At 51.1% G+C, this 57,671-nt stretch carries 43 protein-coding genes, 1 tRNA gene and 1 pseudogene; 34 read left to right on the top strand and 11 right to left on the bottom strand.

Annotated features, from left to right (window positions below):
• The first annotated feature begins 117 nt into the window (after positions 1-117).
• Complete coding sequence (gene murC, locus ACKI61_RS12775) at positions 118-1,533, top strand: UDP-N-acetylmuramate--L-alanine ligase (protein ID WP_407458062.1); 1,416 nt, start codon at positions 118-120, stop codon at positions 1,531-1,533.
• A 307-nt stretch (positions 1,534-1,840) separates the two neighbouring features.
• Here the strand turns inward: murC and ACKI61_RS12770 are convergent, their stop codons facing one another.
• From ACKI61_RS12770 to ACKI61_RS12760, 3 genes are all read right to left on the bottom strand, one after another.
• Positions 1,841-2,866 carry an agmatine deiminase family protein gene (locus ACKI61_RS12770; protein ID WP_407458061.1) on the bottom strand — a complete coding sequence of 342 codons (1,026 nt, stop codon included), beginning with the start codon at positions 2,864-2,866 and terminating at the stop codon, positions 1,841-1,843.
• Positions 2,867-2,907: 41 nt separating this feature from the next.
• The gene (locus ACKI61_RS12765) at positions 2,908-3,774 is read right to left on the bottom strand and encodes a carbon-nitrogen hydrolase (protein WP_407458060.1); all 867 of its coding nucleotides are present in this window, start codon (positions 3,772-3,774) and stop codon (positions 2,908-2,910) included.
• Positions 3,775-3,876: 102 nt separating this feature from the next.
• Positions 3,877-5,412, bottom strand: coding sequence for a DUF2914 domain-containing protein (locus ACKI61_RS12760; protein WP_407458059.1), 1,536 nt, complete (start codon positions 5,410-5,412; stop codon positions 3,877-3,879).
• Between the two features lie 112 nt (positions 5,413-5,524).
• On the opposite strand from ACKI61_RS12760, the gene ACKI61_RS12755 reads away from it, so the two are divergent.
• Both ACKI61_RS12755 and ACKI61_RS12750 read left to right on the top strand, forming a co-directional pair.
• A complete protein-coding gene (locus ACKI61_RS12755; RefSeq protein ID WP_407458058.1) occupies positions 5,525-7,159 on the top strand; it encodes a T9SS type A sorting domain-containing protein in 1,635 nt (544 codons plus the stop codon).
• A 100-nt stretch (positions 7,160-7,259) separates the two neighbouring features.
• The gene (locus ACKI61_RS12750; protein WP_407458057.1) at positions 7,260-10,820 is read left to right on the top strand and encodes an InlB B-repeat-containing protein; all 3,561 of its coding nucleotides are present in this window, start codon (positions 7,260-7,262) and stop codon (positions 10,818-10,820) included.
• 3 nt (positions 10,821-10,823) lie between these two features.
• Here ACKI61_RS12750 and ACKI61_RS12745 read toward each other — a convergent pair whose 3' ends face one another.
• On the bottom strand, positions 10,824-11,453 hold the full coding sequence (locus tag ACKI61_RS12745; RefSeq protein WP_088628353.1) for a hypothetical protein: 630 nt from the start codon (positions 11,451-11,453) through the stop codon (positions 10,824-10,826).
• A gap of 170 nt (positions 11,454-11,623) precedes the next feature.
• Between ACKI61_RS12745 and ACKI61_RS12740 the strand changes: the two genes are divergently transcribed.
• From ACKI61_RS12740 to ACKI61_RS12690, 11 genes are all read left to right on the top strand, one after another.
• Positions 11,624-12,877, top strand: a complete 1,254-nt coding sequence (locus ACKI61_RS12740) for a putative DNA modification/repair radical SAM protein (RefSeq protein ID WP_407458056.1) — start codon at positions 11,624-11,626, stop codon at positions 12,875-12,877.
• Positions 12,878-12,936: 59 nt separating this feature from the next.
• A complete protein-coding gene (locus ACKI61_RS12735) occupies positions 12,937-13,713 on the top strand; it encodes a TIGR03915 family putative DNA repair protein (protein WP_407458055.1) in 777 nt (258 codons plus the stop codon).
• A 104-nt stretch (positions 13,714-13,817) separates the two neighbouring features.
• Positions 13,818-15,440 carry a cellulase family glycosylhydrolase gene (locus ACKI61_RS12730; protein WP_407458054.1) on the top strand — a complete coding sequence of 541 codons (1,623 nt, stop codon included), beginning with the start codon at positions 13,818-13,820 and terminating at the stop codon, positions 15,438-15,440.
• A 74-nt stretch (positions 15,441-15,514) separates the two neighbouring features.
• Positions 15,515-16,072, top strand: a complete 558-nt coding sequence (locus ACKI61_RS12725) for a hypothetical protein (RefSeq protein ID WP_407458053.1) — start codon at positions 15,515-15,517, stop codon at positions 16,070-16,072.
• Between the two features lie 44 nt (positions 16,073-16,116).
• Positions 16,117-16,845, top strand: a complete 729-nt coding sequence (locus tag ACKI61_RS12720) for a metallophosphoesterase family protein (protein WP_407458052.1) — start codon at positions 16,117-16,119, stop codon at positions 16,843-16,845.
• Between the two features lie 178 nt (positions 16,846-17,023).
• Positions 17,024-17,485, top strand: coding sequence for a 23S rRNA (pseudouridine(1915)-N(3))-methyltransferase RlmH (locus ACKI61_RS12715; RefSeq protein ID WP_073054307.1), 462 nt, complete (start codon positions 17,024-17,026; stop codon positions 17,483-17,485).
• 259 nt (positions 17,486-17,744) lie between these two features.
• Positions 17,745-17,817: transfer RNA gene (locus tag ACKI61_RS12710), tRNA-Lys, on the top strand.
• Positions 17,818-17,930: 113 nt separating this feature from the next.
• On the top strand, positions 17,931-19,496 hold the full coding sequence (locus ACKI61_RS12705) for a peptide chain release factor 3 (protein ID WP_407458051.1): 1,566 nt from the start codon (positions 17,931-17,933) through the stop codon (positions 19,494-19,496).
• 21 nt (positions 19,497-19,517) lie between these two features.
• On the top strand, positions 19,518-20,294 hold the full coding sequence (locus ACKI61_RS12700; RefSeq protein ID WP_407458050.1) for a fibrobacter succinogenes major paralogous domain-containing protein: 777 nt from the start codon (positions 19,518-19,520) through the stop codon (positions 20,292-20,294).
• Positions 20,295-20,693: 399 nt separating this feature from the next.
• The gene (locus ACKI61_RS12695; RefSeq protein ID WP_407458049.1) at positions 20,694-21,428 is read left to right on the top strand and encodes a DsbA family protein; all 735 of its coding nucleotides are present in this window, start codon (positions 20,694-20,696) and stop codon (positions 21,426-21,428) included.
• A 114-nt stretch (positions 21,429-21,542) separates the two neighbouring features.
• Positions 21,543-24,731 (top strand): carbohydrate binding domain-containing protein, encoded by a 3,189-nt coding sequence (locus ACKI61_RS12690; protein WP_407458048.1) that lies wholly within the window; start codon positions 21,543-21,545, stop codon positions 24,729-24,731.
• A gap of 197 nt (positions 24,732-24,928) precedes the next feature.
• Here the strand turns inward: ACKI61_RS12690 and glgB are convergent, their stop codons facing one another.
• Together glgB and ACKI61_RS12680 are read right to left on the bottom strand one after the other, a co-directional pair.
• Entirely contained in the window at positions 24,929-27,145 is a 2,217-nt protein-coding gene (gene glgB / locus ACKI61_RS12685) for a 1,4-alpha-glucan branching protein GlgB (protein ID WP_407458047.1), read from the bottom strand.
• 98 nt (positions 27,146-27,243) lie between these two features.
• A complete protein-coding gene (locus ACKI61_RS12680; RefSeq protein ID WP_407458046.1) occupies positions 27,244-29,079 on the bottom strand; it encodes a glycoside hydrolase family 43 protein in 1,836 nt (611 codons plus the stop codon).
• Positions 29,080-29,347: 268 nt separating this feature from the next.
• Between ACKI61_RS12680 and ACKI61_RS12675 the strand changes: the two genes are divergently transcribed.
• The gene (locus ACKI61_RS12675) at positions 29,348-30,415 is read left to right on the top strand and encodes an HD domain-containing phosphohydrolase (RefSeq protein WP_407458045.1); all 1,068 of its coding nucleotides are present in this window, start codon (positions 29,348-29,350) and stop codon (positions 30,413-30,415) included.
• Between the two features lie 66 nt (positions 30,416-30,481).
• Positions 30,482-34,402: a response regulator gene (locus ACKI61_RS12670; protein WP_407458044.1), complete on the top strand. Its 3,921-nt coding sequence runs from the start codon at positions 30,482-30,484 to the stop codon at positions 34,400-34,402.
• On the opposite strand, the gene ACKI61_RS12665 is transcribed toward ACKI61_RS12670, so the two are convergent.
• Positions 34,399-34,779: a zinc-ribbon domain-containing protein gene (locus tag ACKI61_RS12665; RefSeq protein ID WP_407458043.1), complete on the bottom strand. Its 381-nt coding sequence runs from the start codon at positions 34,777-34,779 to the stop codon at positions 34,399-34,401. The genes ACKI61_RS12670 and ACKI61_RS12665 overlap by 4 nt on opposite strands.
• A gap of 249 nt (positions 34,780-35,028) precedes the next feature.
• Here ACKI61_RS12665 and ACKI61_RS12660 point away from each other — a divergent pair, with 249 nt between their 5' ends.
• From ACKI61_RS12660 to ACKI61_RS12650, 3 genes are all read left to right on the top strand, one after another.
• The gene (locus ACKI61_RS12660) at positions 35,029-36,486 is read left to right on the top strand and encodes a DnaA ATPase domain-containing protein (RefSeq protein ID WP_407458042.1); all 1,458 of its coding nucleotides are present in this window, start codon (positions 35,029-35,031) and stop codon (positions 36,484-36,486) included.
• Between the two features lie 2 nt (positions 36,487-36,488).
• Positions 36,489-37,367 carry an NAD-dependent epimerase/dehydratase family protein gene (locus ACKI61_RS12655; RefSeq protein WP_407458041.1) on the top strand — a complete coding sequence of 293 codons (879 nt, stop codon included), beginning with the start codon at positions 36,489-36,491 and terminating at the stop codon, positions 37,365-37,367.
• A gap of 108 nt (positions 37,368-37,475) precedes the next feature.
• Positions 37,476-38,642 carry a hypothetical protein gene (locus ACKI61_RS12650; RefSeq protein WP_407458040.1) on the top strand — a complete coding sequence of 389 codons (1,167 nt, stop codon included), beginning with the start codon at positions 37,476-37,478 and terminating at the stop codon, positions 38,640-38,642.
• 81 nt (positions 38,643-38,723) lie between these two features.
• On the opposite strand, the gene ACKI61_RS12645 is transcribed toward ACKI61_RS12650, so the two are convergent.
• On the bottom strand, positions 38,724-39,329 hold the full coding sequence (locus ACKI61_RS12645) for a peptidylprolyl isomerase (protein WP_407458039.1): 606 nt from the start codon (positions 39,327-39,329) through the stop codon (positions 38,724-38,726).
• 63 nt (positions 39,330-39,392) lie between these two features.
• Positions 39,393-41,513, bottom strand: coding sequence for a thrombospondin type 3 repeat-containing protein (locus ACKI61_RS12640; RefSeq protein ID WP_407458038.1), 2,121 nt, complete (start codon positions 41,511-41,513; stop codon positions 39,393-39,395).
• A gap of 48 nt (positions 41,514-41,561) precedes the next feature.
• Between ACKI61_RS12640 and ACKI61_RS12635 the strand changes: the two genes are divergently transcribed.
• Positions 41,562-41,720: a hypothetical protein gene (locus ACKI61_RS12635; RefSeq protein ID WP_407458037.1), complete on the top strand. Its 159-nt coding sequence runs from the start codon at positions 41,562-41,564 to the stop codon at positions 41,718-41,720.
• Positions 41,721-41,725: 5 nt separating this feature from the next.
• Positions 41,726-43,972: a LysM peptidoglycan-binding domain-containing protein gene (locus ACKI61_RS12630; protein WP_407458036.1), complete on the top strand. Its 2,247-nt coding sequence runs from the start codon at positions 41,726-41,728 to the stop codon at positions 43,970-43,972.
• Positions 43,973-43,978: 6 nt separating this feature from the next.
• Here ACKI61_RS12630 and ACKI61_RS12625 read toward each other — a convergent pair whose 3' ends face one another.
• The gene (locus ACKI61_RS12625) at positions 43,979-44,758 is read right to left on the bottom strand and encodes a hypothetical protein (RefSeq protein WP_407458035.1); all 780 of its coding nucleotides are present in this window, start codon (positions 44,756-44,758) and stop codon (positions 43,979-43,981) included.
• Between the two features lie 169 nt (positions 44,759-44,927).
• Here ACKI61_RS12625 and ACKI61_RS12620 point away from each other — a divergent pair, with 169 nt between their 5' ends.
• From ACKI61_RS12620 to ACKI61_RS12600, 5 genes are all read left to right on the top strand, one after another.
• Complete coding sequence (locus ACKI61_RS12620; protein ID WP_407458034.1) at positions 44,928-45,665, top strand: ankyrin repeat domain-containing protein; 738 nt, start codon at positions 44,928-44,930, stop codon at positions 45,663-45,665.
• 93 nt (positions 45,666-45,758) lie between these two features.
• Positions 45,759-46,553, top strand: coding sequence for a DUF3450 family protein (locus ACKI61_RS12615; RefSeq protein WP_407458033.1), 795 nt, complete (start codon positions 45,759-45,761; stop codon positions 46,551-46,553).
• Entirely contained in the window at positions 46,554-48,089 is a 1,536-nt protein-coding gene (locus ACKI61_RS12610) for a MotA/TolQ/ExbB proton channel family protein (RefSeq protein ID WP_407458032.1), read from the top strand.
• The gene (locus ACKI61_RS12605; RefSeq protein ID WP_407458031.1) at positions 48,090-48,731 is read left to right on the top strand and encodes a MotA/TolQ/ExbB proton channel family protein; all 642 of its coding nucleotides are present in this window, start codon (positions 48,090-48,092) and stop codon (positions 48,729-48,731) included.
• Positions 48,728-49,132 (top strand): ExbD/TolR family protein, encoded by a 405-nt coding sequence (locus ACKI61_RS12600; RefSeq protein WP_407458030.1) that lies wholly within the window; start codon positions 48,728-48,730, stop codon positions 49,130-49,132. Before ACKI61_RS12605 ends, ACKI61_RS12600 begins: the two co-directional genes overlap by 4 nt.
• 406 nt (positions 49,133-49,538) lie before the next feature.
• On the opposite strand, the gene ACKI61_RS12595 is transcribed toward ACKI61_RS12600, so the two are convergent.
• The gene (locus tag ACKI61_RS12595) at positions 49,539-49,748 is read right to left on the bottom strand and encodes a CbbQ/NirQ/NorQ C-terminal domain-containing protein (RefSeq protein ID WP_407458072.1); all 210 of its coding nucleotides are present in this window, start codon (positions 49,746-49,748) and stop codon (positions 49,539-49,541) included.
• On the opposite strand from ACKI61_RS12595, the gene ACKI61_RS12590 reads away from it, so the two are divergent.
• The 8 genes and pseudogenes from ACKI61_RS12590 to ACKI61_RS12555 form a co-directional block, all read left to right on the top strand.
• Complete coding sequence (locus ACKI61_RS12590; RefSeq protein WP_407458071.1) at positions 49,668-49,940, top strand: energy transducer TonB; 273 nt, start codon at positions 49,668-49,670, stop codon at positions 49,938-49,940. The two genes, ACKI61_RS12595 and ACKI61_RS12590, sit on opposite strands and share 81 nt — an antisense overlap.
• Positions 49,941-49,959: 19 nt before the next feature.
• Positions 49,960-50,904, top strand: a complete 945-nt coding sequence (locus ACKI61_RS12585) for a tetratricopeptide repeat protein (RefSeq protein WP_407458029.1) — start codon at positions 49,960-49,962, stop codon at positions 50,902-50,904.
• Between the two features lie 22 nt (positions 50,905-50,926).
• Positions 50,927-52,231: an MFS transporter gene (locus tag ACKI61_RS12580; RefSeq protein WP_407458028.1), complete on the top strand. Its 1,305-nt coding sequence runs from the start codon at positions 50,927-50,929 to the stop codon at positions 52,229-52,231.
• 17 nt (positions 52,232-52,248) lie between these two features.
• A complete protein-coding gene (locus tag ACKI61_RS12575; RefSeq protein WP_407458027.1) occupies positions 52,249-53,367 on the top strand; it encodes a hypothetical protein in 1,119 nt (372 codons plus the stop codon).
• A 6-nt stretch (positions 53,368-53,373) separates the two neighbouring features.
• Complete coding sequence (cobA, locus tag ACKI61_RS12570) at positions 53,374-54,999, top strand: uroporphyrinogen-III C-methyltransferase (RefSeq protein ID WP_407458026.1); 1,626 nt, start codon at positions 53,374-53,376, stop codon at positions 54,997-54,999.
• On the top strand, positions 54,999-55,919 hold the full coding sequence (locus ACKI61_RS12565) for an NAD(P)-dependent oxidoreductase (protein ID WP_407458025.1): 921 nt from the start codon (positions 54,999-55,001) through the stop codon (positions 55,917-55,919). The genes cobA and ACKI61_RS12565 overlap by 1 nt, the downstream gene beginning before the upstream one ends.
• A gap of 99 nt (positions 55,920-56,018) precedes the next feature.
• Positions 56,019-57,131: a hypothetical protein gene (locus ACKI61_RS12560; protein WP_407458024.1), complete on the top strand. Its 1,113-nt coding sequence runs from the start codon at positions 56,019-56,021 to the stop codon at positions 57,129-57,131.
• 118 nt (positions 57,132-57,249) lie between these two features.
• A pseudogene (locus ACKI61_RS12555) lies at positions 57,250-57,671 on the top strand (hypothetical protein); the annotation flags it as partial.

The following is a 57,671-nucleotide window of genomic DNA, read 5'->3' as shown; positions in this document are numbered from 1 at the left end:
CTACGGAAAAAATCGTGGCAGTTTCTGGACTTACTCCGGCAGAAGTCGAAGCGCTATAACCTGGGGATTCCCCTCCCTTGATAGCTAAAATAGGCGTCTTTTACTAGATTTGCGAATATGGAATCTTACTTTTTTATCGGTGTTGCGGGCGTGGGCATGAGTGCCATCGCGCAGTATTTGGTTGGCAAGGGTGTTTCTATTAGCGGTTCGGACCGCCAGTTCGGTGTGGCAGAAAAGCCGCTTGTGATGACTCAGCTTGAAGAATGTGGCGTCAAGTGTTTTCCGCAGGATGGCTCGGGCGTCGTAGAAGGCTTGAATGCGGTGGTCGTGAGTACCGCTATTGAAGATACGAATCCGGACCTCAAGCGCGCCAAGGAACTGGGAATCCCGGTGATGCACCGCAGCGAGATGCTCGCAAAGATTTCTAAAGAGGCGAAGACTATCGCCGTTTCGGGCACCAGTGGAAAGTCCACCGTGACCGCTATGATTTACCATATACTGCAATATGCGGGTCTCCAGCCGTCGGTGATGACGGGAGCCGGCCTCGTGAACCTGCAGAAAGAAGGCAAGATTGGTAACGCCGTTTCGGGTAAGGGCGAATGGCTCGTGGTCGAGGCAGACGAAAGCGACGGAACGCTGGTCCGCTACGAACCTGAAATCGGCCTGATTCTGAATGTCGACAAGGACCACAAGGAAATGGACGAACTCCAGGAAATCTTCCTCAAGTTCAGCCACAATATCCTCGATAACGGCAAGATTCTGATCGTGAACGATGCGCACCCGCTGGCCAAAAAGTTCAGCGCCGGTCGCGAATTCGATTTTGGCTTTGAAAACTATGTGGGCGTGCAGGGTACGGATTTCAAGTCTGTGGGAACTTCTATCCAGTTCCGCGTGCGCCACAATGCAGAACTCGTGAAGTTCGTGGTGCCGCTCCCGGGCAAGCACAATATGGAAAACGCCCTGGCCGCAACGGCTGCCGCCCTCCGCGCAGGCGTTGCGCTGCATACTTGCGCCGACGCCCTTGCGACATTCCCCGGCGTGTTCCGCCGCCACCAGATTTTAGGGACTTTCAACGGCGTAACTCTAGTGGACGACTTCGCCCATAATCCGGCAAAGATCGCCGCAAGCATCAGGAGCGCCCAAGACTTTACCGAAGGCCGCGTCATCGCCTGGTTTCAGCCTCACGGCTTTGGCCCCACGCGATTCCTGCGCAAAGACCTTGTGGAATTTATCGCGAAGACGCTTCGCCCCAAGGACTTTGACGACGACCGTGAAAACGACGTGATGTTCTTCAGCGAAATCTACTATGCCGGCGGCACCGTCACCCGCGACATCAGCGCCGGTGACCTTGCCGACGACCTGCTCCTCAAGGGCTGCGAAGCCATCTACATCGCTGACCGCAACGAATGCGCCGAAAAGATGGTGGAATACGCCCAACCCGGCGACACGATTCTCTTGATGGGCGCGCGTGACCCGAGCTTGCAGAATTACGCTCAATATGTGCAGAAGTTACTCGAAGAAGAGTTAATGTAAGCGCACCCATCGCTGTGAGCTGAAAACGACTCGTATTGACGAGTCGTGTCAGCGAGAGAATCGGCGTTGGGGAAGTCCCTTGTTGATTCTAGCCGATTCGGTCTTTATAGGGTGCGCGAGATCCGAGCTTGCAGGCCTTTGCGCAACATGTGCAACAATTATTAGAACAAGAAATCATGTAATTCTTGTAAATTATAACACTTCAAAAACTGTGATTTTCAAGTCACAGTTTTTTTGTTGTGAGGATAAATAGTTAAAAAGAACAAATGTTCTTCATCGACAAGGTCCTGGCTGCGTCGGCCACGCCTTATAAACACTCATGCTTACTCATGCAATGCAAGCTGCCGCCTTCTTCAATCACGGTGCGGCAGTCCAGCCCGATGACCTTGCGGTCGGGGTACACGCTTTCAAAGTAGCGTTTGGCGACAGCGTCGTTCGGCGACTTGTACTTCGGGAAAATGAGCGCCCCGTTTGCATAGATGAAGTTCATGTAGCTGGCCGGCAGAATCTGGCCATCGTCGAGTTTGCGCTGCGGCGGGAGTGGCAATGTATCGACTTTCGCCGACTTGCCGTAATGGCTCTTGAGCCAGGTTTCGATCAAGTACTTTGCTTCGGTCAGAATAATATTGTTCGGGGAACGCTTGTCGGTGGCTTCGCACATCACGATGCGGTCCTTCGCCACGAAACGCGCCACGTTGTCGATGTGTCCGTCGGTGTGGTCGCCGTGTAAACCGTGGGGGAGTACCAGTATGTCGCGGAGCCCGAATGCCTTGCAAAGAGCCTTGACGACATTCTTTATGTCCTTCGCATCGTTGCGGTTCTTGCCCGTCAGGCAATCCAGCGTGGTAATGCCGAGACCGTCGCCGTTGACTTCGATAGCGCCGCCCTCAAAAATGTACGGGACACTCACGCCTTTCTTGTATTCAAAAATGTCGGCAATGCGCGCGGGAATTTCGTTGTCGTTTTTCCAAGGCGGAAACTTTGCGCCCCAGGCATTAAAGACCGTCTCCGAAACAATCGTTTCTTTTCCCTTCTTCAAGAAGAACGGACCGTAATCGCGAATCCAGATGTCATCTGTCTTGATGGTAAAGAAACTGGCCGGATAGGGGCGGTCGGCAACGGCAATTTTTTCTTCCGTCGTCAAAAAATCCTTTTTAGGAACCAGCACGTTCACAGGTTGAAATTCGCTAATCGTGCGAATCAAATTGATATAGAACTTGCGGATCATTTCTCCGCGTTCACCGTACCAGTTCTTTTTGTTGTGGGGGAATGCGAGCCACGTGGCGGCCTGTTCTTCCCATTCGGCGGGGTATCTTACAGAAGTCTTTGCCATAAAAGCATCTCTCGTCTTTCGTCTGTAGGGCGAAGCCCGTTCTACTTATCGCACCAAATCTTGAGAATGTCGCCGTAAAGGTCTACGCGTCGGTCCCTGAAATGCGGCCACCAGCGACGATTTTCTTCGGTTTCCTTCAGGTCAATTTCTACAATGCTTGCACCCGAGAAATCGGTGTCGCACTTGTGAATCAAGTAGCCATCGGGAGCGGCCACGAAAGACGTTCCCCAGAAGGTGAGTTCGCCTTCGGTACCGATACGGTTTGCCGAAAGCACGAAGGTGCGGTTCGCAATGGCGTGCCCGCGCATCACCGTGACCCAGCTGTCCTGCTGGCGCGGGTAGATTTCCTTGGGTTCCGATTTCATCCAGCCGATGGCAGTGGGGTAGATCAGAATGTCTGCGCCCTTCAGGCTCATAATGCGGGCCGCTTCGGGGAACCACTGGTCCCAGCAAATCAGCACGCCGAGCGTACCGGCGCTCGTCTTGATGGGTTCAAAACCGGTGTCGCCCGGAATGAAGTAATACTTTTCATAGAAAGCCGGATCGTCGGGAATGTGGCTCTTGCGGTAAAGGCCTGCAATCGAACCGTCGCGTTCAAAAACGAAGGCGCTGTTATGGTATATGCCGGGAGCGCGCTTCTCGAAGAACGGGAAAACGATGACTGCATTGATTTCTTTTGCAATATCCTGCCACTGCTTGACAATATCGCTATCCTTTTCGATAGCCATGTCAAAAAAGTCGGCGTTTTCCTCGAACGGGAAATACGGCGTGTGGAACATTTCGGGGAGAACGACCAGGTCGATTCCCTTGCCCTTGAGCGCAAGCGCCTGGTCCACGTACCACTGGTTATTGGTTTGGCCGTTGCCCGTCCACTTGCCCTGCAGTGTTGCTGTCTTGATTTTGTTCATGGTCCAAATTTAGATTATTATTGTTCAATTTCAAGAACCAATAGTCTTCACTATTGATAGAACTTGCATTTAAAATCGGATCGTTTTCCGGATCAATCATAATTACCTCAATGTATCGCGGACAAAGCCATCTTCAGAAGTTTCGTCGAATACTTCGAATGTGCCCGAACCAATTACGGCTCCATTCTTGTAGGCAACCTCCACACGATATTTGCCGGCAGGAATATTCTTTTTGCGAGTGAATGTCCTAAAACCTGATTCGCGGCCTCCGTTTAGCGTCATGCGTCCCGAAGAAATGCGGTCGACCACCAGATATTTTCCGGTTTTCGGGTCCTGGTGATACCACAGGTATTCCAGTTCGGCCTTAAGCTTTGCCGGTGCATAGATCGAAGTCAAAAAATAGACTTCATTGTTGTCGCTGCGGTGCACGCTCGGAATTTTAAGCCCGACCTTTTGCAGAAAACTCGGAGCGTCGATGTCGCAGCTGTAGCTTTCTTTGTCGAAGTTTTGGCATGCAATCTTTTGCTTGAGCACGAGCGGCACCGGGGGAACCCAGTTCATGATATAGGCAACGATCAGGAAAATGCTGATGATGGCCGGTGCGATGAGAATTGTTTTCTTGCGGTGTGAGATTTTCCAGATCATAATGCACATGCCAAAAGAGAGCAGCGTGCTTAAGAAGAACCAAATAAATCCTATGTGGTGAACCAGGTGCGGAATCGCGAAGTTCATGAACATGGTGCCCAGCAGGCAGAAGAACGCGAGGCTTACGCCAAAGCTTTCGTATTTTTTTTGCAAGAATTCGTTACCCACAAGCAAAATAGCAAGCAAAATCACCAGCAAGAAAGAAGCTAACGAACCGCTGCTCTTGAAGTAGCAGACCACGAGGGCACTGAACAGGCCGCCGAAGCAGAACTGGACTGCCCAGGTGAATCGCTGCTTCCAAGCTTTGCTCCATTCGCGGTCCAAAAAGCGATGGTGCACGACAATTGCGTTTTCGGGAATGGCGGTCGATTCGTAACCGACGTTCTTGGCGAACTTGCTAGCGGCATCTTTTGCCTTGACGGCGGCATCCTTTGCTTCGTTGGCGGCTCGGTTTGCTGCTTCCTTTGCCTTTGCCGAGGCGAGCGCTGCTGCTTTGGCTGTGGCTTCTTTAGCTTCTTGGGCGGCACGATTTGCGGCTTCTTTTGCGCGGGCGGGCGTTTTTTCTGCGATGAATGCGGCGGCCCTTCTAAAACGAGATTCTTCCGTCTTTATTTCGGGATCGGCTATAGATTCCTCGACGGGGTTCAGAACAGGCTTTTCGGCCGTTGGTTCAACTTGCTTTGCCGATTTTTGGACGGGAGCCGTTTGCGGAGCGGCTGTTTTTGCTACAGCGGGCTTCGCTTGCGCCTTGGCGAGCGCCTGCAGACGTTCCTTGGTCCAGCCTTCAGGGTGTTCCAACTGCGCCGAAAGCAAGATTACCAGAATAAGAGCGCCGGTGTAGTAGGCCAGCAAAATCAGAATATCGGAGCCATAAACCATCTGGCCTAGCGTAATGGAATCCCAAGCAAAACCGCCCAAAAAGGCTATAGCCGGAAAAAACTTCTCTAATTTCTGAACAGCGGGTTTTTCCCGCAATTTTTCAACGAATTGCATACCCATAAAATAAAAAAAATACGGCCAATGGGCTAATATTAATCGGAGCACAGGTTACCATATCAAAAAGTTTGAATTTTTTAGTCAAAATGGAATTATGAAGGAGGAAATCATGAAAAAAATGATTTCATTGGCAATTGCCTTATTCTTTGCCACCACTGCTCTTGCGCAAGAAGTGTATGTACCTTCGCAAGACATTTCAGAAACAGTCAAGACGGGTGCTCTTAAACAGACTGTGATGGTGGGCGACAATATTAAAGAAACAAAGATTGAGTACACCAAGGCTAAAGGCCTGCACAAAGCAGATGGCTTCACCCAGTTGGGCTTGACGGCCTCTTGCACCGCAAACGAATCTGAAAAAACAGTTGACTGTACGGTTTCCGGACAAATCAAACGGAATCTTGTTGTTCCCACAACAATCAACCCTTATATCATTATAGAAGATGAATATGGGAAAGTTGTCATTACGGAATTCACATTCAATTTAACAGCAAGGCCTACAACTCTTAAAATTATCAAGGGTGAAGCTAATCAGTCCGTAAAGGCTGGTGAAGCCATTTCGACCATTCAAATTGAATATTACGTCATCAAAAAATTCATTTACAGCGGTAAGCCTACAGGAATCAACGTAGATAAGGATAATGAAAACCAAATCATTACTGTTAGCGGGAAATTCCCGGAAAGCACCATACCTAACGTGTATAAATTTCATATTTATGGCGTAAAGGCCGAAAACGAAAAAGACACGCTTGATCTCCTGCTTACATTCGATGTTTCCACAGACAAGCCGGTTACGGTGAGCACTACCGAAAATAAAACGCAAAAAGTATTTGCCGGCGACTCCATCAAACCCGTCGTGTTCTCGTTTACGGGCGCAAATGATTATAAAATCATAACTGTTCCGCCTGGAAAATTTTCTTCATCAGCAGACGCTGACGACTTAACCGTAAAGGTTTGGGGCCTTGTTGCAAAAAATACACCTGATGGAATGTACACTATCGAAATTGAAGTTACTGATGGCAAAACCACCGCTAAAGCTCAAGCATCTGTTGAAGTAGAGAGCGAATCTTCTAGCAGCCAGAGCTCCAGTTCCGAAGAAGATCCTGAAAGTTCCAGCTCTGTCAGCTCCAGCTCTGAACAGACGGATCCCGAAAGTTCTAGCTCTGCAAAATCGTCTAGCTCTGAAGAAACCGTTTCTTCCAGCAGTAAAGAAACCTCTTCTAGCAGCGAAACGACGAAGCCCGCAAGCTCCAGTTCCGAAACGACGAAACCTGAAAGTTCTAGTTCTGAAAAGACTGTTTCTTCCAGCTCCGATAAGGCAGTTTCTTCTAGCAGCAAGGAAACTTCGTCCAGCAGCGAAACAACGAAGCCTACAAGCTCCAGCTCTGAAAAATCCACCTCCAAGAGCTCTAGCTCCGAAAAGGCCAAGAGTTCTAGCTCGACAGACGAAAGCAGCTCCTCCAGCAAGAAGGGGAAATCTTCCAGCAGCGAAAAGTCTTCAATTGTCGCTACTGTCGTGCCGAGTTTCGAATTCGGTTTCGTCAACAACGAACTGACGGTTGTGCTGCCGAAGCCCGCAATGCTTCGCGTACAGGTGTTCGATATGATGGGCCACAGGGTTGAAACCTTCGCCGAATCGGTGATTTCTTCCAAGAGCTTCAATCTCGCTCACCTGAACATGGGGAACTACGTGGTGCGCATTGAAAGTGAGCGCTACGCCCGTACCGCTAAGATTCTGGTGAAATAGTCCAAATTCCAAGCCAAGATAAATAAAATGAGACCCTACGGGGTCTTTTTTTTGTTGTGCAAAAAAAAAGAATAAGATAATTCTAAATTCAGTGGTGAGTATGAGAAAATTGTTACTAACTAAAGTCATCTTTGTCCTTTTGCTGTTGAGCAGCACAGCTTGGTCTATCTCTTGTATATCTGGAAGCGAAGGAGGTCTTCTCAGATCTTATGAAAAAGATCATCATAGAATAGTATCCCTTGGTGGAGGATCGTTTGACCGTAATTGTAGAGATAATAGTATTACGGCAAAACCTTCGGCAGGATATCGTTTTGATAAGTGGACAATGCTCGATGGAAGTTCAAATTGCAATATTATTAATCCATATGATAAGTCAACAAGTTTTAGTTTAGCTGAAGGTGGTTTCTGCGATATCACTGTTAGCTTCGTAAGGACTCCAACACTGACCATTGGCACTGCCACTGGCGGCTCAATTTCACCCTCTTCCCCCAAAACAGTCGATGCGGGGACAAAGGTGAAAATCACGGCTACTCCCGACAATACCCATGTCTTTGTCACGTGGAGTAAGGCTACCAATTGCCCCATCGAGAATAGAAGTGCAGCAACCACCTATGTGACGGTTAACGATGATTGCACCATTAGGCCTTCCTATTACAAGTTCTACGAGCTCACGATTACTGCGGGGACTGGCGGAACAACTACCGAAACGACCAAGAGAACGTATTCGGGCGGTTCGGCTGAGGTCAGTGTTACGGCAAAACCTAATAGCGGTTACCGTTTCGACAAGTGGGTCAAGGTATCAGGCGGTAGTGCATGTTATGTTATTGATGGAACTTCCGCAACCACGAATGTTCACGTTCGTGAAACCTGTAAGATAAGGGCCGATTTTGTGCGTACCTACGAACTGAAACTTGTCGCGGGGACCGGCGGGTCAACGAACTTTACGTCTAAAACCGTAGATACCGGTTCAAAGGTTGACATTTCGGCATCTATTTCTCAATACGGCTACCGTTTCGACAAATGGACGTCCTCTAGTACCAGCTGTACTATCGCAGATCCGACCGACTCTTATACGAAGGTGACTGTCAAAGGCAACTGCACCGTAACGGCAAGCTTCCTGCAAACAAACACCTTCGCAATAGGCCCGAACATAGCGGATGCCGGAACAACTTCTCCGTATGGTTACCTGACTGTTGACAAGGGTTCTTCGAAATCGATTACAGCCACTCCCAACACTAGCTATCGTTTTGATAAGTGGACCTCTGACAGTGAATCTTGCGTCATAGCCGACATAGCCAGCGCATCGACATCTTTAAAGGTGTCTGGTGAATGTAACGTAACCGCAAATTTCATTAAGACGCAACAGCTGACGGTATCCGCCAGCACGGGTGGGAGCGTATCTTCTGCAGGAACAAAAACTGTAGATTACGACTCTGACAATGCTATAACCGCTACACCTGATTCCAGCTACCGCTTCGACAAGTGGACTTCTGACAATGCGTCTTGCGTCATCGCCGACACAGCCAGCGATTCAACTACTGTAAGTGTTTCTGCCGATTGCAATATAACGGCAAATTTCGTCAAGATCCAGTATATAGATGTATTCGCCGGCACAGGAGGCACCACCTCTCCGTCAACATATATGTCAATCGATTCGGGGGCAACTCTTCAAATAACGGCTACACCTGATTCCAGCTACCGCTTTGACCAGTGGACCTCTGACAATGCATCTTGCGTCATCGCCGACACAGCCAGCGATTCAACCTCTGTAAAGGTGTCTGATGATTGCAGCGTGAAAGCAACATTTGTAAAAACATACACCTTCTCTGTTCGTGCAAATATAGACGCTGGCGGAACAGTTTCTCCGGATGAGAACCAAACTGTCGACAATGGCTTCCGGAATTCGATTTCTGCCACACTCAATTCTGGCTATCGCTTTGACAAATGGACATCCTCCAGTAAGTCTTGCGTTATATCCAAAGCAACCAGTATGTCGACTTCTGTAAAGGTATCTGATGATTGTAAAGTTACCGCTAATTTCGTCAAGACACAAAACGTGACAATTGCTGGCGGTACGGGCGGCCTCGTTAAATCTCCTGGAAGCAGAACTGTAGACATAGACACAAAAGTTAGCCTTAGCGCCGTTGAAGATACAGGCTATGTCTTTGACAAGTGGGTTTCGACTTCGAAAAAATGTATTGTCGCAGAACCTGCATCTTTGTCTACTACTGTAAAAGTCGGTGACGACTGCTCCGTGACGGCGAACTTTGTCAAAGTGGAATACGTGTTCCTTGAAGAGGACTTTGTCAGGGATATCGATTCCGTAGAAACGACGGAAGTGGATTTTGCCTTCAGCCTGAATACGGTAAGTCCCACTTACAGCAAGATAGACACCATCACGGTGGCTCTGTTTACGGACCTGGAGGATACCTTATGGGTGCCCGCCATCGAGACGGACGTTCATTCGGGCGAGTTCGAGGGCCGAGGCTCCTTCAGGTATGTGACTAGCACCGAAGACCAGAAGGACGATGTGCTGGATGCCGCAATGGATTTGGATGCCGACGCCAACCGTGCGGTCATCCGTATGCAGATAGGCAAGGACAACTCTGCCTTGGATAGCCGAGATTCCATCGTGGTGTTCTATGAGTTCATTCCTGCGGTTTCTGCAGAAATCCAGGACCAGGATCTGGATGGCCGCGCCGACTTTGTGCGCGTGCATTTCGCAAAGTCCATTCTCCATGAACAGCTAAAGATTGATACATTGTTCTGGGGAGAATCCGAAGATGATGGTCGCGAAGTGGCCAGCCGGGACATGGAGATCTCCGAAGATGGCGATTGGATCTATGCAGCACTAGAAAGCCCCTTTGAATACGGTGTTACCGCCGTGGATTCTACGGGCAAAAAATTTGTCAAGATTTCCAGGAATACGTCTTCTGCAATCCAGAAGGTAACTCTATCCGACAAGGTTGGCCCCGTGCCCGTGCGTGCGGAAAAACACCCCGGCGTAATAAGGGACAAGGATTACCTGAATGGAAAGGCGGATATCCCGCCGGATACATTGGTGGTGACCTTGTCTGAACCCGTAAAAATTCCAGGCGGAGCCAAAGCATTCGACAAAAAACGCAGTGCTTGGAGCAATATGTTCCAGTATGCAGAATCCTGCGACAACGGCAAGATGCATCCAGTTTCCCTCGAACAAAGTCCAAAGCTGGACAAGTCCGGTAAGGTCTGGACCATGGTGATTCCGCACCAAGTCAATATCCACGTGGGGCATTGCCTCATGACGAATCCTGAAGCCCCCTTCCAGGATGCAGCTGGCAATGCACCGGCCATTGGCGGAGTCTCTATAGAAGGCGACGATGGCGATATCTATATCTATACCTTCAAGGGCGCTCCTGCAGTAGCCCGTGGCAGCAAGTCTGCCGTCAAGGTGGAAGCTAGGCTGAGTTACAAGGCTAAAGTGACCATTTTTAGTAATCTCGGGAACGTTGTTGCGCAGTTCAACAAAAAAAATGAAGAAGGCCTTAGCTTCATTGAATGGGATCAGCGAACCATGGACAACCGCCTAGCCGGAACAGGTGTTTACATCTGGAAAATCCAGTTCAAGTTCGCGGATGGTCACAAGGAGACCCGGTCCATCCGTACGGGTATCAAACGCTAGTAACTATTCTTCGTCTTCAGGAGTCGTGCCCTCGTTGGGCACGTAGTTATGCTTGTGTGTGATTTCGAAGCTCCAGTAGCATGAAGCACCAAATCTGCCCGAAGAGAATCTATAAGACAAGTCTTTCTTTTCGAAACTTTTCTCGAGGCTTGTAAAGGTGTAGCTAAATTCAAGACCTACGCCTGGGGCATAATGGAATCCGACGCCCGCATCGACCATGAAATTTTTTGGCTTTTCCCACCAGGCACTAGCGGTAGTTGCCGGCAAGAGCCAGCCTGCGCGCAGCGTCCCGTAGGGTGCGATATCTTTAAAGCTTTTCGTAGATCTCAGGGAAAGCGCCCCCCATATGGGAATAGTGCTTGGCGTCAGTTTCAGTTTGTCTTTCCTCTGAGCATTCATAAAGCCGATTCCGCCACCGAAGTAGAATGGAGAAGATTCCTTTTCGGCTAAAAATTCTGCGCCAACTTCGCCTGTAAAACCGGTGCTATACTCTGTTTTGGAATTGCCCCCGTCAAGGACCCTCGAAACGTTTACGTCTGCGGGAAGAAATCCGCGTAGAAACGGGTGAATTTCAGAGGAGTTTGCATTTACCAAGAATAAAGCACAAGTTAACAGGGTAGCGCGAATTTTCATGCTCGCGAATATAGAAAACTTGAGTATTCTTCAGTTTGGCTGCCCAACGAAATTAATTAATTGTAAAAATATGCATTTTTGCTTGCTTGAACCCGAAAATATCACTTGCTTTTTTGTGCAGTTATACTTATATTTAGTGAACAAAGGTGCAACTAAACAAAAAGGCATTTATGGACATTCGCGAAAAGTTGAATATTCTTTCGGCCGCGGCCAAGTACGACGTGTCGTGTTCTTCGAGCGGATCTAAGCGACAAGCCCCCAAGGGCGGGCTCGGGAGTGCCTGTAGTGCAGGAATTTGCCACACTTGGTCATCAGACGGGCGATGCATTTCGCTTTTGAAGGTGCTCATGAGCAACGCCTGCAAGTACGATTGCGCCTATTGCATTAACCGCCGCAGTAACGATATCCCTCGGGCCACGTTCACGCCCAAGGAACTCATCAACTTGACGCTGGAATTCTACCGGCGTAATTATATAGAGGGACTTTTCTTGAGTTCTGCGGTGGTGGGCAGTCCTGACCGCACCATGGAAATGCTGATTCAAGTCGCCAAGGAACTGCGCATCGTCCACAAATTTGGCGGTTACATTCACCTGAAGGCAATTCCCGGTGCAAGTCGCGAGCTTTTGTACCAGGCGGGGCTTTATGCCGACCGCAGCAGCGTGAATATCGAGATCCCGACCGACAGGGCGTTGCAATACCTCGCCCCCGAAAAGAACCACGCCTCCATTATGACGCCCATGAACTTTCTTGCTGAAAAAAAGCTGGAATACAGGGCTGACCGTTCCCGCTATTCGCCCAAGTTCTTGCCTGCGGGGCAAAGTACCCAGATGATCGTTGGGGCGGCGGGGGAGACCGACTTGCAGATTCTCACGCTTTCGAACAGCTTCTATAGGCAACAGCAGATGAAGCGCGTCTATTTTTCGGGCTATGTGCCGCTGAATGCCGACAAGCGGCTTCCCGCGCTCACGACGAAACCGCCTCTTGTTCGTGAACACAGGCTTTACCAGGCGGACTGGCTAATGCGTTTCTACAAGTTCGGCTACGACGAAATTGTTGATCCGTCGAATCCGAATCTTGACCTGGAATTGGATCCGAAGTCGGCGTGGGCGCTTAGGCATCCGGAGTTTTTCCCAGTAGATATCCAGACGGCTGACTACGAGATGCTCCTTCGCGTTCCGGGCATAGGTGTCAAGTCGGCCCAGCTGATCGCTTCGGGGCGCAGGTTCTCTAAAATCCGCCTGGAACACCTGAAAAAGATGGGAGTTGCGCTGAAACGCGCCAAATACTTTATTTACCATCCCGATACTCCTGCATGTCTGCGGCGACTGTACCCTGAAATGGTGCGGCCCCTGTTGTTGCCCAAGCCGCAGTCCTTGCAGCTGGACCTGTTCAGTTCACCGCAGCCATTGTCTTTGCCTGCGTAAATTTCCGCCTGTTCTCGGCGAGCTCTGAATGGGCCGCGAGAAAGGCGAACGAGGAACATATGTCTCTTTCCATATCTTACGATTCTTCTTTTGACGGATTCTTGAGCGTTGTCTTTGAAATCTACCGGCAGCATCTTGATGTCGGCGAAATCCGCTCGGACCGCAGTACGGCCCCTTGCAACCTTTTTATGCAGCCGTTTCGCGTAGAAACTTCCGCTGAATCGGCCCAGCGTCTTAGACGGGCCATTGTCAACCAGGCGAGCGCCGAGATCCTGGAGCTGCTCCGTGTCGTCCTGTGCTCCGAAGAAGATGGTGTAGAAATGAAAATTCTTGCCTATCTCCGGAAGGTTTTCGACGGCAAGGATCCGCATTATGCGAAGAATCCGACTTCCGACGAGATGCTTCCGCTGTACATGATTGCCCGTGCCGTCCGCCGTGAAGAAGGCGGCATGCTGGGCATGCTGCGGTTCGATCGAACCGCCGACGGCACCTATTTTGCAGAAATCGAGCCAAAATACAACATCCTCGGTATGATGGTTGGGCATTTTAGGGGGCGCTTTGCGAATGAACGCTGGGCAATCTATGATTCGAAGCGCGGTTTTGGTGTCTATTATAACGGACAGGACCCAGCCCAGGGCCCAGTTGAAATCACCATTCCGAACATGCAGCAGGTCAAGGCGGCCACCCCAAAAGACGACTTCGTTAAGCTTTGGCAGGATTACTACAAGTCGATTGCCATCAAGGAACGCGAAAATCCCCGCCTTTTACGGTCTTGTCTTCCGGTTCGTTACTGGAATCACCTGCCCGAGCGGCAAATTGCCCCCAGTTGGACGTAAAATGAGATTGTCACAACCTTTTTTTTGATGTTTTTTGGAAAAAATACGCCTATTTCAATAAATAATTGTATTTTTCTTTTGTAATAAATGGAGATTATGATTATATGAATATGGCTTCTGCAAAACCGGGATTTTTTGTACAAGATCGTTTTCTATACAGCAAAGACAATGAGAAGGTTGTCCTCCGCGGCATCAACCACATGTTCATATGGACCGACCGAGAAGGAAAGACGATCCCGGAAATTGCAAAAACTGGCGCCAACTGCGTACGAATCGTCTGGAACACCCGTGGACGCGTCAGCGATCTCGACAACATTATCACGCAGTGCATTTCGAACGGAATGATTCCCATTCCCGAAATCCATGACACGACAGGTAACTGGGATCGCCTTGTTGAAGCCATGGAATTCTGGCTCCGCGACGAGATGCTGCAGGTCATTTCAAACCATCAGCAGTACCTGATTGTGAACATCGGTAACGAACCGGGGGCCGAGTCGATGGATTCCGACGATTTCTTTACCGCCTACAATGCTATTATTACGAAAATGCGAGCTTCGGGCGTTCGCGTGCCCCTGATGATTGACGCTGACCAGTGGGGTCAAAGCGAAAAGAACCTGCTCGAAGTGGGCCCCAGGCTTTTGCAGGCGGACCCTGAACACAATCTGCTTTTCTCGATACACATGTGGTGGCCGTCGGAACGCCACGACCCGAAGGCTACTGGCTACGCGACCGTTCAGGAACGCATCACTGGCGTCCTTGAAGCTTCGGTCGAGAAAAAACTTCCGCTGGTGATTGGTGAATTTGCGCCCGTTGCGGCAGGAGGCATCAAGGAAATTCCTTATAAGTTTATCATGTCCGAAGCGGAACGCCTGAAAATCGGTTGGCTCGCCTGGAGCTGGGGGCCGGGCAATTCGGATAGCCCCGAAATGGACATGACCGTCCACAGTTCCTTCAATACCCTTGTAGGCTGGGGCAAGGAAGTATGCGTTGACAACCCGAACGGAATCCAGAACACAAGTGTCATTCCGAATTTTATTCAAGAAAAAAATTTTGACATCGGTTCGCAGGTCATGGGAACGAACCTGATCCAGAATGGCGATTTTTCCGAGGAAAATCCGCTGTCCAACTGGCAGGTGGATTTCTGGGGCGGCAAGGCCGATGTGAAGGTCAACGATGGCGTTGTCCGCTTTGACATCAAGAAGGCGGGCAAGGAATCTTGGAATCTGCAGTTCAAGCAGAAACTTTCACTCCGCGAAGGCGTTACCTATATTTTCAGCATGCGCGCCAAGGCAGACAAGCCCCGCACCTTGAACGTGAATATCAAGAAGGATGCCGAGCTGTACACGCCGTATGCCAACGGACGAATCCTGGACCTGAGTACCAGCTGGCAGAACTTCAGCTGGAAGTTTACCATGAAGGAGTCTTCCGACATGGAAGCTTTGCTGATTTACGACATGGGCGGCGTACCCATTTCCTGGGAACTCAGCGACATTTCGCTTGTGCAGGCCCGTAGCGTCGCCGATCGCCTGAACCGCACCTTCCAGCGCAATGTCCAGAAAAATTCCGGCTATTTCAATGCCCCGAATTCTCCCTGGGAGCTTCACCTGTATTCCTCGAAGGGCGAACTTTTGGAAATTCTCGACAAGGGGCGCGGCGGCGAAGGAATGCGCCAGTATCCGAAGATTGAACGCAGCGGCATCATGGTCGTCAAGGATATTTCCAAATAGACGGCAGACTGATGCGGTTGTGGCTAACTACATCTCCAGACAACTTTGCATCCGAGTTTGACGACATTGAGGCCATGTTTTCGCGTGGCCTAACTCGGCTTATTCTGCAGAAGCGGGGGCGTTCTGGTGGCTTCTATGCGACAGATGACGAATACGAACGGTGGCTTCTGTCGCTTCCGATGGAATGCCGCGACCGCATTTGGGTTCGTGGAACGCCCGACCTTGCGGAGCGCCTGGAAGTTCGAGGTTGCGTTACCGAAGCTTCATCGCTTGTGGGAAATGTTCCGGAGCGCTGGAAGCGCGTGAATACCATTGCTTTTTGCCGTCGTCCGGAAGAGCTGGGTACTTTGCCTGAATGGGTGTCTGGTGCCCTGGTTGGACCCGTATTTCAACCGCAGTCCGTTTACGAGCCGGTAGATTGTCTTGGTGCAGAAAGGGTAGGTGGACTACTGACGGGCGAGAACGGTGTGGCCTCGAATGTCCCGCAGCTCATTGTTTTTGGCGGGATTGACCAGGAAAACGTGGACGCAATAAAGCTTTTGCCGGTCCATGGAGTCTCAGTACTTGGTGGAATTTGGAATTATGCCGATCCGGTCAATGCGTTTATCAAGTTGCAGCGTGCTCTTGCGTAGAGTTGCGACGCGAGTTTTTGAGTTGTTTTTGCTATATTGCAACCATGCTTTACGGAATATGCTCTGACATCCATTCTAATGCGGTCGCTTTCGAAGCGGTTCTCGCCTCGATGAAGGACAATGGTGTAGATAGGAAAGTCTGTCTTGGGGACTTGGTCGGCTATGGTGCAGACCCCGATGAATGTGTGCGTCTTGCCCGGGACAACATGGATATATGCATTATTGGAAACCATGACAGCGTGGCCATCAAGCATGAATCGAGTGCCGGGTTCAACCCCTATGCCAAGCAGGCCATCGAATGGACCCAGAACCACTTGTCGGAAGATTCCGTCTCCTACTTGCGGGCACTCCCATACATCTGCGAAGAAAATGACATCTGCTTTGTGCACGCTTCGCCGCTTTCCCCGGCGGACTGGGTGTACGTGACCGAGCTAGAAGACGCTCTCGATGCTTTCGACCACTTTAAAGGCCGCTACTGCTTTGTGGGACACACGCATAGTCCGGTTATTGTCGCAAGCCGCCCGAACGCCATTCCGAAGATTCTTGACGAATATGAATACAAAATCGAGGATACGGAACGCCTGCTGGTGAACGTGGGCAGCGTCGGTCAACCGCGTGACCGCGACCCGCGCTCTTGCTGGTGCCTGCTGGATACCGAGACCAAGTGCGTGCGCCTGATTCGCGTGGACTACGACGTGTTTGAGACGCAGGAACGCATGAAAAAGGCGGGTATGCCGAGCTTCCTCATAGATCGTTTAAGCGTGGGAAGGTAGATAGCTGTGAGGTCGGTCCCCTTACAGGGGCCCTTTGAGGAGCGAGGTCGCTCGCAAAGGCTCGCTTTGAGGATGTAAGTAGGTTAAAGATGAATTTTTTTTATAAGCTCAAAGTGAAACCCGTAGGGTGGAACGTGCTCATCGCCCAAAGGGCCGATAGGCCCGAGCTCATGCCTCTATGAAATGGGTTCTAGCAGTTTTTGGTAAGGCGGGTTCGCCGTTTATTGCCGACGAGGTCGACAAGTACGTGAAGCGTTTGCGTGGGGGAGTGTATCCGCTCGAAGTTGTGGAACTCAAGGAATCCAAGATAGACGACCGCGTGCAGGCCTTGGCCCAAGAGGCGGCCCTGTTCGACAAGAAATTCCCGAAGTCCGAATACAAGCGCGTTATTTTGTCTGAAGAAGGCAAGCTGATGGACACGGTCAAACTTTCGGACACCTTGCGTGATCGTTTCCCGGGAAATATCGTGTTCTTGATCGGGTCGGCGTATGGCATCGATGAAAACTTGAAAAAGACCGCCGACTTGCTCCTTTCGCTTTCTCCGCTGACATTTACCCACGACCATGCCCGCGTGCTTTTTGCCGAACAGCTCTACCGCGTCCAGATGGTCATGCAAAACCACCCCTATCATCATAGATAAAAATTCAAAATATTGTGTAAAATGCAAGTGAGAATGACGTTGATGAAAATCAATGTTGTATATCGTTGTGGAAGCAATAGCGTTGGCCAAGGATGGGGAGGGTGCAGGGAGGGGCCCGTGCGGCCTTCGCAACTCCGAGCTGGGGCCCCGCCCGCATCAAAAAAAGTTTTTTTCTTGATTTTTTATAAAAAAAAGCTCGAATATCCCCTTGACGGAGTCAAAAATCTTTTCTATTATTGTGCGCGTCCTAAGCGACTATGGATGATTAGCTCAGTTGGTAGAGCAGCTGACTCTTAATCAGCGGGTCGCAGGTTCGACCCCTGCATCATCCACTTAAAACCGTCTCACCCCGAGGCGGTTTTTCTTTTTTTGCCTGCAAGTCATTCCGGCCTTGAGCCGGAATCAGCACTTTTCGCCGGATTCACTTTATTCTATATTTGGCGCCATGAATTCCGAAATCGAAAAACGCCGCACTTTTGCTATTGTCAGCCACCCTGACGCGGGTAAGACCACCATCACCGAAAAGTTCCTGTGGTACGGAAACGTGATTCGCGAAGCGGGTCACGTGCGCGCCAAGGCGAACCGCAGCTACACGGTGAGTGACTGGATGAAGATTGAACAGCAGCGTGGTATTTCGGTTTCTAGCTCCGTGCTGAATTTCCCGTTCGAAGGTTGCATGTTCAACCTGGTTGATACCCCGGGGCACCAGGACTTCTGCGAAGACACCTACCGCGCCCTCACCGCCGTGGATGCCGCCCTCGTGCTTATCGATAGCGTGAACGGTGTGGAAAAGCAGACCATCAAGCTCATGGACGTGTGCCGCATGCGCCATACGCCCATCATCACGTTCATCAACAAGATGGACTTGGATGGCCGCCACGTGCTCGACCTGCTCGACGAAATCGAAAGCATCTTGAAAATCAAGGTCGCCCCCTTTACGCTCCCCATTGGCGTGGGTAAGCTTTTCAAGGGTGTGTATTCCATTGCCGAAAACACCTTCCACACCTTCAATAAAGAAGAAGGACATCAGGAAATCATCCAGATGGAAGGCCCGGACGATCCGCGCCTCGTAGAAATGTGCGGCGAAAACTGGGTCGCCCAGTTCAAGGAAGAATACGAGATGGTGACCGGTGCCATGGACCCGTTCGACCACGAAAAGTTCCTGAAGGGCGAAATGTGCCCCGTGTTCTTCGGTTCTGCGGTGAATAACTTCGGTGTGCGTCAGCTGTTGAACGCTTTTGCAAAGCTTGCGCCGCCTCCGATGGTGCGCGAAACCGACAAGCGCCCGGTGAGCCCCGACGAAAACGACTTTAGCGCGTTTGTGTTCAAGATTCAAGCGAACATGGACCCCAAACACCGTGACCGCACGGCATTCCTGCGCATTTGCTCGGGCAGCTTTACCCGCGGCGAAAAGGTTTACCATGTGCGCACAGGCCGCGAAATCCGCCTGGCCGCCCCGACGGCGTTCCTCGCGAAAGACAAGGAAGTTATCGACCACGCCTGGGCGGGCGATATCGTGGGTATTAACGACCCGGGACTGTTCCGCATCGGCGATACGCTTACCGATGGCGAAAAAATCAACTTTACCGGCATTCCGGATTTTGCTCCGGAACACTTCGCCCGCGTAACGCTTTTGAACCCGCTTAAGTCTAAGCAGATGGCGAAGGGCCTTGCCGAACTGAGCGAAGAAGGTGCAACCCAGCTGTACGAACCGCTCAAGTCCGCTATTCCTGTGATTGGCGTGGTGGGCGAGTTGCAGTTCGACGTGCTCAAGTTCCGCCTGCAGAGCGAATACGGCGCCGATGTGTCGCTGGACCGCGTGCCCGCTCACGGAATCCGCTGGGTGTCGGGCCCCGAAGCCGATGTGGCCAAATTCGCCGAAGAATATGCGATGGATTGCATGATGGACAAGGAACGTAATCTCGTTTGCCTGTTCCCCAACGAGTATCGCCTGAACCTTGCTATCAAGAACTACGAGAACCTAACCTTCGCTGCCACTTCGCAGGGGTAGCTGAAGGGGGGGGGCGAGAACATGAAAAAAAATGATTCAGGATGTCATCTTGGATTGAGCTTTAGGTGCCAAATAGAATGCTGGGCCGCTCTGTTGTTTGCATTTATGATGTCGGCCTGTGACGGTGACAGCAGCTCAAATGCAGAATCTTTGGGAGTATTTTCAAGTGATTCTGAAATCAATTCGTCTGCCGCTTTCTCGTCAGATTCGGAAGATGCAAAAAGTTCCGCTAGCGACAACGTTTCCGAGCGTGCTGAAGGAACTTTAACGGATTCCCGTGATGGACAATCCTATCGAACTGTGAAAATCGGTTCCCAGATATGGATGGCGGAGAACCTCAATTACGAAATGCCTAATAGTTTCTGCTATAATGATTCTGCATGGTACTGCTCCAAATACGGTCGTCTTTATACGTGGGATGCGGCAAGATATGCTTGTCCGCAAGGCTGGAGTTTGCCAAGCAAGGTTGACTTTGAAACGCTTTTCTCTGCAGTGGGTGAACAATCCAGTGCGGGGGCTATGCTCAAGTCAACTAGCGGGTGGTCTTGGAATGTTTTTAACGATGAAGATGGTAACGGCGTAGATGCTTTTTCTTTCTCGGCTCTTCCTGCCGGCTGCAGGCTTAGTAACAATTTCGTTGCCGAAGGTTTGCATGCGAATTTCTGGAGCAATACATTGTATGCTGATTCCCGTTATGATGCATACGATATGTGTTTGGATTATAGGTCTGCCGCAGCGGGCTTGTGCATACATGACGTGTATGATTCATACCCTGTTCGTTGCATTAAGAATTGGTAAGTTGCTCTTAATTAAGAATCTTCGTTTGCTGTGTAAACGACTAACCTTAGGCTTTCCCCGTTTACACTCTTTAAATGAATTTGTAACAAAAATTTTTCAAATCCGTGGAACTTCATGGCTCCTTCCATCGGGGTTTTAGGGGTGTCCCCCTAGGCGAGGGGGTGGGGAGCAACGAAGTGCGATACAGGGGGAGACTTCCCCCTTTATGGTCGTTCATTGAAGACGCTCGTATTTCTCATCTCACATTACACATTCCTAACCACTTCCTACAGTCTACTTCCTACTTCCAACTTATTTTCTCAAATCTCTCGTCTTTTGTCTCTCGTCTAATTAGTATATTTCCCTTACACAGGCGAGTATTGCGCTTGCCCAGATTTTTTAACATCAAAAAGGAAAAACATGAAACGTCTCCCCATTGTTGCTATCGCAGTATGCTTCGCCGGTCTCGTCGCCTGCAATCAGGCTTCCGCTGGCGGTTCGTTCAACCAGCAGGCCAGGCTCGACAACCTGGAAAAGGAATTCAAGCAGGTCAAGGAAGAATTCGAGATCATCAAGTACGCCCTCGACAAGCGCGGCATTTCCCTGGAACAGGCCCGTGCCGAAATGGAAGCGGACAACAAGGTCTGGGATATCCCCGACGAAGATAGCCCGGTCTTTGGCAATACCAAGAATCCGAAGCTCACGATTGTTGAATTTACCGAGTTCCAGTGCCCGTACTGCTCCCGTATCGCTCCTGTGATGCAGGAACTCAACAAGAAGTACCCCGACCAGATCAAGTTCGTCTACAAGCACTTCCCGCTCAGCTTCCATGCGAACGCCCGTGCCGCAGCAGCTTCTTCCATCGCAGCACACAAGCAGGGCAAGTTCTGGGAATACCGCTACGCCCTCGCTCCGCATAGCCGCGAACTCGGAGACTCCATCTATATCGAAGTGGCCAAGCAGGTCGGCTTGAACATTGAACAGTTTAAGAAGGACATGGTTCTCGATTCTGCCATGAACGCCCGTATCGACAAGGACTTCCAGCTTGGTGCCGAAGTCGGCGTGCAGGGCACCCCGAACTTCTACATCAACGGCAAGCGTCAGGACCGTTTCAGCCCGGATCTCGTTGAAAAGCTCCTGAAGGAAGCCAAGTAATTACCTAAGCGGTTCAATCTGTAAACGCGACTTTGCATGCAGAAGAACCGTTTTTGACGAAAAATTTTTAATTTCAAAATCAAACTAAAAACACAACTAAAAGGACACGATCATATGATGAAGCGTACATTGACTGCCGCTACCGTCGCCCTCCTCGGCTTTGGTGTCTCGGCTACAATGGCTCAGCCGAAAGCTCCGCGTGTAGTTCCTTACAAGTTCTTCGACGAACAGTATCGTCCGGGGGGCTTTGACTACGCATACGGCGGCAAGAGCAAGGGTATCACCATTACTAAAGACGGCGGCTACAAGTCTAAGGCTGCCTTGAACATCAAGCTTGACCCGAGCGAATATTCGGGCGCTTCTGTTTGCCTTTACAATGAAACCTTCGACCTGAACAAGTTCATGCTCGACTCCAAGATCGAATTCATGATCAAGGGCAAGAAGGGTGGCGAAGCCGTTAAGGTTGGCCTCTTGGATGAAGAAATTTCTGATGGCAAGAAGACTCAGGTCGTTCTTCCGATGAACAAGTACATCCAGGGCGGTGCCGTGACGACGGATTGGAAGAAGGTTTCCATTCCTCTCGTGGACTTCCCGGATCGTGGCTTGTACTGGGACAACACCCGCAAGTCTGAATTCCCGGCCCGTATCGACTGGGACAAGATTGCCGAAATCCGCTTCTCTATCGACAAGAGCGGTGCATCTGATTTCGAAATCTGGGTGGACAACATCGAAATCGTGAAGGGCAACAAGAAGGCTGCCCCGAAGAAGAAGATCGTCTACTGGGATGAAAACAACGACGTCATCAACGGACCGAAGAACCCCGAAAAGCTTGACGGCAAGGCTAAGCCGGTTGCTAATGGCGTGTTCTATTCCGATGGTCTCAAGGGCTTCAGCTACAGCTACGGTGGTCTTTCCGCCCAGCGCGAAGCTGATTCCAAGACGGCTGGCAACAAGAACGTGCTCGCCCTCTACATCGATAACAACGACTGGTCCGGCGTGACCTACTCTCTTGGCGAAGGCAAGTACATTGACCTTTCCAAGGTGCGTAACAAGGGTGGTCTCTACTTCTGGATCAAGGGTAAGCTCGGCGGCGAAAAGGTGTATGTCGGTATCCTCGACAACCAGGGCAACGACATCAAGAGCCAGACCAAGATTAGCCTGAACGACTGGATCGAAGGCTCCAAGGTCGGCACTGACTGGAAGCTCGTGAAGATTCCTCTGAAGAAGTTCGGCGACAAGGGTAAGGCTTGGGACGCTAACAAGCAGGCCGAAGTTGCCAAGGACGTGCAGTGGAACAAGATTCAGGAAATCCGTTTCTCTGTGGGCAAGGGTGAAAACCAGGGCGAACCGGGCAAGCCGGCTCCTGTGACCATCTTTGTGGACCAGATTACCTTCACCGAAAATATCGACTGGGTTGACCCGGATATCAAGTGGGATAACTGGAAGTCCAAGGCTCCGGATGTCGTGATTTCTGACTTCGAAGGCAAGTTCGCCAAGGACAAATGGGAACCGTCTTTCGGTCCGAAGTCCAAGGCCGAAATCGAAATGCCGTATAAGACTTCCAAGCTCGATGGCAACAGCCTCTACATCAAGCACTTCGAAATGTCCGACTGGGTCGACTTCGTGCTTGACTTCACCAAGAACACTGCCAACCACGACAACAAGCAGCGCGACTGGACGAACCACTGGGGCATCATGTTCGACGTCTACTCCGAACGCGCATGGCAGTCCATCACGGTTCAGATCGGCGACGCTGGTAACGAACTCTTCGTTTCCAACACGGGTGTTCCTCGCGGTCGTACCACGGTGATCGTGCCGTTCCGCACCTTCTCCAAGTTCCCGTACTACCAGCCGCCTACCGCCAAGGAAAACGGCGTGTTCGACCTCAAGGGCGTTGTCTCTCTCGACTTCAAACCGGGTGGAGAAGGCTCTAACGGTTCTTTCGAAATCGACAACATCAAGCTCACCAACCAGAAGGAAGTCAAGGCTGCTGACCGTCCGGCTCTCGTGAAGGTTGAAGTCAAGGGTACCGGCGATGTCATCAACCCGAACATCTCGGGTGGCCTCTTCGGTATCAACGCTGCCCTCTGGGATGGCGACATGCTCGACAATCCGAAGTTCAAGGTCCAGACTGCTGAATACGCCAAGCGCATCAACCACGGCATCATCCGCTATCCGGGTGGTCTCCGTGCCGATGACGACCACTGGAAGGAAATCCTCGACAACCACGACTGGATGGTCGATACCGACGAATTCCTCGCCTGGTTGAAGAAGACCGGTTCTAACGCCATGTTCACCGTGAACTTCGGTTCCGGCACCGAACAGGAAGCCGCCGCTTGGGTGAAGCACACCAACATTGACAAGAAGGCCGGCATCGTTTACTGGGAAATCGGTAACGAAGTCTATGGTAACTGGCACCCGTACTATGAAAAGTATGGTAAGGACGGCGGTACCATTTATGGTAAGCGCGCTCGCAAGTTCATTGAAGCCATGAAGAAGGTTGACCCGACCATTAAGGTGGCCGTGCTCGGCGTGCTCGATGGCCAGTGGAACGACAACGTGCTCAAGGAAACCGGCGACATTGCCGACGGTCTCATTGTTCACCATTACCCGCAGCACTTCGGTGAAGAAAACGACTTCGCCATGCTCTCTGCTCCGCAGGACCTCGTTCCGATCTACAGCCGTCTCCACAAGGTTGTGGACAAGTGGACCAGCCACTTCAAGAAGGACAAGAAGATTGAACTCTGGCTCACCGAATGGAACTCCGTGGACTTCAACCCGGGTCCGCAGACCATCGCTCTCGAAAACGGTCTGTTCGTTGCTGACTACCTCGCTATGCTCGCCACCGAAAACGTGGACAACGCACAGTACTGGGATATCCACAACGACATCACTCCGGAAGGCGGTGACTACGGTTACCTGACCCGTTCTGCAGAAGAATGCATGAACTGCCCGCGTCCGAGCTACTGGGCATTCCAGATGGCCTCTGACGCTCTCCGCGGCAAGCTCCTCAAGACCGAAATTTCCGGTGACAAGGAATCGCTCATCACGACCTACTACACCGAAAACGGCAAGAAGAAGAGCCTCCTCGTGATCAACAAGAGCCCGTACAGCGACTACGAACTCAAGTTGAACATTCCGGGCTTCAAGGGTAAGGCCACCGTCCAGACGCTTGACAAGAGCTCCGAAAAGCTCAAAGAAGGCTGGGCAAACGATCCGTCCAAGAAGGCCAAGAAGGGTGTTGATGTGTCTAAGCCGATCAAGGTTGGCAAGCGCACCATCACGCTCATCACGGTGGAATAAGGATTATCATTCCGGCTTAACCGCCGGAATCCTCCTGTGAGAAACGCCCCGGCTTTGCCGGGGCGTTCTTTTAAATCCGGCTAATAAGTCGGCTGTATAAACGAAAAGCCGCAGGCATTTGCCCGCGGCTAAATTTTTTACTGATGATTACTAACCACTAATCACTGTTTACTGTCTACTTCCTACCGTCTACTCTTTTATCGTTCCAGGCGGAAGTAGACTGCGGCCAGCGGCGGGAGCTTGATATTCAGGCTCCACTGGCGGTTCTGCCACGGAATGTCCTGCGTCCAGACTTCGCCGAAGTTACCCACGTTGGATCCGCCGAACATGTCGGAATCGGTGTTGAAGATTTCTTTCCACTTGCCACGAGTCGGAGCGCCCAGGCGGTAGTCGTTGCGGACCACCGGCGTGAAGTTGAATACGCACAGAATCTGGTTCCCGTGGTCGTCCTTGCGCACAAAGCTCACGATGGAATTGTCGGCGTCGTCGCACCAGATCCATTCGAAACCGGTGTAGTAATGGTCGATTTCCCAGAAGGGCGCGTTTTCCTTGTACAGGTGGTTCAAAACCTTCATCATCTGCAGGAGCTTGCCGTGGCTATCCCAGCTGACCAGGTGCCAGTCGAGGGAGCGCTTTTCGTTCCATTCGCGGAACTGGCCGAAATCGTTGCCCATGAAGTTGAGCTTCTTGCCCGGGTGCGCATACTGGAAGGCGTAGGTGAGGCGGAGGTTTGCAAACTTCTGCCAGTTGTCGCCCGGCATCTTGCCTAGCATCGAACCCTTGCCGTGCACCACTTCGTCGTGGCTGAACACCTGGATGAAGTTTTCGCTGTAGGCGTACACCATGCTGAAGGTCAGCTGGTTGTGGTGGTACTTGCGGTGAATCGGTTCGTGCTGGATGTAGCTGAGGAAGTCGTTCATCCAGCCCATGTTCCACTTGTAGTGGAAGCCGAGACCGCCCTGTTCAGGCGGGCGCGTAATGCTCGGGAAGCTGGTGGATTCTTCGGCAATCAAAATCGCATGCGGCGTGAGTCGGCCCATGATGCTGTTCAGGTGCTTCAGGAATTCGAGCGTATCGTAGTTGATGTTGCCGCCGTCCTTGTTCGGTACCCACTGGCCTGGGCCCTTGCCGTAGTCGAGGTAAAGCATCGATGCCACGGCGTCCACACGCAGGCCGTCGCAGTGGAATTCCTTGAGCCAGTACATGGCGTTTGCGATAAGGAAGTTCTTGACTTCGTTGCGGCCCAGGTTAAAGATGTAGGTGCCCCAGTGCGGGTGTTCACCCTGGCGCGGGTCGGCATGTTCGTAACAGGCGGTGCCGTCAAAACGTCCGAGGGCGTGGGCGTCTTTGGGGAAGTGTGCCGGAACCCAGTCCACAATCACGCCGATTTCGTTCTGGTGGCAAAGATCCACAAAATGCCTGAACTGGTCCGGCGTGCCGTAGCGGCTGGTGGGGGAGTAGTAGCCGGTCACCTGGTAGCCCCAAGATTCGTCCAGCGGGTGTTCAGCGAGCGGCAAGAATTCCACGTGGGTGTAGCCCATTTCCTTGAGGTACGGAATCAAGGTTTCTGCAAGTTCGTCCCAGTTCAAGAAACGATCCGGATTCGCGGGGTCGCGGCGCCAGGAACCGGCGTGGACTTCGTAAATGTTCATGGGCGAACCGAAAACCTTGGTAGCCCAGTGCGTAGACATGTAAAGGTCGTCGCCCCATTCGTAGCCATCGAGGTGCGTGGTGATGGAGGCGGTTGCCGGGCGGACTTCGCTGAGCTTTGCGAGAGGGTCCACTTTCACATGCAGGTTGCCGTCGGCGCCGTGAATCTCGTAGCGGTAGAGTTCGCCTTCGCCAATGTTTGGAATGAAAATTTCCCAAATGCCGGTTGAGCCAAGCATACGCATCTGGTTGCGTCGGCCGTCCCAGCTGTTGAAGCTGCCGACCACGGAGACCGCGCGGGCGTTCGGAGCCCAGACGGCGAAGTGGACTCCCTTGAAGCCCTGGTGTTCTACGAGGTTTGCGCCCAGCTTGCGGTAGAGTTCGTAGTGCGTGCCGCTCGAAATCAAGTGGCGATCAAAGTCGCTAAGTACAGGGAGGAATGCGTAGGGGTCGGTGAGCGTGTATTCGTTGCCGTCGTCTTGGCGAATGATCAAGTTATAAAAGAACGGTTCGTATTCCTTGTCGATGATGGCTTCGAAAAATCCGGTGTTGCCGATCTTCATGAAGTCAAATTCGAATTCCCCGTCACAGGATTCGCCTCGGATGTAGCTTGCTTGCGGCTGGTAGGCGCGAATCACGGTCTTGATGCCACGGTCGGTATTTAGCGGATGGATTCCCAATATCGAAAAAGGATCTTTCGTATTAAAGTCCCAAATGGCCCGCATCTCTTCTGCGGTAAGACTGGTGAAATCATTCCATTCCATACACTACTCCTTTAAATTGAACCTTATCTTACGATAGGCGTTTTTCCAAGTAAAATATAACTTAAACGAATCTTTTGATGACAAGGAAGTGTAAAAAACTACTTTCGATTCCGAATTACATCAATTTTCACTTTTCCGGTATCGTAGATGCTCTTGCGTAGGTAGATTCCGTTTTGCGGAATGCCCTTCAAATGGTTCCCAAGCATGTCGTAGTAAAGGGAACGCATTGGTTTTCCGTGAATGTCGCTATACCTTGCAGAAACAGCTGTTGTCACGGTATCGACGAAGGGCTTGTCTGGGTCATCTACCACAAGCTTGATTCTTGCCCGGCTTTTGCAACCGGTCTCGTTCGTGTAAACTACGGTGTAGTAGCCGCTAAAGTCTCCGTCCACGTTCTTGAGTGAATTTTCGCGGGTAGTGGACTTGAATCCGTTCGGGCCTTCCCAGCTCCAGACCTTGCCGTCCCACGGATGCGGGCCGAACTGCACCGTGGCCCCTTTTGCGACTTTCAGGTCGAGCGTTTCGCTCCAGCCGCCGTCGTCCACCTTGATGTAGGGGGTGATCTTAGTGCCGCTGCACGGGGCGACAACCTTCTTTCCGTCGCATACACCGATAGAATCGGGAATTTCTATCACACGCGGTTCGAAATCCGGGGTGGGGAAGGCCTTCATGAGTTTTGCGGTCTCTTCGGCGGAGACCGGGATGATTGTCCCGTGGCGGGGCGTGAATGCGCCACTCGTCTTGGTGTCCTGCACGAACTTGAAATTTTCAAGGTCGGTGCTGCTCGTGAACTGGTAATGCCCGTTCATATAGCAGTCGTACATGAGTATCCAGCTGTTCTGGTTGATAAGCTTGAATACGCCCGCACCTTCCACAGCTTCGGTCGTTTGCTGGAGTGCACTTTTGCACTGGTATAGCCAGCTCGGGGCCTTCGTGTGGTTCGATGAGGTGAGCGACTGCGCTCTGACCTTGCAGATTCCTCCGTCGCCCTCGTTCTTGTAGAAGGCATGGTAGAACTTGTCCACCGGGTTGTAGACGATATCCATGTCGATGGTCGACTTGCCGCGGTCAAAGAAGTGTATGGGGTCGCTTTCGAGGTCGGTAAAGTTCTCGTTCGCGTAGGCAAAATAGACCTTGTCGTAGGCGATGGTGCCGTCGTTTGTCAACAGCGAAAAGTACACCAGCGGGCGGCCCTTGGTGCCGTCTTTGTTTTCGTAGGTGTCGTCCCAGAAGGTTTCCGGTGCCCACACGCGGGTCACGTTCGCAAAATTCTTGCCCTTGTAGCGCTCCGGGAAGTGTATCGTGCTGTGTTCCCAATTGATCAGGTCGCGGGAGCGCATGAGTACCATGCCGCGGTTGCTCGCCCAACCCTCGGCGCTTTTCATGTCGGTATTCACCATGTAGAACCAGCCGTTAGGCGCGCGCAGTACATGCGGGTCGCGGAGCCCCTTCTTGATGCTCACCGTGTCGGCGGCCACCACGCGCTTGCCGTTGTTCATGGGGGTAAAGTTATACCCATCGTTGCTCAGTGCGTAGTATATATTTTCGTTGTCGTTTGACGGAAAATAGGCGAAAAGGTAGTTGGAGTAGGGCTCGTAGCCGTGGATAGAAACTGCAAATTGTTTTTTTTCGGTGCGGTAGGGGGCTTCTACATCGGTAATGCTTGCCGTAAGGATTACTTCGTGGTTTTCGCCCACTAGGCGGCCGTTGACGTGTCCGTCATGTCCCAAGAATAGCGTGTCGGAACTTTCCCAGGTCACGGGGTAATGGCCATAGGTAGATATGGTATCGGGGAGTTCAAGGTCTGTGTAGAGGTCGTTTATTTCGTTTCCGAGTTGAAGATCGTTTATGGCCTGTATGAAGGGGGCCAAAACAACCTCCTGTGCAAATACGCTCCCCAGTGCAATGAATGTCATTATGAATATGCGATGCATAGGTCTTCTCCTTTTTGCCTATTACCCAAAATAGCCTGCACACCAAATTTGTCTAAAATATAATTCTAGAAATCGACTTTCTATAGCAAAAAAACAAAAATAAAGGACAATTTGTCAAGGAACATTGTGGCTAAAATCACAAAAAATGATTGAAAAAACATATAAAAAAGTTGCAAATTGGCTTTTTTGCAAAAAAAAAGCATATTATTCCAAGTTGGAATAAAACAATTTGTTCTATTTCTTAAGAATAACGCTATATTACGGATATATGGATCGATCCCGCGCAAAAATTTTAGTTATTGACGACACCAAAACAAACATAGAAGTGCTCGAAGGCATTTTGTCGGGCGAATATGATGTCTTTGTCGCCTTGGATGGAAAAAAAGGCCTGATGCTTGCCGAAAAGGTGAAGCCCGACCTGATTCTACTTGATGTGATGATGCCTGAAATGGATGGTTACGAAACCCTCCGGCAGATGAATGAAAAGAATTTGGTGAACAATACGCCCGTATTGTTCCTTACAGCCAAGGCCGATTCCAAGAGTGAGCAGATGGGGCTCGACCTTGGTGCCGTAGACTATATCACCAAGCCGTTCCACCCGAATTTGGTGCAGTTGCGCATCAAGAATCAGCTGGAGTTCAAGCACCAGCGCGACCACTTGCAGGAACTTGTCGAAGAAAAGACGGTCGACCTGCGCAATACCTTGAAGGTCATGCTCACGAGCCTCGGTGCGCTAGCCGAATACCGCGACCCTGAAACCGGTGCGCATATCAAGCGTACCCAGGTGCTAGTGCAGATGCTTGCCGAAAAGTTGCAGAACCATCCGCGCTTCAAGGATGCCATTCCGAACAAGGAATACATTGACTACTATGCCACGGCCGCGCCCTTGCACGACATAGGCAAGGTGGGCATTCCCGATGAAATTTTGCGCAAGCCTGCTCGTCTGAACGAAGAAGAATGGGCGGTGATGAGTACGCATGCCCAGATGGGTTACGACGTGCTTGTGAATGCGACGCATGAACTCAAGGATCATCCGCTGGTACGTATTTCTGCAGAAATTATCCTGAATCACCATGAGCGCTACGATGGTCATGGGTATCCCAACGGTGTCAAGGGTGACGATATCCCGGTGGGAGCTCGTCTGATGTCAGTTGCCGATGTTTATGACGCCCTGGTGTCACGTAGACCTTATAAGGAAGCTTACCCGCACGAAGTGGCGGTGAAGGAAATTTTTGAAGGGAAGGGTACGCAGTTCGACCCCGATGTCGTCGATGCCTTTATGGCTCTAGAATCGCAATTCCCAGAAATTTATGAACGGTTCAAGGAAGAATCGTAGTAGGGAGAGATTTTGACTTATAATCCGCTCAATGCGCAGCGCCGCCGTTTGCGAAACCGTATCTCTATGGTTTATGTCCTTCCGACGTTTCTTGCGGCGGTTATCTTGGTCATTATCTTTGCTTATGCGGTGCGGGCCATGCTCGTGGATTCCGCGGTTGCCAATACCGAAACGGCGCTCCATGACCGTGTACAGACCGAAATCGAAGCTCTCCTGAAAGAAAACGAGGATAAATTCCTTAATCTTAGCAAGCGAATCCAGCAGGCCACCAAGGATAACGCGATAAAGCCATTGCTTTCAAAGTCGATTCAGGGTTCCGAAGGTATTGTCGACATCTATTATGGTAATCGCGACGGGGACTTTGCGTCGGGAAAAGGAATCAAGCTCGAAAGTGGAAAATCTGAGTTCCGCACCACGGGCTGGTACCTGGAAGCATCTCGCAAAAGGGGACTTGCCTATACGGGTCCGTCGATCCGCAAGGACCTGAACAAGCAGGTACTGACCCTTTCTTACCCTATCTGGGACAAGAATCATAAGTTCCGCGGTGCGGTGGCCGAAGACCTGAGCCTGCACAAGGTTCGCCTGTCTATGGGCGGACTTGCCAAGGAAGAAGGCGGCATCACGATGCTTGTCGGTAGCGATAACGACAACCTTTTCACCTATTTCCCTTACGAAACCAACCGTGGCAAGGTCTTGCAGGATAGCGTTGAAAGCCTGTTGCAGCTAGTGTCATCCAAATTCAGTTCAGACACATTGATGGACGGACGTATTCTACGCTTCGAGAAGGCAAACGAGCACCGTCAGCAGCTGATCTTTATGGTGACGCCGCTGAAGCAGTTGCCCTTCTACCTGGTCCATGTGAGTCAGCACAACAAGATTGCCGCAAACATCGACAACCATGCGACGACGGTGTTTGGCGTTGTCGCCATCTGCGTTTTCCTGATGATGGGGCTTGCAGCCCTTGTATCGCATATCCTTTTCCGCCGATTTATCCAGCGCGACTTGAACGACAGCGTAAATTCGAGTACGCTTTTCGATACGCTTTTGTGGAAGGGCGACAACTTTACCATCATATTGACCAACGAAAATTTCGATATCTTGCATGCAAGTGCCCGTGTCGTTGACTTCTTGAACAATGGCGAAGACATAAAGGAAGAGAGCCTGTTCAAGTATTTCACTTCCGATGCGTTCAAGAAGTTTGCACACCGCGTGGCGATGGGCGGCCAGATGTTGGCAAGCGAACGCAAGACGATTGTGCGGGTACAGAATTCCGATGGGGAAGTGGCATGGTGGGGTATGTCGTTCCAGGCCCTTGTCGAAGACAACGGTGCAACGAGATTCCTGATCATGGTGAGCGACGAGACGAGCGGGATCCAGAAGGATACCATCCTTGATACGATCATGCTTTCGGGCGACCATTCTATCTTGGTCATTTTCGACAAAAATCTGCATGTCAAGTATATGTCCAGGCAGCTCGCTGAATTCCTCAATAAGGAATGGCGTTCCTTTGTGGGGCTTTCAATAAACGAACTCAAGGACATGGGGCTTCCGGAATCGATGATCAAGGCGATGATTGCCTCGTACGAGAAAGACGAGGTCTGGAAAGATTCCTTTATGCTCAAGCCAGAAAATGGCTCCGTGGAGACCTGGTTCCGTGGCGAGGGTTGCACCCTGAAGGTCCAGGAGACGGTTGTGGGCTACATGCTTTCGATGATCGACATCTCGGAAGTGGTGGCGGCGCGCGAAATTGCGGAACAGGCGACGCAAGCGAAGAGTGAATTCCTTGCGAACATGAGCCATGAAATCCGCACGCCGATGAATGCGATTATCGGTATGGCGCATCTTATTTCTGAAACAGAACTTGACAACCACCAGCGCGGCTTTGTCGAACGTATCAGCCATGCCGCAAAATCCCTGCTTGGGATCATCAACAACATCCTTGACTTCTCAAAAATTGAAGCGAAGAAACAGGACCTGGAAATTACGCAGCTTGTGCTGCAGGACGTGATTGGCGAAGTGGCGGCGCTTGCCGAAGTGCGTATCGCCGGTCGCCCGATAGAGCTGATTGTGGATGTGGATCCGGATATTCCTGAAATATTGATGGGTGACCCGCTCCGACTATCACAAATCTTTACAAATCTCATCAACAATGCGACGAAGTTCACCGAGAAGGGTAGTATCACGCTCAGCGTGAAGCTGCAGCAGATGGTGAACAATTCGGTCAAGCTGTATTTCTGCGTGAGCGATACGGGTATCGGCATGACCCCCGAACAGCTAGGCAGGCTTTTCAATGCGTTCACCCAGGCGGACGGCTCTACTACACGCAAGTATGGCGGTACGGGCCTAGGTCTTGTGATTTCCAAGTCGCTTGTAGAATTGATGGGTGGCCAGATGCAGGTTTCAAGCGTCTCCGGCGAAGGTTCCCAGTTCTACTTTACGATAACGCTCCCGATTGCAAACCAGGCGGGAGAGCCCAAGTGGAAGAGCGAGACGCAGCTGCGCAACAAGAACATCTTGCTGGTGGATGACTGCGCGAACTTGAGAACGGTGCTCCGCCACTATTTGACAAGGCTACAGTGCGTCGTCGAGGAGGCAAGCTCCGTGGACGAAGCTCTCGACTTGATTCAGGCTCACGAAGAGGCGAAGGAGGCTCCTTACGATCTGTTCCTGGTCGATTATGGAATGCCGATTTTGAATGGATTTGACTTTGTGCACGGCCTGAACGAGAACATGAAATCGATTCCGAAGGTGTTGATGCACCCGATTCATTTCGATGAAAACGAGCTGAATACCGCGAAGAATTTAGGCTTTAACAGCTTTGTCTCGAAGCCGCTCCAGATTAGCACCCTCTTGAGTGCGCTACAGGAGGCTTTTGGCTATCCGCTCTCTTACAAGAAGGTGGAAAAGAAGGAAAAGGGTAAGATCTACTTCAAGGAAGCGAAGATCCTTCTGGTCGAAGATAACCAGATGAACCAGGAACTGGCCGTGTCGCTCCTGAACAGTGTTGGCCTTACCGCGATGATCGCAAATAACGGTAAAGAGGCTCTGGAACAGCTCAAGAAGGATGCCTTCGACCTGGTGCTCATGGATATCCAGATGCCCATTATGGATGGGCTTACGGCTACCCGCGAAATCCGTGCCCGCGACGACGAGTACTTCAAGAAAGTGCCTATTCTTGCGATGAGTGCAAGGGCCTTCCAGAAAGATACCGAGGAGTGCCTTGAAGCGGGCATGAACGCCCATATCGTCAAGCCGATCGACCCGACGATTCTTTACGAGGAAATGGCGAAGTTCCTTCCGGTGGCGGCTGAAACGCAGCGCACGTCGACCGACTCGATGGACCAGAATGTTTCGCAGGATGACGAAATGTTCCTGTCGTATTTCCAGAAGGTCAAGAATTTCGATGCAGAATCGGGACTCTACCATGCCAACAACAACCGCAACATGTATCTCAAGATTCTGCATGGTTTCGTGCGCGACTATGGCGGCAACTCGTTCAACTTGAGGGGGCTTATCGAACAGTTCCACTACGAAGAAGCAACCCGCATCGTCCATACGATCAAGGGACTCTGTGGAACCATTGGTTCAACTCATGTGCAGACGCTCGCGGCGGCGCTTGAATCGGAACTGGAGCAGAAACAGTGCAACTTTAGCGAGTACAATGTCTTCGAGGAAAACCTACATTCTCTTGTCGAAGATCTTGACATTGTTTTAAGGGATATTGTTTCTGAGCAGAACTCAACCGTTCAGAAGCAGGTAGATCCTGAAGCCGAAAAGAAGCTGATGGCGGCGGTGAACTCGCTAAAGGATGCCATTGATACTTGTTCTTCGACACAATGCAAGCGCATCCTTGAAGAAATTGACAACATCGCCTTCGACAGTAGCAGGGAAGCCCTTTTGCGCAAGCTCAAGGAACTCATCGACGATTACAGCTTTACTGAAGCAGCCGAAACTCTGGAAAAAATCGAAAAGACGTTCTCCGCCTAGTGTAGTACCATGGCGGCAATAAAAGCAAAGGCGACTATAATTGCCGCTACGATAGCTACGGGGTTTGCTTTCTTTTTACCGAATTCTTTTTCGACGATTTCGTTGTAGTCCGGGGTCTCGAGATCCGAGAATTCGGCCCCTTCAGACCAACCGGTCTCTTTGTCACTCCCGCAGTGTGGGCAAAATGTGGCTTTATCGTCTAGTGAGGAGTGGCAATGGGGGCAAATCATATTATAAATATAGTAAAATTTTAAGCTTATGGCTAAATCTATGATAGTCAATGATTTCTGTGAAAAATTGCCGTTTTTTGTCAAAAAAGGCCGTTTTGCTGAAATGTTATTAAAATGGATGGTGCTTTTTTGAGCAAAAATTTTCATTTTTTTTTGTCAAGAGATGGTTCAAAATTTTTCTGTTGATAAGTTGTTCTAATCATAGGGAGTGTATCTTGATTGTAGAGTGATTAAAGGCGTGATTTTCTTGCAAAAATAGGGGAATTTATGGGAAAATATTTTTTTTGCTTTTTTTTGTAAGAAAAAAGGCATTTTCAAAAAAAAAAATTTTGATGTCGCTCTTTTTGGAAAGTCCGTTTCTAATTTTCATCTTGCTTTTTAGATGATTGGTAGATTGTGACAAACGTTGTTTCTTTAGTTGAATCTGGAATTTCGGTCTGGCAGGCGGTCCTTGAACGCCTGCGTGTAGATTGTAAAGATTATTTGGGCCTTGATATGCTGGACATCGTCTCCTATGACGGTTTTGCAGATGGCGTAGTCCAGCTTTCTGTTCCCGATGAATTCCGTGAAAACTGGATCAAGTCCCATTATGCAGATATCATGCACAAGGCGTTTTCGTCTGTTCTGGGATCTAGTTTTGTTGATTTTTCAATTCGAATTGTCCCTCAAGTGGCAAATAAGGTGGTATTTCCCCGGGTCGCTCCTGTGGCGCCTGTGGTTGTGGAACGCCCCAAGAAGCGTGCTCCCCGTATCAAACTCTCACTTTATGCGGGCTATACTTTTGAAAACTTTATCGAAGGTGACAGCAACTTTACCGCATGCGAGGCCTGCAAGGCGGTAGCTGAAAAGCCGGGTGACCCGGCGCTCAACCCGCTGTTTGTCTACGGCAAGTCTGGCCTAGGCAAGACGCACCTGTTGCAGTCCATTGCGGCCTATATGCTCAAGGCACGCCCGCAGACGAAGGTTGTCTACTGCCATGCCTACGATTTCTTGAGCGACGCGACGGCTGTTTCTAAAGCGCTCAAGGCAAAGACCGGCAATGTTCGTGAGCTTGCGAACGCATTCATGGAAAAGTACGAGCGTTGCGATGTACTGCTTTTTGACGATGTACAGCTTTTGGAAAGCAAGAAGACCATTAGCCAGGAAAGGCTTGCCGTTCTAGTCAAGCACCTGCGTTCCATGGGCAAGCAGGTCGTTTTCTCTTCGGATAGACACCCGTCGGAGTTCAGGAAAACGCAAGCGGATTCTACAATCCAGGAAAATGGAGGTGCGATTCCGCATATTTCTGCAAGGCTTTTGGCGCCGCTCGAATCTTGTGTGGCAGTGGGCATCGACGTGCCCGACTTGAATACACGCATGAAGCTTATCCAGAAGAAGTCCATGAACATTCCGTTCCTCGACAAGGACCGCGACGAAATTTGTCGGTTCCTGTCGCTTCCGCCGCGCGAAAATGTGCGAGTCATCGAAGGTATGTTGAACGGGTTGCGTGCCATGAATGAATTTTGCTCCGAGAATCTCGACCTGGGTGCTGTCAAGCGCCTGGTGGCCGCACCAGGAACCGGTGTGGTGGAGCTGTCGGTCAAGGGTATTGCCGAAACGGTGGCGATGGAATTTGGCTCCGACTTGACTTCGCTTACAAGCAAGCGTCAGGATGCCGGGGTGACACTTCCCAGAAAAGTGTCCATGTTCCTTTGCCGCGAAATGACGAACAGTTCCCTTGCCGATATTGGTAGCTTCTTCAACAGGGATTATTCCTCTGTTATCGCCGCCATTCAGTCACTCACAAAGCAGATGGATAAAGACGAAAACCTTGCCCGCAGGGTAAAGGACATCCGCTATTTGCTGGAAGCCTAGCAATGATTGCTTTGGTGACAGGAGGCGCAGGCGTCGTAGGGAAGGCGCTCTGTCGGGAGCTTTTGGGACGCGGTGTGTGTGTGCGTGTCCTGACGCTTCCGGGCGATACCCAGGCTGGGTTTTTGCCTGTGGGGGTGGAGGTTTATTATGGCGATGTGACGGATCTTGAATCGATCCGTAAAGCGTTTGTAGGGGTTGATCTGGTTTACCATCTAGCAGCCATTCTGCTTTCGACAAAGCCGGGAGCGTTTGACCATGTCAATGCCGGTGGGACGCGCAATGTGGTGCTTGCGGCCAAGGAGGCCGCGGTGTCGCGTCTGGTTTATGTGTCTAGCATATCGGTGACTTATCCGGTCCTGACGGAGTATGCGAAAAGTAAACTTGCGGGGGAGTCCTATGTTAAAAATTCGGGGATTTCTTGGACGATCGTGCGTCCGACGCTTGTGATAGGGGAACCTGTGGGTCGTGGCGGCGGAATCGAGTTTAACATGTATGCCGACTATGTGCGTCGTTTTCCTGTATATTTTTTGCCGGGTGGGGGTAAATGCCTGAAGCGTCCCGTAGCGAGCACCGATTTGGTCAAAGGAATTGTCTTGGCGGGGCTTTCGGAACGTGCGGTCGGGAAAACCTACGCTTTGGCAGGGAAGCGCATCATGAACATGGCGGAAATGGCGCAGTCCATTTTAAATGCGGCGAAGAAGCGTCATTTGATGCTTCCTTTGCCCTGGTGGATTGCAAGAAAATTGGCCGTTCTTAAAGGCTGGATCGGAGGCCGCCCCGTGACGGCGGAACAGGCTTTGTCCGGTTTTTTATTTGATGCAGCTCCCGATATTTTGGATGCCGAACGGGACTTGGGCTACAAACCCGGCTCTCCGCTGTAATTTGCGGCAAAAAATCGTCGTTATCGTCACGGTTTTTGCATTTTTTTTGTTTTTGCCGCATTTTTTGTATATATTCGAGTAAAGAAGACGCTCTAAAGGATTTTGAATATGAAAAAAGCTTTTGGTTCTATGGTTTTTCCGGCAACATTGGCGACCTCAATGATGTTTGCCGCCTGTGGAAGCGACGACAATTCATCTAACGTGGAACGAGACGATGGTGTGAGCTCCAGCATCGAAGAGTCTTCGTCGTCCGAAAGCTCCGATGAAAAGTCCTCTTCTTCTAAAGAAGAAGACGCTCCTAAGGGTACCCGTGCAGCAACCTTGGACGATCTGGAAAAGAATATGTACCTTGGCGAAATGTTTGGTACCGATGTGTACCTCGCGACGGGTGCCAAGTTGGGCGTGTTCTCTATCTGGATTCCTGATTCGGCGTGGATCGCCGTCCGTTCCGATTTCAAGGATGGTGAACTTGAATATGGAAAGACAAACGGTTCCTTTATGGGAACCGATGCGAAGAGCGCCAATGCGATGAAGAATGCCTTCGAAAAGTCCGGAATGCTCAAGTTCATCATGAACGAGAAGGATCAGTTGCAGGTCTCTGTGAACGGTGGCGACTATGTCGATGTTGAAAAGGCGAATGTGACCAAATCCGATAACTGGCTTTCGGATGCCTCCGACCTTCAGGGGGTAAAGCTTTCCTGCAAAGATGGCGATAAGAAGCAGGATTATACCTTCTACAAGGGGCGTTACCTTGCCGAGGAATCGAAGGGCGATTCTTCCAACTGGTATGCGGGCTACTACGATATCCAGCGCAGTCAGCTGCTGATGCTTCCGGTTTTCTTTGAAAATCCTGTGTCCTCGATGGCTACGGCCCAGGTGAGCCCTGATTTCAATCTTACAATGGTAACGGGGCAGTCGCTTGACTGCAAGAAGTCTACCTTCAAGCTTAAGGAACTCGATTCGAAGAAGCTAGAAGGAGAATGGGTCGCTCCCGATGGAGGGCTGGACTGGACTCTGAAGCTGAACAAGGACGGAAGCTATTCTGTTGTGGCGAAGAGTGGACGACAGACCTCTGTGGAACGATCTGGAACCTGGACTGTTTACGGAGACCAGCTGTTCTTGCAAAATACAAGGTGTAGCGACATCGACGAGTGCACTACCGCGGTGAAAGGAACTGTAGAAGGCCTTGATCCCAAATCGGGATTTACATACAAGCACAACGATGCAAGCTCGACGGGATTCCCGGAAGACTGGACTCTTCCGCAGTACGAATAATACGGATTATTCTTTTTCGATATCATAAGGGCTCCCGGTTTTCATCGGGAGCCCTTCGTTTAGTGACTTATTTGCTCTGCGCTACTTACCGTGGTGCTTATCGTGGTTGGGGCATCCGCAGCCGCCGTTGCCGTCGCAGTTTTCCTTGTGACCCTCACCGCCACATTCGCATTCGTGACCTTCTTCGCCGCACTTGCATTCGCCGTCTCCATTACCGCCACAGCAGCAGTGGTGGCCTTGCGGATTCAGTTCTTCTTCGGTTGCTTCGCGGACGGAAACCACCTCGATCGCAAAGTTCAGGTTCTTGCCGGCGAGTTCATGGTTTGCGTCGATGACGGCCTTGTCGCTCGAAACGGACTTCACGCGGATGGGCATCGGACCCATGGGTGTCTGGGCGTAGAACATCATGCCTTCTACGACCTTATCGACTCCCTGGAAAACGTCCAGCGGGACTTCCTGGGTCATTTCCTCGTTGTATTCGCCATAACCTTCGGAAGGAATCACCTTGACATCGAACTTGTCACCCACTTCGTGGCCGACCATTGCCTTTTCAAGTCCCACTACGATCATGTGGGCTCCCTGAATGTACTGCAGCGGTTCACGGCCTTCGGAAGTGTCGATGACTGCTCCTTCGTCGGAGGTCAGGGTGTAGTGCATCTGGACAACGGTCTTGTCGGCTATCTTCATGGAAAATCCTTTTTGTTGTTGCGGAATAGTCCGCTAAAATGTCGTGGGATGTAAATATAGAAATTATTCCATGTTTGAAGGAATCAGTCTCACCGTATCGGTGCTTCCGTTTTGCTGCGTGAGTGTGGGCGGAAGCTTTGCTGAATACCCCTTGAATTCCAGGCGGCTTTCCTTGATGCCCTTGTGAAGGAGGTAGTTGTAGATCTGGTTTGCCCTTTCTGTAGCGATTTGCTCGGAATCCTGGGATGAAACATCACTTGCGCTACACTGGATTGTGAGCTTGATCGGATATTGCCGCATTAAATAGATGATGTCGTTCAAGGCAGTGAAACTTGAATTGTAGAGTACGGCAGAAGAACCCTTGAAGCGGATCTTTGTTGCAATAAGGTTGAAGTTCATCTTTGCATTTAGGGGACAGCCCTGCGAATTCACTGGGATATTGGCAAATGTTCCGGGGCAATGGTCCGCCCAGTCGGCAATACCGTCGTTGTCGCTATCCAGAGGGCATCCTAGGCTATCGACGGGAGCCTTGCTAGGCGTACCAGGACACTTGTCTTCCTCGTCGAAGATTCCATCGTCATCCTGGTCGATGCGGCAACCGTGTATGTTGACATTTGCTCCCGGCGGAGTGTCTGGACACTGGTCCTTGGAGTCAGGAACTCCATCGTTGTCTTGGTCGACGGGGCAGCCCCAGGGGGCAATTGTTTCGCCCAATTTGCTATTGGGACACTTGTCAATGTCGTCTGGAATTCCGTCTCCGTCAAAATCAAGAGGACAACCGTACAAGTCGATGGAGATGCCTTCGGGGGTGTCGGGGCACTGGTCATGTTCATTGGGAATACCGTCGCGGTCTTTGTCCAAGAGGCATCCATCCTTGCCGACATGTTCACCGTGGAGTGTGCCTGGACACTTGTCGTTGTTGTCATCGATGCCGTCTCCGTCGGTATCCAGTGTACAGCCGCTTGAATCAACCGCATAGCCTTCGGGGGTCACGGAGCACTTGTCCAGATAGTCGGCGATGCCGTCGTGGTCGAGGTCTTCGGGACAACCGTTGTAGTCGACGATGAGCCCGAGGGGAGTTCCGGGGCAGATGTCAACGATGTTGAGCACTCCGTCCTGGTCTTCGTCGACAGGGCAGCCTCGGGCATTGACAACCTGTCCTTTGAATGTTTCGGGGCACATGTCCTTGCGGTTGATAACTCCATCTTTGTCGTCGTCCGCCCAGCTCAGGTCGATGATTTTCGTGATGCTAACGGCAACACCGACTTCAGGGGTCCCCCTAACACTGTACCTGATATCTTCTTCACGTGTCTTGAGCTCCACAGGAAGAACGTTCTCCTTGTCCTTCTTGTTGAAGTAATGTAAGCCGACGTCGCCGGATATGGTCAAGTAGGCATCGTATGGCAGATGGACCCTAAGACCTGGCGTGAGCCTGAAGGGACTGCTTAAAAAGTTGTATTTGATGTGCGATGTTCGAAGCGGCATTTCACCAGAGGCTTCCAAAATGACCGTTACGATTTTTTCGGGGAAAATGTTGAATCCCGCAGCCCAGAGCCAATAGTTGTCATTTTCGCCAAAGTCTTTCAATAGACCGAATACACCGTTGAAAGTCAAGAAGTCTTTGAATTCCATGGTAAGGTGCAGGTTCATCGAGGCGGCAAACTGGTCCGAGGAGAATGCGTAGGCGTCGCCATCGGATTTGACATACCAACGGTGTCTGGGGCGGAATCCCTTATCCTTGGAACCCGTGGGAGCTATGAGTTCGCCGCTGAGTCCAAGGAAAATCCAGTCGTTGATAGGAAAGGAGCCTTTTGCAATCATTTCAATGTCGCCGATACCTACCCCCTGAAGTTCGGTATCCCTGATGTAGCCGTCATAGTGCATGGGAAACGACATTCCGATTTCAAAATTGTCCTTGAGCGCAAAGCTTACAAAAAGGTTCTCGGTGTTTGAAGGCGTATTTTGGTCTAGCTGAACGAATTCTCCGTCCTTGTTGGTGTATCCTTCTTCGATACTAAGGGCGTGCCCGTCGCTCACCATTTCGAAACTGCCGGATATGAATAGTGAACCTTGCGGAAGCGTTTTTGCCGAAGGGGCGTGAATTCCGCTAATCGATCTCACGATACCCAGCTGAGCCAAGGCGGGTATGGAGAGAAGGCATAAAGCGAGAAGCAGTTTCTTCATAAGGGTGTCCAATCGACATAAATATAACATTTCTATATTTATCCATCGATGAAGGATTATAAAGAAAAAAATGAATTGCCGTCTTGGCACAGGAAATCCCAAAAGGCTTATCGCCTAAACCGCATTGTCATCGTATTGCAGATGGTGGCGGCCTTGGTTTTGGCAGGAGTCATTTGGTTTGGTGTTGAACGAGTGACTGGCAACTGAGTAAGATGATGCGTTTGTTCCTTGTCCTAGCATTATTTGCGATGGTGCTTGCGGGCTGTGCGGGAAACAGCCAGTCTGTAGCTTCAAAAACAGCAATTGTTAACATAGAGCCTCAGGATTCCCTGTCGTTTTCGGAAAGGGCGTCCAAAGAAAAAGTCTCGGATTCCTTGGCGATTCGTCCTTCCTGGACCTACTACCAGTATGCCTTGCAGGCGATGGATAACCAGGAATGGCTTTTGGCGAAGCACTATCTGGATGAATCCCTAAGACAGCTTGTTTCCGAAAAGTATGATTCTACCTATAAAAATGTTTCTGAAAAGGAAGATTCCCTTTACCGCTCGCAGATGCCGCTTCGGATCGTCAACGCTTTAGACGAAGTGTACCCCAATGTAGCCGCCTTGGGTGAAAATGCTGAAAACTTTATGCAGAACGACAATTCCATTGAAGGTGTCGATGCGTTGGATGAAAGCATGGCAGACAGTGCATCCCTTATGGTCATTGAAAGTTTCCTTGATACGCTGGATGTATCGCAGTTTACTCTTCCTGTTCAGTTCAACGAACGCGTGCTACAAGAAATATTCTACATGACGAATTCTGCACGGAAGTTCATGGCAGGTTCGCTGAACCGAAAGACAGCCTACGATTCGCTTATTTACGCGCAGCTGGACTCGGCGAAGATGCCCCGCGACCTGATTTACCTTGCTTTGGTGGAATCCGGTTTCAAGCTCAAGGCGTATAGCCGCGCAAAGGCATCGGGCATGTGGCAGTTCATTCCCGAGACAGGCAAGCGGTACGGACTTGAAGTCGACTACTGGGTCGACATGCGCCGCAATCCGGAGCTCGCGACAAAGGCTGCCCTCAAATATCTGAAACGCCTGCACGACGAATTCAATGACTGGCTACTCGCGATGGCCGCATACAACTGCGGCGAGGGCCGCGTGCGCAGGCTTGTGCGTGAAATGCAGGCGGATTCCACTCGCGATTCGACGCTGCCGGTTACCTACTGGGATTTGGAACTTCCGAAGGAAACCATGCGCTATGTGCCGCGAATCCTTGCCGCAATGGTGATTGGGCATTATCCGGAACAGTACGAGATGACGGTGGAGAAGACATTCCGCCCTGATTTTGACACCGTGACCGTATTCGATTCGTTCCCGCTTGAAGAAGTGGCCAAGCTTTTGAAGGTAAACGAAGACACGCTCCGCACTTTGAACATGGAACTGGTCAAGTGGTGCACTCCGCCAAACAAGGATTCTTATCTGCTTCGCTTGCCGGTTGGTACCCGTTCGGCTTTTGTCGAAGGCTACGACAAAATGGAAAAAAACAATTTCTCGAGCTGGCACCACCACAAGGTGCGTCGCGGAGAAAGCCTTGGAATCATTGCAAGGCAGTACGGCATCAAGGTCTCGGAACTGCAGCAGGCAAACGACATGAAGGGTAGCCGCATCCGTGCAGGGCAGTCGCTCCTGATTCCGATCAAGGTGACTCCGAAGCCGAAATCGACCAGGGGCAAGAAACCGGAACGGGTTCGCACCTATGTGGCAAAAGAAGGCGACAACCTAGCGTCTGTGGCGCGCATGTTCGGCGTATCGCAGGAATCCCTGCGTATATGGAATTCAATGGACGCCGCCGCCTTCGTGAAGGCGGGTGACACCTTGCTTGTGTCTAAGCCCGAGGTGACTACAAAATCCGATGAAAGCCGCCCCAAGTTGGCGGTGGGCCAAAAGTATGTGGTTCGCGATGGCGATACCTATGCGGCCGTTGCAGCCGCTTACGACATTCCGGTGATTCTACTGATGCAAGCAAATCAGGGCTTTACTCGCAGACTTACGGTAGGCGATTCCCTGGTGATTCCCGAATATGCCAAGAAGGCTACCGCTAAGCAGAGCGGGCGTGCTGCCAAGTCCGAAAAAACAAAGGCTGAAAAGAAAAAAACTGCCGAGAAAACGTCTGTCTATGTGGTGCAGTCGGGTGACAACTTGAGTGTCATTGCCCGCAAGTACGGCACGACGGTTTCGAAAATTCAGGAGCTGAATGGCATGGGCAAGTCCACGAACATCAGCGTCGGGCAGAAGCTGATTGTCGATGGAACCATAATCGAAGACGGCTTCAAGATCCATACCGTCAAGAAAGGCGAGGGACTTTGGGATATCGCTCGCCAGTACAAGGTGACCATTGAAGAAATTGTAAAGTGGAATAACCTGAACGACACCAAGATCAAGGTGGGTGAAAAGCTCAAGATCAAGCAGTAGGAACTGCTAGAACAGCGTAATGCCCAGGCTTACGTACGGCTGGAAGTAGGTGTCGAAATCCAGCATGAATTCGTCGTCTTCCTTTTTGTCCGTCGTTTTCCGTTCAAAGTAGGTGTGGAAGTATTCGTGGTTGTTCCTAAATCCGCCCGAAAGGAAGAACCCGTGCCACGCCATGCGCAGCCCCGCACCGTAGGCGTATCCGTAAATGACGGGGGAGAGGAACTTGGTATCGTCTGAGAAGAACGTCTTTCCGAAAACGGCGCCACCGAAAGCGTAAGCCTTGAGCATGAACTGGTGATTATAGTTCATGACTATCGGAAGGGCGAAGTCAAAACCGAGCTGGAACAGGGCCGTGTGGACCTGGTGGCGACCTTTCAGGTCAGTGGAATCAAAGGTGGCTTCAAAGAAATCGTCTTCGTCCGTGTTGGCGGCTAAGTCTTCATAAGCATCTTTTTCGTTGCGGGGCTTGTGGCTTATGCCGATGTACTGGTAGCCTGCCATCAGGTAGATGTCGAACCATTCGGTAAGCGGAAGGCTTCCCGAAGCACCGTAGATGTAGGAGTTGTCGATGCTGATGTCCTGTTTTTTGCCGTGGACCTTGTAGGAGTATTCCACGTTCTTCATCTTGATGTTGTTGAATTCGACGTAGGGGCCGAACGATCCGCGGTCTTCATAGACCATGTGTTCGCTATTTTCGGCGGCGGCCATGGTGGTGTCGATGACGATTCTATCCGCAAAGGAAAGGGTGCTGAATAAGGCTATCAGGGTGAAAATTTGTTTTCTCATGCCCAAAATATAATAAAAGGGGATTTACTCCTTGTTTTGGCCCGATGTGAAAAAACGGGGGATATTTTGGTAAAAAAAAGTTCTAAATAGAGATTTTTTGTGTTAAATGCAAAAAAAATGTTTATTTTTAGACCAAAAAAGTAAAAAACCTCACTTGGAGTAGATTTTTATGAAGAAACAGTTGCTCACTCTTTGTGCCGCAGCCCTGATGATGTCCATGACCGCCTGTAACGACAAGATGGATCCTAATGATCCCCAGTCTGTACGCAAGTACTTGACCAAGCAACAGATTGCCTTTACGCCGAACCAGTTCGTGTCCTATGCAGCAAGTGGCGATACGGCCAAGATGACGCTTTTCTTGCAGGCGTCCTTTGAAATCGATGCTCCGGCAGACAACGGCAACAACGCTGTCGCCATTGCCGCCAACAAGGGCAATATGGTGGTCCTCAACTACTTGTTCGACCACGGCGCCAAGGCCGACGTGAAGAACGGCAACGGCGAAGCTGTGATCGACAACGCCGTGATGATGGGCAATAAGGAAGTCGTGAACCGCCTTCTGACCCAGCTCAAGGCCGAAGGTGCTGAATCCCAGACGCTGGGCACCGCCGTGCTTCTCGCTGCAAAGACCGGCAAGGTCGATATGCTCGAAATTTTGGCCGAAGCAGGAGCTCCGCTCGATTCTCGTAGCGCAGACGGTTATCTGCCGATTCACTGGACCGTAAAGAACGGTCAGTACGATGCCATGATGTTCCTGATCAACAAGGGTGTCGATGTGAACGCCAAGTGCGGCCAGGGTTATTCTGTGCTCGACTGGGCGACCAACGAAGGCTACACCCGCTTGATCAAGGCCTTGAAGAAGGCCGGTGCCAAGAATACTCCGCAGTACTTCAAGGATTCCAAGAAGTAATTTTGCGGACGATGTTCTAACTAATGGCGAAATTTCGCCGATTTTCAAAAGAACCGTGGTCTAGGGACTGCGGTTCTTTGTATTTTTTCGCTTATGAAATTTCATTTGTTCTCTAAGATTTTCATTTGTCTATGCCTTGCGGGGGTGTTCTCGCAGGCGCAGGAAACGGTGGAGAGCGTTCGTCGCCAGATCAAGGCGGTGGATGCTGAAACGGCCCGCGAAAAGTCGATGCACGATGCTGAAAAGAAGCGACATGCCGAGTTTGTCGAGGTGGGACGCAAAAAGGTGCAGGCGCTTGCCACGCAGAACAAGACCTTGAAGGCCGAAATTGATTCGCTGAAGGCGGAACTCAAGAATCTCTCCAATGTTCGCCAGAAGACGATGGGGACGGTCAAGTGGTATGAAGGACGCAAGGCGAAGTACAGTGAATCGCTTGCCCAGGTGATTGATTCCCTGGTGCCGGTATTTGAATCGGACTTCCCTTATAGGAACGAAGAGACCATCAAGAGTGTGCAAGAGATTGCAACTCAGCTCCACAAGGGGCTGATCGAAGCCGATGACGGACTCAACCGCGTACTCGAAGTTTTCTATGACCGCATCCGTCTCGGTTACACGACCGAAGTCTACAATGGGTTTCTGCAGGTAGATGCCCGCAGCGTTCCCGGGACATTCCTGCGTTATGGAGCCGTGTCTTCGGTCTTTGTGAGCAATGATGGCAACGATATCCTGTGGCTTGCCCGGACTGACAATGGCGGTTACAGTTGGAAGAATGTCTCCGACAATCTTGCCATGCGCTCGGTATTGAAGGACGTGATGAAGGTGGCCGAAGGAAAGACTGCTCCTAGGCTTGTGACGATTCCCGTTGCAATTCCGAAGGAGGGTAGATAGATGAAATTTAAAATGTGGAATGTGAGATGCGCAATGACATCTTTGGCATCTCGTTTTTCATCTCTCGTCTTGGTCGCCTCCCTCACGACATTGGCGCCGATTTCTATTGCGCAGCAGAACAGCGATATCGATGCGGTGAAGCAGCGCGCCGCCTTGAATAGTGCAAAGGCAGACCTCGAAGAAGCCCGCAAAAAGCGCGACATGGCAGTTGCCGCCCGCTGGAAGGACCGCGAAACGGCCAACCAGGAACGTGAACTTTTCAACGAAAAGTACAACGAAAGCAAGGAGAAGGTCGATGCGTTGATGTCTGAGCGCGCTCGCCTTTTCGAAGATGTGCGTGTGGCCCGTGAAGACTTGGCCCAGGTCAAGCTGCAGGCCGAAAAGGCCCGCGCCGAATATTTGTCGCTTGCGGCAGGGCCCGAACGCCTAGAGACACTTTCGAAGTTTGCCGAACAGGGAATTCCCTTCAAGATTGCCGAGCGCGTCGAGGCGCAGAACAAGGTGAAAAAGGAAATGGGGCTCTACCGCGACGATCCGGTGCGCATTGCAAAGTCGCTTCTGGATGTGGCGAAGGGCGAACTCGCCTTTACCCGCGAAATTCAACTGGAAGAAGCGGAACTTGTCTTTGGCAAGGTCGTAGCCGAAGGTTCCAGACTCCGCCTAGGTGGCCTCTATGCAATGGAAATGGCCTCTGCCGCTACCGACGTGAACGGCAACAAGCCTTCGGCATTGATGCTTCCGGTGGCGGGGGAGAAGAAGCGCTCCTTCAGCTGGCAAGAAAATCTGACTCCGGAAACCAAGAACGAAGTTTCCAAGGCCTTTGCCGCAGCGAAGGATTCCTCCTATGCGATGGTGCCTGTGGACGTTCTCTTGAGCACGGAACTTTCCTCTGAGCTGGCCAACCATCAGGAAAAGACCTGGAAGGATGAACTCCGCGAGTTCTTCAAGAACGGCGGAATTCTAATGTATCCGATCGTGACGCTCTTTGCGCTTGGCCTACTTGTTGCACTGTGGCGCTTTGTGTGGCTCATGGTAGCGGGCTTTGGCGGTCTTTCGACTAGGCGTGCCATCAAGGCCCTGCAGAAGGGCGATGTCGATGCGGCCAGAACTTTGGCTAAAAAGTCGCATGGCGAAGTGGGCAAGGTGCTGCGAGCAGTCCTTTCCAAGAACTACGCGGGCCGCGACGGAGCCGAAAAGGCCCTAGAGGAACTCTTCTCTGCCGAAGTGCCCAAACTCGAATCGGGGCTCACCTGGATTTCTGTCTTTGCGGCGACCGCTCCGCTCCTTGGTCTTTTGGGTACGGTGATGGGCATGATTGAGCTTTTCGATGTGATTACGATGCACGGAACCTCTGATCCGAAGCTCTTGGCGGGAGGCATTTCGATTGCCTTGGTGACGACGGAGGCGGGCCTTATTGTGGCCATTCCGTTGCAGCTTATTCACACGTTCCTGATGAACCGCGCCGATGCCTTGCGTTCCCGTATGGAGCGTGCAGGCCTAGTCGTGCTGAATGCCCTTTGGATTAAGGAAAAGTAGTTGGAAACGGTAAACGAAATATCGGTCATCGAAGCCGCCATGGGCATCGTCTTCCGCGGAGGATGGGTGCTTGCCCCTATATTCATATTGGGGTGGTTCGGCTGGTTTTTGATGATTGAGCGCTACTGCTACTACTTTATGCTGAAAGGCAAGTCCGTGGGTGGTTTCTGGCGTACGCTTTCGAAGGATGGCGAAGATGCTGCCTTCAAGAAACTCGAACGCCGCCGCTATGGATATTTTTATGCTTTGGCTTCTGATGTGCGCCACTACCGCGACCAGGGACCCGTTGCGGTCCGCAACGCGATGGAAGAGACGCGCCACCGCATCTCGGTGAACTTGTCGAAATCGCTGCGTACCATTTCGACATGTGCTGCAATCGCCCCGATGCTTGGACTGCTCGGTACGGTGTCGGGCATGGTGCATACTTTTGAGACTATTCAGCTTTTTGGCTTTGGAAACCCGGTGCTATTGGCCGACGGCATCTCCGAAGCGCTCCTGACGACGCAAGCGGGGCTCCTGGTGGCGTTCCCGCTGATGCTTGCCTACAATTACTTGGCGGGCCGCGTAGCCGATGTCGAAGAGCAGGCCTGGAGCGAAGCACTAAAGTACGAATCTCTTGTGTTTGAAAAGGTGCAAAAATGAGTTTTATCCGTAAACGATCCAATGATGCAGGAAAGATAGACGTGTCGCCGATGCTCGACATGGTGTTTATCCTGCTCATCTTCTTTATCGTGACATCGACCTTTACCCGCGAAACCGGCGTCGACGTGACGAAGCCCAAGGCAAGTTCAGCAAAGGAACTCGCCAAGGAGAGCATCTTGATTGGCGTGACCCGCCAAGGCACGATTCACATCAACGAGACCCAGGTGAACCTTTCGACTTTGAATACGGTGCTGCGTCAGATGATGGCCGAAGCGCCCGACCGCCCTGTAATCATCGTGAGTGACCGCGATGCTCCTAACGGAGTCGTTGTGGATATTCTCGATGAATGTAATCTCGCTAAAGTCCGCAAAGTTTCTATTTCGGCAAATAAGGAGGAGTAAGAGGAACTCAGCACGCTCGTTACACTCGCTTTGAGCGATGAGGTCGCCTTGCAAGCAAGGCTCTGGGCTAAAGATGGCGCCAAGGGCGCGATACTGAAACTCAAAGGACCGTAGGTCCGTACTCATACCTCAAAGGGCGAAGCCCGACCCCATACCTCGTAGTCTTATGCTTGATTTTTTCGCAAAATATTTCCGGTTCCCGGCAGCATTCGTTCTCTCCTTCGTGGTGAGCGCGGTGTTTTTCCTTGCCATTCCCGTGATTAACACGCTGTTCTTCGATAAGGGCGTCAAGGCGGAAAAGGAACTCGAAACCGTGACCGAAGTCGAAGTGCTCGTAAGCGAGAAAAAGCCTGAAGTCAAGCAGAAGGTGTTGCGTACCGTGATGAATCCGAACCCGTTCAAGATTTCAGCCAACATGGGAGTTTCCCGTAGCCAGAATTTCCAGATGGATTTGTCGCTTGCCCGCGGCGCTGCTGGCGATGGCGTGGCCGTTGGCACGGGCTCGATGGAAAATGTCGTCTACGAGGCGGGCGAAGTGGATGAGCAGGCGCAGGTGCTGCGTGAAATCCAGCCGAAGTTCCCTGAGAAGGCGAAGCGCATGGGCATTTCGGGCTATGTGAAGGTTCTGATCGTGATCGACGTCTATGGCGATGTGGCGCAGGCCCAGGTGCTTACGCAGGAGCCGGCGGGTTATGGATTTGATAACGAGGCACTAAAGGCTGTTCGCCAGTGGAAGTTCAGTCCGGCGCAGCTTGGGGGATTCCCCGTGGCACAAAAAGCCACAAAGGAGTTCCGCTTTGTTAACTAGGCTCGCTACAATTGTTTTATTGTCGCTGGCGTTGCCGTTGCTTGCTGCGGAGGATTACTTCTTCAAGGCGAACGAGCTTTATGACCAGGGAAAGTTCAAGGAAGCGGTGCCGCTGTACCGCGCCGCCATTGACGATGGCCGCTACGAGCCTTTTGCCTGGTTCAACTTAGGCAATGCCATGGTGCAGCTAGACCGCAAGCAGGTGGCCATGGTCGCCTACAAGCGCACCGTGGAACTCCTGCCGAATTTCGAGAAGGCCTGGATGCTCCTGGGCGACCTTTACTACTTGGGTGGAGACGTGGGCGAAGCCATTGCGGCATACCGGCGCGCCATCGAACTTGGAGTCGAATCGGACCATGTGCATTTTGCACTTGCTGAATGCTACCTGAAAGGCCGCGACTGGACGCTGGCCCAGAAGAACTTTGAACGCGCCTTGCATCTGAACCCCGACCGTATGGATGCGTGGTACGGTTTGGCCGAAGTCTATGAAAAGTTAGGCGACTATGAATATGCCATCAAGACGCTTCAGAATGCGCTTCAGATGACGGCTACCGCGGGTGCCGATGTTCACTTTACCATGGCCTATTACTACCGAAGCATGGATTCTACGAGACAATCTTTGAACGAAATGGAAAATGGAATCCTGATGGATCCGGAAAACGTTTCGGCCCGCCGCTACCTGGCACAGATGTATGTGCAGAACAATTCTCCGTGGATGGCGATTTTCACGCTTGAAGAAGGTTTGCGTCACAATAAGGGCAAGGCAGATTTGAACCTGGATTTAGGACAAATTTACTTTACCCAGAAACGCTACGACGAAGCGTTTGATTGCTACATGAAGGCTTGGCTTGCGGGCAATTCTCAGGGACGCATCGGTGCCGAAAACGTGGGCCATGTGTTCTCGAATGCAGGCGATACCGAAAAAGCGGAGAGCCTTTATAAAAGGATTCGAGAAAAAAAGTAGCTCTGGATCCGTGGTGTAGCGCTTGCTTTTACTCGTTGTCATATATGCGGCTTTTATTGGCTTAGGTCTCCCTGATACGGTGCTTGGGGCGGCATGGCCCTTGATGCAGCGTGACCTGATGGCGCCTCTTTCGGCGGCGGGGCTTTTGTCGATTATCGTAAGTGTAGGAACGATTGTTTCTAGCCTTTGGATGCCGGCGCTTTTGCGCCTGATGGGTACAGGCAAACTTGTATTCTTAAGCATTGCTTTTACGGCGGCGGCTTCGTTTGGTTACGGCATTTCGAATTCTTTTGCAATGATGTGCCTGTTTGCAATTCCCATGGGAATCGGGGCGGGCGCAATCGATGTCGCGATGAACAATTTTGCGGCGATTTACTTGGAATCGAAACACACGAGTTGGCTGCATGCCAGCTGGGGCGTGGGCGCATGCCTTGGTCCGGCCTTGTTTTCGATTTCGGTGGTGACGGGTGTCGGCTGGCGTGGCGCTTACGATATGGTCGCCTTGTTGCTTGCGGTGATTGCCGTGATGATGCTGGTGACGCTCCCGATTTGGAAGAAGATGGAGAAACACGACGCCTCGCAGCAGGAGTCCGCGGTAAAAGATATTTCGCTGCGGGCGGCCCTCAAGGTGCCCGGAATGAAGCTTTCTTTTTGGGTGTTTTTCTTTTATTCGTCGCTAGAAATTTCTACGAGCCTTTGGTGCGGTACATACTTGGTGGCCCGCGGCTTCGAGCCTGAAATCGGTGCGATTGCGGTCTCGCTCATGTTTGCAAGCGTCATGGTGGGGCGCATTTTGAGTGGATTTTTTGCCATCAAGTTTACGGATATGCGCTTGGTGCATGCGGGTATTGCGATTGTGGTGGTGGGGTGCTTTATCCTGGTGCTTCCGCTCCCGCTGTGGGTGACTCCGGTCTGCATCTGCCTATTGGGATTTGGATGCGCTCCTGTGTATCCGTCACTTATTCATGCGACCCCTGCACGATTTGGTGAGGAACTTTCGGGGCGCGCCATCAGTATTCAGATGGCTGGCTCCTACTTAGGTGCAATTGTGATGCCTCCGGCCTTTGGCTTTGTGGCGCTCCATTTTTCGGTAATCGTGTGGCCTGTGGCTCTAGGCATTTTCGTTGGAATGTTGTTGCTCTGTGTTTGCCTGCTCGATTTCGTGACACGTAGGCGTCTAAACAATGCCTTTGCCGCAGAGCGCATTATGGATGCTTTGCAGCAAATGGAAATGCTGGAATTGCAGCGCATGAAAATGCGTAAGGAACGCCGTAGACAGCGTCGAAAAGAAAAACGGATGAAGCTTTTAAAGTCGCGTCACCTTTAAATTTCTACATTTGGGACATGGCTAAGAAGAAAAAGGTATGGAAATCCCCTGCGATGGCTCAGGCGATGCGCAGCAAAGAAGACAAGCTCCGCGATATGCTCATGCAGATTGTGAGCGGGCAGAGTCGCTTGTTGAACCGCCCCGACGACTTGTACGAGGCAATCGCAAACGGTATTGACGATATTGAAAATTTCAAGAATCCAAGGGACCAGCTGGAACTTTTGGCGTGGACTTTGCGCGCTGATTTCATTGCCTTCAAGGCCGATACCGACGAAGAAAAGGAATACTGGGACAACCTCTTTTACGATGCGGGCACCTTCTTTGTAGAACTCGCATCGCAGTACGACGACAAGGACTACTTGGCTGACCTGGTTCACGACCTCGCTATGCGCCATGTGGGTGGCGAAGGCCGCTCGGTGGTGTTCCTGAGCATTGAAGAGTTCCTGCCCAAGAAACGCGCGCAGGCCTTGCTTGAAGAACTCATCAACAAGGTCACCGAAGTGGATCAGGGAAACCGCGAAGACATTCTCGATGCCATTTGCGACATGGCCGATTCAATCAAGGATGCCGCGAACTTTGCGAAAGCCGCTCTCCTCAAGGACCCGGACAAGAGCAACGCCACGCTGATTGATATTGCCAATGCACAGTTCATGGCCGGAAATATTGAACTTGCCAAGCAGTGGCTCGGCGATGTTCGCAACCCCGGTGCCGAAGACGAAGAAGCCTACCTGGATTTGCAGGCGGCGATTGCCGACAAGGAAGGCAGAAAGTCTGACTGCATCAAGATTGCTCGCACCCTTTACGAGACATTCCCCAAGGTGATGAACCTGGGGCGTTATGCGGCGTTCTTGCCCGATAACGAAGCGGACCAGGTTCTCAAGGAACACGAACGGTTCCGCAGCGGAAATACGGTGGATATCGAGTTCATGCAGCTGCTTGCCGCCATGAAGCGCTATGAGCAGCTTTCGGGCTATGTGGACCGCCACGAAAAGGATTTGACGACGCTCGATGCCGAAGAATTGACGGCACTTGCCGATTCTTTGGAAAAAGACAACCAGAAGAAGCTTGCCGACCACATCCGCGACTGGATTGTCGAAGAACCCGAAGACGCCCAGGCTTTTGATGACAAGGATTAAGTTTTGATGGCGAATTTAGGTCATGTTTACTTGATTGGTGCTGGCCCCGGCGATCCGGGACTTTTGACGATTCGCGGTAAAGAAATTCTGGAAAAGGCCGATGTGGTGGTTTACGACCGCCTGGTTTCTCCGGCCATTCTTGGCATGTGCAATGCGAAGGCGAAAATGGTGGATGTCGGCAAGATGCCGACGCACCATAAGGTGAAACAGTCCGAAATAAACAAGCTCCTGGTGCAGTTTGCGCGTGAATACCCGCAGGGTATTATAGCCCGCCTTAAGGGCGGTGACCCGTTCGTGTTCGGTCGCGGCGGCGAAGAAGCCTTGGAACTGGTGGATGCCGGTGTGGAATTCGATGTGATCCCCGGCATTACATCGGCTATTTCGGTGCCTGCCTATGCGGGCATTCCCGTGAGCCACCGCGGAATAGCGACGAGTTTCCATGTTATCACCGGGCACGAAAAGGCTGAATCGAACGGCGAACTTTCGCTTGACTTTGAGACCCTAGCCAAGTGCTCTGGCACGCTAATCTTCCTAATGGGCATTGCCAACATGGATTTTATTGCCAAGCGCCTTATGGAATGCGGCAAAGATCCTAAAACTCCGCTAGCCTTTATCGAAAAAGGAACCACGCCGTACCAGCGTACCGTCATGGCAACGCTTGAAACGGCGGGGGAGACCATTGTCCGCGAAAAGGTGACCGCCCCTGCGATTACGATTATGGGCGGCGTCGTGGAACTCGGGCAAACTCTCGCCTGGAAAAAGAATTTGCCGCTTTCGGGTAAGCGCCTGGTGGTGACTCGCGCAGCTAAGCAGGCGAGTGGCATTTCGGCAAGGCTTACTGCCCTCGGTGCCGAAGTCATCGAGACTCCGATGATCGAGACAAGAACGCTGGATATACCGGATGTTTATGAAGTAACGTCATTGCGAGGGAGCGAGCGACCGAAGCAATCTATTCATGCCGATTTCGAAGACTTGAAAAACATTGATGTCCTTGCATTTACAAGTACAAACGGCGTCGAAAGCTTCTTCAAGCAGCTGCTCGCATCCGGTCACGATATCCGCGAACTGGCGGGCAAGAAAATTGCAAGCGTTGGAAAAATTACCGAAAAGAAGCTGCTCGAATACGGCATCCATTGCGATTACGTGCCTGAAGATCATACCGGCGAAGGCCTCGGAAAACTTTTAGCTGCGCTCATACCTCAAAGCACCGAAGGTGCGACCTCATACCCCATACCTCGCATTCTCCTTTTGCAGGGTAACCTTGCCGATGAAACCCTGTTGAATCTTTTACCCAAGGCGACCCGCTGGGTGGTTTACGAGACGCTCCCGGTAACTGAACTCCCCGAATGGAAACGCGAAGCGGTCGAAAAGGCCGATGCCGTCGTATTCGCGAGCACCAGTGCCGTAGAGAACTTTGTCAAACTTATGTCTCAAGGCACCGCAGGAGTGCCCCCATACCTCAAAGCGACCAACGGGAGCGCCCCCATACCTCAAACCTCCTTCTGCATCGGTCGCATGACAGAATCGGCAGCCCAGAAGCATGGCTTTGAAACGGTCATCTCCGACGAAACCACCATGGATTCGCTGGTGAAGAAAATTGTGGAATATTACTCGGCAGGGGAGCGCGCATAATGAAGGCGATTCTGATTATTGCGCATCATTGCATTTTGCCTGGGGCCTACAAGGGCTTTGAAGAAATTCTAGATAAGTTGCACCATGATTTGCCCGGTACCCGCGTGGCGAGCACCAGCCTTTTGGATTTGGAAAACGACCTGCGCACGCTACTCCGCGAAGATGTGGAATCGGTGACGCTCTTGCCGTTCCTGCTTTTGAATGGCCAGCATGCGAAAAATGACGTTCCTCGCGTCGTGGCGAAATTGCAGGCGGAATTTCCGCAGATTCCAATTTCCCTGTTGCCTTGCCTTGGCGACTGGAAGGAATTTTCAAGCATGGTTGTCTGTGGCATCCGCAACGCTCAGATTGAAAATTCTCAAAGCACCGCAGGCGCGACCCCATACCCCAAAGCTCCACAAGAGCGCGCCCATAGCTCAAACCTCTTCTCCATCGAACTCAATCTCGAAGGGCGTAATGTTCTCGTTGTGGGTGGTGGCCGCATCGCGCTCCGCAAGGTGAAGACCCTCTTGCCCACGGGAGCCCGCATTACCGTAGTCGCCCCGCAGTTCGACCCCGAATTTTCCCACGTGATTGCGAACGGAGCGGAGCAATCCATGGTTACAATGTTTTCGCGACCTTACGCGACTGATGACCTTCGCGGAATTTTCATGGTCTTCATCTGTACCGATAAGCCCGATGTCAATGCTCAGGTTTCTAACGATGCCCACGCCCGCCGAATCCTGGTGAACAATGCCTGTGATTACCTTGATGGCGATTTTATCGTGCCAGCCCGCATGGATTTTGGCGAAAATATTGCCGTGACTGTCTCTACCCAGGGGCGCGCCCCTTCACTAGCCAAAAAACTCAAGCAGAAAGTCCAGACCGAATGGGCCGATAGCCTAAAACAGCTCGAAAAGGACTTTTTTTCAAAAAAATAATTGTGAGAACCGTCACTTTTCAACTTTTTCCTTAATTTGTTATTGACTTTTGTAAAATATTAGAATATCTTTACAAAAAAGATACAAAAGAGGTTTATTATGAAAAAAATCTTCCTGCTGGCTCTTGCCGCATCCTTGTCTCTCTTTGTCGCCTGCGGCGATGACTCTTCAGGCTCTCCGATGGGCGGAGGCTCGGGTACGGAGCAACTTTCCGAAGAATCGGTAAAGGCTTTCTTCCCGACGGGCTACAAGACCGAAGATGTCGCTGCCTGGTACGCGACCGAAACACAGATACTTCCTGATGGAGATCAGACTAAGACGTCGCTCAACGCCGTTTATCTATTTAAGGATGGCTCCTTTATTGTGACAGAAAGCACGCAGAAGGTCAAGTCGAACGGCTCCAAGAAGCTTTCGAATGAAATTGTGGCCAAGGGAACATGGACCGGTGGTGATGATTTCGCCAATGGAACTTTTACGGTTTCCTTCGGAGTGGGCGATGAGAATGTGACGATGCCGCTTGAAGTCGTGAACGGTATCTTGTCGATTTCTCCCGATGGAAATGTTGCCATGACTTTCAAGTTGCAGTCGTCTACGGTTCCTACTCCGACCGAAGCGGGTGAGACTGTCGAAAAGGCTGATTCCGGCTCCAATTCTTCGAAGTCTGACGAAGTTTGTTCCGTTACAACTTCGGGTAACTCTGTAACGATGACCGTCAATATGGACGGCGAAAAAGAGGTGATGACTGTTACTCTTGATGGAGATCAAATTGTAGCTACCGTGAATGGAGAAACGCAAATTCTACCGAGTGAAGGGATGACTTTCGCCGAATTGAAGCAGTCCGCTTATGAAACCTGTGAAGAACTGAACAGCATAGCTAATGATAACGACTATGATTACGGCTGGGACGACGACTACGATTACAGCAACGATTACAGCTGGGACGATGACTATGACTATGATGAAGACAATTACGCATCGAGCGATTACACCTGCGATGTTATTGTCGGTGATAACTCGGTGAAAGTTGTGATTGGTGTAGCAGGATATTCGAGTACTACTATTTACACCCTTACTGATGCGGGTTACATGGTTTCTTATGAAGGTGATGGTTTAGATGGTCTTGAACCTATAGAAGTTCCTACACCAATGACAATGGAAGAATTGAAATTGATGGGTGACGAAAGTTGCAAGGCTGTCAACGAAGACTACTAGTCAATTCAGAAGAAACTTGTTTACGAAAAGTCCAGTCTTCGCGCTGGATTTTTTCCTAAAGACAAAACTTCACAAACAGAATAAGGAGTTGGATATGAAAAAGTATCTCTTGCTGACTATGGCTCTGTCTATGGGAGCCTTCGTCGCCTGTGGTGACGATTCATCGAGCAGTCCGTCTGGAGCTGATGCAACAACGGAGTCCAGTTCGTCTATAGATTCTGCGGACATAAGCAGTAGCTCCGGAGGTAAAAAAGATGCAACTCCTGATGAAGATATCAGTAGTTCTAGCGGCGAAGAGTCGGGTGATGAGACCACCAAAGTTTCGGCGTTTTTTCCAGAAGGTTTTGATGCTGATAAGGTAGTTGCCTGGTATGCAACTGATGAACAGCGTGTTTCAGATAAAGGGCAGACCAAGACGATGGTGGATGCCGTCTACCTGTTCAAGGACGGTTCCTTTATTGTCACCGAACAAAAGGTGAAGGAAAAGAATAACATTTCCACATTTGAAAACGCGGTTGTTGCAGAGGGAACCTGGACTGG

The sequence above is a fragment of the Fibrobacter sp. genome, from assembly GCF_045601785.1.
GTDB lineage: Bacteria > Fibrobacterota > Fibrobacteria > Fibrobacterales > Fibrobacteraceae > Fibrobacter.
Note: the sequence above shows the minus strand (reverse complement) of the source record. Positions and strands in the feature narration are given on the sequence as shown.

Excerpts from the sequence above, each read along its gene's own strand:
- murC (WP_407458062.1), top strand. The coding sequence starts at position 118 with ATGGAATCTTACTTTTTTATCGGTGTTGCGGGCGTGGGCATGAGTGCC.
- ACKI61_RS12770 (WP_407458061.1), bottom strand. The coding sequence starts at position 2,866 with ATGGCAAAGACTTCTGTAAGATACCCCGCCGAATGGGAAGAACAGGCC.
- ACKI61_RS12765 (WP_407458060.1), bottom strand. The coding sequence starts at position 3,774 with ATGAACAAAATCAAGACAGCAACACTGCAGGGCAAGTGGACGGGCAAC.
- ACKI61_RS12760 (WP_407458059.1), bottom strand. The coding sequence starts at position 5,412 with ATGCAATTCGTTGAAAAATTGCGGGAAAAACCCGCTGTTCAGAAATTA.
- ACKI61_RS12755 (WP_407458058.1), top strand. The coding sequence starts at position 5,525 with ATGAAAAAAATGATTTCATTGGCAATTGCCTTATTCTTTGCCACCACT.
- ACKI61_RS12750 (WP_407458057.1), top strand. The coding sequence starts at position 7,260 with ATGAGAAAATTGTTACTAACTAAAGTCATCTTTGTCCTTTTGCTGTTG.
- ACKI61_RS12745 (WP_088628353.1), bottom strand. The coding sequence starts at position 11,453 with ATGAAAATTCGCGCTACCCTGTTAACTTGTGCTTTATTCTTGGTAAAT.
- ACKI61_RS12740 (WP_407458056.1), top strand. The coding sequence starts at position 11,624 with ATGGACATTCGCGAAAAGTTGAATATTCTTTCGGCCGCGGCCAAGTAC.
- ACKI61_RS12735 (WP_407458055.1), top strand. The coding sequence starts at position 12,937 with ATGTCTCTTTCCATATCTTACGATTCTTCTTTTGACGGATTCTTGAGC.
- ACKI61_RS12730 (WP_407458054.1), top strand. The coding sequence starts at position 13,818 with ATGAATATGGCTTCTGCAAAACCGGGATTTTTTGTACAAGATCGTTTT.
- ACKI61_RS12725 (WP_407458053.1), top strand. The coding sequence starts at position 15,515 with ATGTTTTCGCGTGGCCTAACTCGGCTTATTCTGCAGAAGCGGGGGCGT.
- ACKI61_RS12720 (WP_407458052.1), top strand. The coding sequence starts at position 16,117 with ATGCTTTACGGAATATGCTCTGACATCCATTCTAATGCGGTCGCTTTC.
- ACKI61_RS12715 (WP_073054307.1), top strand. The coding sequence starts at position 17,024 with ATGAAATGGGTTCTAGCAGTTTTTGGTAAGGCGGGTTCGCCGTTTATT.
- ACKI61_RS12705 (WP_407458051.1), top strand. The coding sequence starts at position 17,931 with ATGAATTCCGAAATCGAAAAACGCCGCACTTTTGCTATTGTCAGCCAC.
- ACKI61_RS12700 (WP_407458050.1), top strand. The coding sequence starts at position 19,518 with ATGAAAAAAAATGATTCAGGATGTCATCTTGGATTGAGCTTTAGGTGC.
- ACKI61_RS12695 (WP_407458049.1), top strand. The coding sequence starts at position 20,694 with ATGAAACGTCTCCCCATTGTTGCTATCGCAGTATGCTTCGCCGGTCTC.
- ACKI61_RS12690 (WP_407458048.1), top strand. The coding sequence starts at position 21,543 with ATGATGAAGCGTACATTGACTGCCGCTACCGTCGCCCTCCTCGGCTTT.
- glgB (WP_407458047.1), bottom strand. The coding sequence starts at position 27,145 with ATGGAATGGAATGATTTCACCAGTCTTACCGCAGAAGAGATGCGGGCC.
- ACKI61_RS12680 (WP_407458046.1), bottom strand. The coding sequence starts at position 29,079 with ATGCATCGCATATTCATAATGACATTCATTGCACTGGGGAGCGTATTT.
- ACKI61_RS12675 (WP_407458045.1), top strand. The coding sequence starts at position 29,348 with ATGGATCGATCCCGCGCAAAAATTTTAGTTATTGACGACACCAAAACA.
- ACKI61_RS12670 (WP_407458044.1), top strand. The coding sequence starts at position 30,482 with ATGGTTTATGTCCTTCCGACGTTTCTTGCGGCGGTTATCTTGGTCATT.
- ACKI61_RS12665 (WP_407458043.1), bottom strand. The coding sequence starts at position 34,779 with ATGAAAATTTTTGCTCAAAAAAGCACCATCCATTTTAATAACATTTCA.
- ACKI61_RS12655 (WP_407458041.1), top strand. The coding sequence starts at position 36,489 with ATGATTGCTTTGGTGACAGGAGGCGCAGGCGTCGTAGGGAAGGCGCTC.
- ACKI61_RS12650 (WP_407458040.1), top strand. The coding sequence starts at position 37,476 with ATGAAAAAAGCTTTTGGTTCTATGGTTTTTCCGGCAACATTGGCGACC.
- ACKI61_RS12645 (WP_407458039.1), bottom strand. The coding sequence starts at position 39,329 with ATGAAGATAGCCGACAAGACCGTTGTCCAGATGCACTACACCCTGACC.
- ACKI61_RS12640 (WP_407458038.1), bottom strand. The coding sequence starts at position 41,513 with ATGAAGAAACTGCTTCTCGCTTTATGCCTTCTCTCCATACCCGCCTTG.
- ACKI61_RS12635 (WP_407458037.1), top strand. The coding sequence starts at position 41,562 with ATGAAGGATTATAAAGAAAAAAATGAATTGCCGTCTTGGCACAGGAAA.
- ACKI61_RS12630 (WP_407458036.1), top strand. The coding sequence starts at position 41,726 with ATGATGCGTTTGTTCCTTGTCCTAGCATTATTTGCGATGGTGCTTGCG.
- ACKI61_RS12625 (WP_407458035.1), bottom strand. The coding sequence starts at position 44,758 with ATGAGAAAACAAATTTTCACCCTGATAGCCTTATTCAGCACCCTTTCC.
- ACKI61_RS12620 (WP_407458034.1), top strand. The coding sequence starts at position 44,928 with ATGAAGAAACAGTTGCTCACTCTTTGTGCCGCAGCCCTGATGATGTCC.
- ACKI61_RS12615 (WP_407458033.1), top strand. The coding sequence starts at position 45,759 with ATGAAATTTCATTTGTTCTCTAAGATTTTCATTTGTCTATGCCTTGCG.
- ACKI61_RS12610 (WP_407458032.1), top strand. The coding sequence starts at position 46,554 with ATGAAATTTAAAATGTGGAATGTGAGATGCGCAATGACATCTTTGGCA.
- ACKI61_RS12600 (WP_407458030.1), top strand. The coding sequence starts at position 48,728 with ATGAGTTTTATCCGTAAACGATCCAATGATGCAGGAAAGATAGACGTG.
- ACKI61_RS12575 (WP_407458027.1), top strand. The coding sequence starts at position 52,249 with ATGGCTAAGAAGAAAAAGGTATGGAAATCCCCTGCGATGGCTCAGGCG.
- cobA (WP_407458026.1), top strand. The coding sequence starts at position 53,374 with ATGGCGAATTTAGGTCATGTTTACTTGATTGGTGCTGGCCCCGGCGAT.
- ACKI61_RS12565 (WP_407458025.1), top strand. The coding sequence starts at position 54,999 with ATGAAGGCGATTCTGATTATTGCGCATCATTGCATTTTGCCTGGGGCC.
- ACKI61_RS12560 (WP_407458024.1), top strand. The coding sequence starts at position 56,019 with ATGAAAAAAATCTTCCTGCTGGCTCTTGCCGCATCCTTGTCTCTCTTT.